Raw genomic sequence first — 56716 nt, forward strand, 5'->3', positions numbered from 1 at the left:
TACGTGGGAGAGTAGGACACCGCCGAACACCCATTCACCTATGGGCCGCAACAACCGTTGCGGCCCATACGTGTTTCTCGGCCCGTGCGGTCCTCACCCGGTGAGGTCGCGGAGCGCCAGCTCGAGGCGGTCCAACAGGATCCCCAGCTCCTGCTCGGTGATGAGCAGGGGCGGCGCGAGGCGGATGGTCGCCCCGTGCGTGTCCTTGGCGAGCACGCCACGGAGCCGGAGCTGCTCGCAGAGCCGGCGCCCGCTCCCGACGCGCGGGTCGAGGTCCAGGCCGGCCCACAGGCCGCGGACCCGGCAGGCGCGCAGACCCAGGCCGCGCAGGCGCGCCACCCCCTGCTCGAGCAGCGGGGCGAGCGTGCGGACGTGCGCCTGGATGTCTCCGGGTTCGAGCAGCCCGACCACTGCAGTTCCGACGGCCGCGGCCAACGGGTTACCCCCGAATGTGGAGCCGTGCTCCCCGACCCCGAGCACCCCGAGGACGTCGTCGTCCGCGACGACCGCGGACACGGGCAGGATCCCGCCACCGAGGGCCTTGCCCAGGATGTAGACGTCCGGCACGACGCCCTCGTCGTCGCAGGCGAAGGTGCTCCCCGTGCGGCCGAGGCCGCTCTGGACCTCGTCCGCCAGCAGCAGGAGACCGTGGCGCTCGCAGACCTCCCGCACGGCGGCGAGGTACCCGGGCGGGGGCAGGACGACGCCAGCCTCGCCCTGGACCGGTTCGATGAGGACGGCAGCCGTCGTCGGGCCGACGGCGTGCTCGAGAGCGCCGACGTCACCGAACGGCACCGTGTCGAACCCGCCGTCGAACGGGCCGAAGCCGTTGCGTGCCGCGGGGTCGGTGGAGAAGCCGACGATCGTCGTCGTCCTCCCGTGGAAGTTGCCCTCGGCGACGATGATGCGAGCCCGGCCGTCCGGCACCCCCCGCCGGGTGTAGGCCCACTTCCGGGCGACCTTGATGGCGGTCTCGACCGCCTCCGCGCCCGTGTTCATCGGCAGCACGCGGTCCTTGCCGCACAGTCGCGCAAGGCGCTGCGCGAACTCGGCCAGGCGGTCGTTGTGGAAGGCGCGGCTCGTCAGGGTGAGCCGCCGCAGCTGCTGCTCGGCGGCGGCGACGAGTACCGGGTGGCCGTGCCCGAAGTTGAGCGCGGAGTAGCCGGCCAGGGCGTCGAGGTACTCGCGGCCCTCGACGTCCCGCACCCACACCCCGTGCCCCTCGGTGAGCACGACGGGGAGCGGGGAGTAGGTCTGCGCCAGGACCGCGGCCTCGCTGGCGATCGTGTCGGTCGAGCCCATGTGCGCCCTCCGGTGCTGTACGGGTGCTCCGATGGTAGGTCGGGCACGCGGTGCCCGTTCGGCCTTTTTCGCTCCGGGCCACCGAGACGATCCGGTCCGTCCCCGTTACAGTCCGGAAACGCAACACCGCGTAACATGTCCGCCAGCCGACTGACACCCACAGAAGGACACCGCACCATGAACTCTCACCCTCGCGCCCGTCGTGGCACGCTCGCCGCTGCTGCGGCAGCCGCCGTCCTGCTCGTCTCGGCGTGCGGGGACGGGGGCGAGGGGGGTGCCGCGGACGACGCGGGCCTGGACCTCGTCAACAGCGGCACGCTGACGGCTTGCTCGAACGTGCCCTACCCGCCCTTCGAGGTCGAGGACCCCGACGCTCCCAGCGGGTACAGCGGCTTCGACATCGACCTGCTCCAGGCCATCGCCGACGAGCTCGAGCTCGACCTCCGGGTCGAGAACGTGAGCTTCGAGGCCCTCCAGTCGGGCACGACGCTGGCCGCGGGCCAGTGCGACATCGGCGCCTCGGCGATCACGATCACCGAGGAGCGCCAGGAGAACCTCACCTTCTCCGACCCCTACTACGACTCGCTCCAGTCCCTCCTCGTCCCGGCCGACTCCGGCATCGGGTCCATCGCGGACCTCGCCGGCGTGAACGTCGGCGTCCAGGCCGGCACCACCGGTCTCGCCTACGCCCAGGAGAACACCCCGGAGGGAACCAACCTCGTCGAGTACCAGGGCGACGGTGAGCTGTGGTCGGCCCTCCAGGCCGGGCAGATCGGCGCGATCCTCCAGGACCTCCCGGTGAACATCACGCACGTCGACGAGAGTGGCGAGTACGTCATCGTGGAGGAGTACACCACCGACGAGCAGTACGGGTACGCGATGGCCGAGGACGCTCCCGAGGAGCTCGTCAACGCCATCAACGACTCCCTGCAGACGCTGCGCGACGACGGCACCTACGAGGAGATCTACGACTCCTACTTCGCCACCGACGCAGAGTAGTCATGCGCATCACGACACGGCGCCGGCTGACCAGGGCGGGGATGTACGTCCTGTTCTTCGCGGTGCTCGCCGTGGTCATCCTCGTCACCGACTGGGGGCGGCTGGCACAGCAGTTCTTCCAGCTCGACATCGCCCGGGACCAGTTCCCCGAGATCATCACGATCGCGCTGAAGAACACGATCCTGTTCACCCTGATCTCCTTCGTCGGCGGCCTGGTGCTCGGCATCGTCTTCGCCCTCATGAAGCTCTCCAGCGTGGCGCCCTACCGCTGGTTCGCCACGGCCTACATCGAGCTGTTCCGTGGCCTGCCGGCGCTGCTCACCATCTTCGCGATGGCCTACATGGTGCCGATCGCCCTGGGCTTCCGCGTGCCCGGCGGGCAGGTCGGTGCCGGGCTCATCGGGCTCATCCTCGTGGCGTCCGCCTACATGGCCGAGGTCATCCGCTCCGGCATCCAGGCGGTTCCCAAGGGGCAGGCCGAGGCGGCCCGGTCGCTCGGGATGTCCCCGACACGCACCATGGGGTGGATCGTGCTGCCCCAGGGCTTCCGCATCATCATCCCGCCGCTGACCAACGAGTTCGTCCTGCTCCTGAAGGACACCTCGCTGCTGTTCATCGCCGGGTCGACGGTGCTCACCAAGGAGCTGACGACGTTCGCGCGGGACGGCCTGACGAACACGGGCAACGGCACGACGCTGGTCATGGCCGCGATGCTCTACCTGCTCATCACGATCCCGCTCACCCGGCTCGTGGCGGTGCTCGAACGACGCCTGGCGAGGGGACGATGACAGCAACGGTCGACGCACCGGCGATCGAGATCGCCGGTCTGCGCAAGAGCTTCGGGGACAACGAGGTGCTCAAGGGCATCGACCTGTCGGTGCACACGGGGGAGGTCGTCTGCGTCATCGGCCCCTCCGGCTCCGGCAAGTCGACGCTCCTGCGGACGGTCAACCGCCTCGAGGAGCCGAGCGCCGGTGAGCTGCGGATCGAGGGCGTGGACATCCTCGACCCGGACTGCGACATCGACGCCGTCCGGACCCGGATCGGCATGGTGTTCCAGCAGTTCAACCTCTTTCCGCACCTCGACGTCACGGGCAACCTCACCATCGCCCAGCGACGGGTGCTGCGGCGGGGCAAGCAGGAGGCGGAGGAGACCGCCCGCGCGATGCTCGAACGCGTGGGGCTCTCCGACAAGGCCGACGCGTACCCCGCCCAGCTGTCCGGGGGCCAGCAGCAGCGGGTGGCGATCGCCCGGGCGCTGTCGATGAACCCCGACATGATGCTCTTCGACGAGCCGACCTCCGCCCTCGACCCCGAGCTCGTCGGTGAGGTGCTCGACGTCATGAAGCTGCTCGCCTCGGAGGGGATGACGATGATGGTCGTCACCCACGAGATGGGCTTCGCCCGCGAGATGGGCGACCGCCTCGTCTTCATGGACGACGGCCTCATCGTCGAGGAGGGGGTGCCCGAGGAGGTGCTCGCCGCACCTCGCCACGCACGCACACAAGCCTTCTTGTCCAAGGTGCTCTAGCAGCCGCGCCCCTCCACCGGCGCCAGTGCTCCTCCTCAAACCCCGCAAGGTCAACGAGAGGATCACCATGCAGGTTCGACGAGTCTGGGGCGCGGCCGCAATGTCCGCCGTGCTGCTCGGGGCGGTGGTGGCGCCCACCGCCGGCGCGGGCCCAGGGGGACCGGCGCCTTCGCTGGTCCCCGGGAGCACACTGGCCGAGGACGACGGACAGCCCTACCCCCGCCAGCAGCCGCTGAGGGAACCGCCCGCCGACGAGGAGGACCAGTCCTACTGGCGCGGCGCTGTCCCGTTCCACGAGATCGCCCCGCTCCTCAACGGGCTGACGGACACCAGCGAGTATGTCTCGACCGAGGTGGTGGGGCAGTCCACCGCCGGACGTGACCTCTACCTCGTGACGATCACCGCGCCGGAGACGGCCGAGGAGAGCGCCCAGCAGGACGAGTGGCGCGACCGCATCAAGCACGACGCCGACGCCGCGCAGGCGGACGCCGAGCTGCGTGCCGGGTACAAGGTGCCGATCTGGTTCAACAACAACATCCACGGCAACGAGTGGGACGGCACCGACGCCTCCCTGTCCTACATCACCGACCTGGTGGCCGCCCTGGAGGCCGGCGACGAGGAGGCGATCCGGCTCGCCGAGGAGAACCGCCTGTACTTCACGGTGAGCAACAACCCGGACGGCCGCGTGGCCGGGACGCGCGCCACGGCCCTCAACCTCGACGCGAACCGCGACTTCATCACCAACACGACGCCGGAGACCCGGGCGATCCGTGACCTCACCGGAGACCTCCAGCCGGTGTTCTTCATCGACATCCACGGCTACACGGGCAACCTCCAGGTCGAGCCCACCGGCCCACCGCAGGGTGAGAACTACGAGCACGACCTCCTCATGCCCTACTCCTACGCCGCCGCACTGCGCATCGAGCAGGACGTCGTCGCCGCGGACATCGAGGGCAATCCGCTCACCGACGACGGCGGGATCATCATCCCGTTCCGTGACATCCCGGACGGCTGGGACGGCTGGCCGCCCATCTTCACCCCCCAGTACGTCCAGTTCCAGGGCTCCATCGCCTACACCGTCGAGCTCGGCCCCGGCCGCAGCCGCGCGGAGACCGAGGAGGAGCAGCTCGCGGAGAACGCCGCGCGGCTGGAGACCAACCGCCAGGTCGGTCACCAGGTCATCGAGTCGACGGTCGCCTACGTCCAGGAGAACCGCGACGCGATCCTCGGGAACCAGATGGAGATCTTCCGCCGCGGCGAGGCCGGAGAGCCGCTGCGGGACATCCCCGCCAACCCGGACCCGGAGAACTACGAGGGCCCGGACCAGTGGGCCGCCGAGTGGGACGAGGCCGACGTCACGGGCACCGACTTCCCGCGCGCCTACGTCATCCCGGCCGGCTCCACCGACGCCGCGACGCTCGTCGACCACCTCCTCGCCCACGGCGTGGAGGTCGGGGCGGCCGACACCGCCTTCACCGCGGGCGGCCAGGACTACCCGGCGGGCACCTTCGTCGTCGACATGCACCAGCCGCTGCGCGGCCTGGCCAACGTGCTGCTCTCCGACGGCTCGGACATCTCCGACCGTGTCCCGAGCATGTACGACATCTCGGCGTGGAGCCTCGGCCGCCTGTGGGGCGCCGAGGTCGACAGCGTCGGAGCGACCACCGACCCGGCACTCGACGTCACGACGACGCCGCTGGTCGTCGCCCCCGGCACCGGGAGCTTCCCGCAGGACGCTGACTACGTCAGCCTCGCGCTGGACGGCGTCGCGGCCGTGCAGGCCGTCAACGAGCTGCTGGCGTCCGGGGTCGCCGTCACCGACGTCGGTGACGGCACCGTCGTCGTCGGCCCGGACGGGCTCGCGGCCGCCGAGGCGGCCAGCGAGGTGTTCGGGGTGACCTTCACGGCCACCGACGGCACCGAGCTCGCCGGCGACGACGTCCGCGGGCTGTCCGCGCTGCGCGTCGGCTTCACGTCGAGCGGCACCTACGGCGGGGAGGATGAGCTCGTGCTCAGCGGCCTGGGCTTCGTCGAGCCGGTGCGCGTGACGGTCGAGGGCCTGACCGACGGAAGCGTCGACCTCGAGGAGATCGACGTGCTGTGGCTCGGGAGCCGGTTGCGGCTGGGCGAGGACGACGACGTCGCGGACGACGCGCTCGAGGCGTACGTCGACTCCGGCAAGGGGGTCGTCGCCACGGCGGACGCCGGTGCCTGGGCGGCGGAGGAGCTCGAGCTGTTCGAGGCGTACGTCGTCGTCGGACCGGGCCGGGCGAACGGCGTCGTCCTGGTCGACACCGCCGACGGCGTCATCGCAGCGCAGGCGGAGGACGCGGCCTTCGCCTACGGTCCGGCGTACTTCACCGACCTCGGCAACGAGGTCACGGTCGAGCAGACCTACACCGCCGAGCCCCTGCTCAGCGGTCACTGGCTGCCGAACGAGGACGGCACCGCGGGACCGGGGCAGGCGGCCGGGCAACCGTCCGTCATCTCCGCGGTGAACGACGACGGCGCGCGGTCGCTCGTCTTCGGCACCGACCCGTTCTTCCGCACCCACCCACGCGGGATGTTCGACGACGTCGCGGCGGCACTGTTCTGGGCGGGCCCCGAGGGTGCGCTCGTCGAGGCCCCCACGGAGGAGCCCACGGAGGAGCCGACGACCGAGGAGCCGACCGAGGAGCCGACCACCGAGGAGCCCACGACCGAGCAGCCGACGACGGTGCCGCCCACGGAGACGGAGCCGCCGACCTCCGGGCCGTCGCCCACGCAGCCCGCGGCGGGTGGCGAGGGGCGCCTGCCGCGTACCGGGGCGGACGCCTGGCCGCTCCTCGTGGCTCTCGTCCTGCTCGCCGGAGGGGCCGGTGTCCTCGTCACGCGCCGTCGCCTCACCGCCTGAGCAGCCGCCCGGGTAGCCCGCCCGAGGTCAGGGTGGCACCCGTGCCGGTCTCGCGACCACGCACGGGTGCCACCCGGACCATGGGGGAGGGGGCATGTCTTGCCGCTCGAACGGTGACCGTGCGGGACGGCGGGGAGTCCTAGACTCGGCCCATGACCACCGACGCCAAGGACATCAAGCCGCGTAGCCGCCAGGTCACTGACGGCCTGGAGGCGACGGCCGCGCGAGGGATGCTCCGCGCCGTCGGCATGGGCGACGAGGACTTCGCCAAACCGCAGATCGGCATCGCGAGCTCGTGGAACGAGATCACGCCCTGCAACCTCTCTCTCGACAGGCTCGCCCAGGGAGCCAAGGAGGGCGTCCACGCCGGCGGCGGCTACCCGCTGCAGTTCGGGACCATCTCGGTGTCCGACGGCATCTCCATGGGGCACGAGGGCATGCACTACTCCCTCGTCTCGCGCGACATCATCGCCGACTCCGTGGAGACCGTCATGCAGGCGGAGCGCCTCGACGGCTCCATCCTGCTGGCGGGCTGTGACAAGTCGCTGCCCGGCATGCTCATGGCCGCCGCCCGCCTCGACCTCGCCGCCGTCTTCCTCTACGCGGGCACGATCATGCCCGGGTGGGTCAAGCTCGAGGACGGCACCGAGAAGGACGTCACGCTCATCGACGCGTTCGAGGCGGTCGGCGCCTGCGCACGCGGGCTCATGAGCAAGGGCGACCTCGACCGTATCGAGCGGGCGATCTGTCCCGGCGAGGGTGCCTGCGGCGGGATGTACACCGCCAACACCATGGCCTCGGTCGCCGAGGCCATGGGCATGTCGCTGCCCGGCTCCGCGGCCCCGCCCTCGGCCGACCGCCGCCGCGACGCCTTCGCGCACCGCAGCGGTGAGGCCGTCGTCGAGCTGCTCCGCCAGGGCATCACCACCCGCGACATCATCACCAAGAAGTCGCTGGAGAACGCGATCGCCGTCGTCATGGCCTTCGGTGGGTCGACCAACGCGGTGCTCCACCTCCTGGCCATCGCCAACGAGGCCGAGGTCGACCTCACGCTCGACGACTTCAGCCGCATCGCCGACCGCGTCCCGCACCTCGGCGACCTCAAGCCCTTCGGCCGCTACGTCATGAACGACGTCGACCGCATCGGTGGCGTCCCCGTCGTCATGAAGGCGCTGCTCGACGCCGGCCTGCTCCACGGCGACTGCCTCACTGTCACCGGGAAGACCGTCGCGGAGAACCTCGCCGGCATCAACCCGCCGGACCCGGACGGCAAGATCCTGCGCGCACTGGACAACCCGATCCACGCCACCGGCGGCATCACCATCCTCGGCGGCTCCCTGGCCCCGGAGGGCGCCGTCGTCAAGTCGGCCGGCTTCGACTCCGACGTCTTCGAGGGCACGGCCCGCGTCTTCGAGCGTGAGCGCGCCGCGATGGACGCGCTCGAGGACGGGACCATCCAGGCCGGCGACGTCGTCGTCATCCGGTACGAGGGCCCCAAGGGGGGCCCCGGCATGCGCGAGATGCTCGCCATCACCGGCGCCATCAAGGGCGCCGGTCTCGGCAAGGACGTCCTGCTCCTCACCGACGGCCGGTTCTCCGGCGGCACGACCGGCCTGTGCGTCGGGCACGTCGCACCCGAGGCCGTCGACGCCGGACCGATCGCCTTCGTCCGCGACGGCGACCGGATCCGCCTCGACGTCGCGGGCAAGACCCTCGACCTGCTCGTGGACGACGACGAGCTCGCCCGCCGTCGGGAGGGCTGGGAGCCGCTGCCCCGCCAGTTCACCAAGGGTGTGCTCGGCAAGTACGCCAAGCTCGTCCAGTCCGCCTCGCGCGGCGCCATCCTCGAGTAGGCCGCTCGCCCGTCACGACGCCGAGAGTCGAGCTGTTCCGCGGAGCAGCTCGACTCTCGGCGTTCTGTGTGAGATGAGGAGGTCAAGGGACGAGCAGCACCTTTCCGGTCGTCTGGCGTCCCTCGAGTGCGGTGTGGGCGGCGGCCGCCTCCGCCAGCGGGAACTCCTGGCCGATCCGCACCGACAGCCCCTCGGCCACGGCGGTGAACAGGTCGGCGGCCCGCCAGAGCAGCTCGGCGCGGTCGGCGGTGTAGTGCACCAGCGTCGGGCGGGTGACGAACACCGACCCCGCGCTGTTCAGCCGCTGGAGGTCGAACGGCGGCACCTGCCCGCTCGAGCCGCCGAACAGGACGAGCATGCCGCGCGGCCGCAGGCTGGCCAGCGAGGCGTCGAAGGTCGCGCGCCCCACGCCGTCGTAGACCACGTCGACACCCCGCCCGCCGGCGTGCTCGCGCACGATCTCGGGCAGCTGGGCGGTGAGGTCGTCGAGCTCGGTGTAGCGGATCACCTGCTCGGCGCCGGCCTCCCGGGAGAGGATCTCCTTCTCCGCGGTGCCGACGGTGGAGATCACCCGCCCGCCACGGCGGACGACGAGCTGAGTGAGCAGGAGGCCGACACCGCCGGCACCGGCGTGCACGAGCGCGACGTCGCCCGGTGAGATCGGGAACGTCGAGGCGCTGAGGTAGTGAGCGGTCATCCCCTGGAGGGGGAGGGCGGCAGCGGTGTGGAGGTCGATCTCGGCGGGGACGGGGATGGCGTCCTCGACCGGGACGTTCACCCGCTCGGCGTAGCTGCCGGGGACCGCCGCCCACGCGACGTGGTCGCCGACGGAGAACTCGGTGACGCCGTCGCCCACCTCGACGACGCGTCCCGCGCCCTCGGAGCCGACGACGTGCGGGTAGTCCACCGGGTACACGCCGCTACGCCGGTAGGTGTCGATGAAGTTGACGCCGGCGGCGGCGACCTCGACCCGGACCTCGCCCGGTCCAGGCGGCTGCTCGGGCAGGTCGACGACGGTGAGGACCTCGGGGCCCCCGGCCTCTGTTGCGTGGATGGCTCGCATACCCCCATGTATACCCGTCGCCGCCGCGGGGTACCGTGGCAGCCGTGAGCGGCTACACCCGACCGGCGGTGCCCGAGCAGGTGTTCCGTGACGAGAACGGCGCGGTCATCGACTACGGCAACCGCTGGGGCACGGACTCGCCACCGGAGGAGACCTACTCCGTCGTCAGCAACCCCGAGCGCTTCGCTCCGCTGCGCCGCGTCGCCGAGGCGCTCGTCGAGCACCTCACCGCCACCTACGACGTCCTCGTCGAGGAGGACCTCTCCGTCGCGGGCGACGGCGTCGTCCGGGCGGTACGGCTGACGCCGCGGGTGGCCGACGCCGCGGCGCTCACCGTCGTCCTCCTCGACGACCACTCCGTGCTGGTCCACGCGGGGCTGCTGCACGACTTCCCCTTCCCCGGGTGCGGCTGCGACGCGTGCGACGCGACGTGGCGCAGCGAGGCCGACGGTCTGGAGGAACTCGTGCTCGGTGTGGCCGAGGGACACTACGGGGAGCGCGTCACCCGCTGGCCCCGGCCGTGGATGCAGTACTCGCTCGCCGGCCCGCACGGCCGTGTCAGCTCGGGCGGCCAGGTGGCGAACCGGGTCCCGCGGCACCGGAGGAGCGCCGCCCACGCGGCACTCAGGCGGCTCGACGGTCGGCCCTGGCGTCAATGGCCGCGCCGCCCGTGACCGACAGCGGCGCCGGACCGGCACTGCTCCCGGCGGACAGGGCGTGGGCGCCGGGCGCCGGAGCCGCAACAACTCCGCTCTCGGCGGGAGGGGGAGGGTGTCCGGGGGGCGGACACGCGCTCCACGATGTGAGACGTCGTGGAGGGCGCCCGGTGGCCGGGTTACAGTTGCGGCATGCAGCAGGACGTCGTACTTAGCAGGCGCGCAGCCGCCGACCGCTGAGCCGGTCCGCTGCGCGCATCCCTTCGCACCCGCCTTCGGGTCGGAGGGTTTTTTGTTTGCCGCTCTGCCGCACCACCACCGAGGTACCAGGAGGGTCACCATGGCCAAGGGACCAGTCCCCGCGCCGCCGCGCAGCACACCGCGCCCGCCGGCACAGATCGTCCCCCCGACGGTCGAGCCGGTAGCCGAGGAGGTCGACGGCGCCACGAGCATCGTCCGCTCGCTCGAGGAGGTCGGTGCGGAGGTCATCTTCGGCATCCCCGGCGGTGCGATCCTGCCGACCTACGACCCGCTGTTCGACTCCACGCGGCTGCGGCACATCCTCGTGCGCCACGAGCAGGGCGCGGGCCACGCCGCGACGGGCTACGCAGCGGCGACCGGGAAGGTCGGCGTGTGCATGGCGACCTCCGGGCCGGGCGCGACGAACCTCATCACGGCGCTCGCCGACGCGAACATGGACTCGGTCCCGCTCGTGGCGATCACCGGACAGGTGGGCGCCAGCGCCATCGGGACCGACGCCTTCCAGGAGGCGGACATCGTCGGGGCGACGATGCCGCTGACCAAGCACTCCTTCCTCGTCACCGACCCCGACGAGATCCCCGCCCGCATCGCCGAGGCCTTCCACATCGCCTCGACCGGCCGCCCCGGCCCGGTGCTCGTCGACATCGCCAAGAGCGCCCAGCAGGCACGCACCACCTTCAGCTGGCCGCAGCAGCTCGACCTGCCCGGCTACCGGCCCTCGGTCAAGCCGCACGGCAGGCAGGTCCGCGAGGCCGCGCGCCTGCTCGCGACGTCCCGGCGCGCGGTGCTGTACGTCGGCGGCGGTGTCATCCGTGCCCAGGCCTCCGCCCAGCTGCGCCGGCTCACCGACCTGTCGGGTGCGCCCGTGGTCACCACGCTCATGGCCCGCGGCGCGCTGCCCGACTCGCACCCGCAGCACCTGGGGATGCCCGGGATGCACGGCTCGGTGCCGGCCGTGGCCGCGCTGCAGCAGGCCGACCTCATCGTCGCCCTCGGCGCCCGCTTCGACGACCGCGTCACCGGTCAGCTCTCCTCCTTCGCCCCCAGGGCCACGATCGTCCACGCGGACATCGACCCCGCGGAGATCTCCAAGAACCGGCACGCCGACGTCCCGATCGTCGGCGACCTGTCCGACACGCTCACCGACCTCGTCACCGAGCTGGCCGCCGCGCACGAGCAGTTCGGCAAGCCCGACATCGAGGAGTGGTGGCGCCGCCTGGACGACCTGCGCACCAACTTCCCGCTCGGCTGGACACCCACGGAGGACGGTCTCGTCGCGCCGCAGCACGTCATCAGCCGGATCGGCGAGATCTCCGGGCCGGAGTCCATCTACGCGTCGGGCGTGGGCCAGCACCAGATGTGGGCCGCGCAGTTCATCCGCTACGAGCACCCGCGCACCTGGCTCAACTCCGGCGGCCTCGGCACGATGGGCTACGCCGTCCCCGCCGCCATGGGCGCCAAGGTGGGCATGCCCGACCGCACCGTGTGGGCCATCGACGGCGACGGCTGCTTCCAGATGACCAACCAGGAGCTGGCCACCTGCGCCCTCGAGGGCATCCCGATCAAGGTGGCCGTCATCAACAACTCCTCCCTCGGCATGGTCCGCCAGTGGCAGACCCTGTTCTACGACGGCCGCTACTCCAACACCGACCTCAACACGGGGCACGAGACGGCGCGCATCCCCGACTTCGTCAAGCTCGCCGAGGCCTACGGCTGCGTCGGCCTGCGTGCCGAGACCGTCGCGGACGTCGACGACACGATCAAGCGGGCGATGGAGATCGACGACCGTCCCGTCGTCGTCGACTTCGTCGTCAGCCGCGACGCGATGGTGTGGCCGATGGTCGCCGCCGGCGTGAGCAACGACGACATCCAGTACGCGCGGGGGATCACCCCCACGTGGGACCGCGACGAGTGAAGCGAGGACCTCGATGAGTGACCGTCACACCCTGTCCGTGCTGGTGGAGAACAAGCCCGGCGTGCTCACCCGCGTCGCCGCACTGTTCGCCCGCCGCGCCTTCAACATCCACTCCCTCGCCGTCGGACCGACCGAGCACCCGGAGATCTCCCGGATCACGGTGGTCGTCGACGCGGCCGACCTGCCCCTCGAGCAGGTGACGAAGCAGCTGAACAAGCTGATCAACGTCATCAAGATCGTCGAGCTCGAGCGGGACACCTCCGTGCAGCGCGAGCTGCTCCTCGTCAAGGTCCGGGCCGACGACGCCTCGCGCACCGCGGTGCTGCAGGTCGTCGAGCTCTTCCGCGCGCACGTCGTCGACGTCGCACCGGACGCCGTGACGATCGAGGCGACCGGGTCCCCGAGCAAGCTCGACGCGCTCCTCACCGCGCTCGACCCCCACGGCGTCCGCGAGATCGTCCAGTCCGGCACGGTGGCCATCGGTCGCGGCTCCCGCTCGATGACCGACCGGGCCCTCGAGCGGGTCCGCACGGCCTGAACCGCATACTTGACCCAGCGCCGGCCCACGCCGGCACCACCACCATCAACACCAGGGAGAAACACAGTGGCTGAGCTGTACTACGACGACGACGCCGACCTGTCCGTCATCGCCGGGAAGAAGGTCGCCGTCATCGGTTACGGCAGCCAGGGACACGCCCACGCGCTCAACCTGCGCGACTCGGGGGTCGACGTCGTCGTCGGCCTGCGCGAGGGAAGCTCCTCGGAGGCCAAGGCGAAGGATCAGGGGCTGCCCGTCACGGGCATCGCGGAGGCCGTCACCGGCGCCGACGTCGTCGTCATCCTCGCCCCCGACCAGGTGCAGCGCAGCCTGTACGCCGACCAGATCGAGCCCAACCTCAAGGCGGGCGCGACCCTCCTGTTCGCCCACGGCTTCAACATCCGCTTCGGCTACATCAAGCCGGCCCCCGACCACGACGTCGTCATGGTCGCCCCCAAGGGACCGGGCCACACCGTGCGCCGGGAGTACGAGGCCGGCCGTGGCGTGCCGGTGATCGTCGCCGTCGAGCAGGACGCCTCGGGCACCGCCTGGGACACGACACTGGCCTACGCCAAGGCGATCGGCGGGCTGCGTGCCGGCGGGATCAAGACCACCTTCACCGAGGAGGCCGAGACCGACCTGTTCGGCGAGCAGGCCGTGCTCTGCGGCGGGACGTCGCAGCTGGTCCAGTACGGCTTCGAGGTGCTCACCGAGGCCGGCTACCAGCCGGAGGTCGCCTACTTCGAGGTGCTCCACGAGCTCAAGCTCATCGTCGACCTCATGTGGGAGGGCGGCATCGCCAAGCAGCGGTGGAGCGTCTCCGACACCGCCGAGTACGGCGACTACGTCTCCGGTCCCCGGGTCATCTCCCCGGAGGTCAAGGAGAACATGAAGGCCGTCCTCGCCGACGTCCAGTCCGGCGCCTTCGCCGACCGCTTCATCACGGACCAGGACGCCGGCGCGCCGGAGTTCAAGGAGCTGCGCGCCAAGGGCGAGCAGCACCCGATCGAGTCCACCGGCCGTGAGCTGCGCAAGCTCTTCAGCTGGGCGGAGAGCCGGGACACCGACTACACCGAGGGCAGCGTCGCGCGCTGACGTCTCGCGCACGCGTGAGGCCCCGGCCGGGTTCGCCCCGGCCGGGGCCTCGCGCGTCACGACGCCCGGACTACGGGAGCCGGTACTTCACCAGGGCGCCGTCACCGAAGGTTCCGGTGGTGGCGAAGACGGTCCTGCCGGAGACGTCGACGTCGGCCGGCGAGTCCGCCGTGAAGATGGTCTCGGCCGACCCCGTCCAGTTGCGCAGGCGGACCATGGAGACCTCGCCGGCGAACATCTCGGCGACGACGAGGAAGCTGCCGGTCGGCGCCAGGTCAAGACCCGTCGCGCCGTGCATGCCGCCGGCAACCTCGGTGGAGCGGCCGGTCTCGGGGTCGACGTGGTAGATCTTGCTCAGCGGCAGGATCTCCCCGGCGGCGCCTTGGAGCGTCGACACGTAGAGCTTGCCGTGCCTGTCGACCTTGACGTCCGTCGGCACCGGCTCGGGGGTGTAGCTCGCCCCGACGACGCAGTCGGGCACGTCTGCGCCCGGCGGCAGCATGGACTCGAGCGCTGCCTCCAGCTCCGCGGTGAACGTGATCGTGGTGGCGGGCAGGACCGCGACCGTCGAGATCTCTCCGGTCTGCTCGTCGACCTTGAGGACGGCGTTCATGGCGGCATCCGCCACGTAGATGTTCCCGTCCTGGACCTCGAGCTGGTAGGCGTGGGACTCGACGATACCCGTGTACTCGTTGAGCGGTAATCCGGCCGCCTCCTCCAGCGTCGCGACCTCGTCGGCGCAGCTCTGGCTCAGGTCCCGGAAGCCGTAGGTCATGCCGGCATCCGGGTTGTGCTCCATCTCGTAGGCCCAGAAGTCGTCGCTGACGACGGTCCGGTGCCCCTTCTTCGAGGTCTTCACGATGTGGCTGGTCGGGACCTCGCCGCTGAAGACGTTCTCGATGTGGTAGGTGTAACCAAGCTCGTTGTCGACGCCGACGATCTCGCCGGCCTCGGCTTCCAGCTGGTGGAGGTTGGTCACCCTCCCGCGCTTGTCCACCTTGGACAGCAGCCCGGCGAAGGACTGGCTGACGAGGACGTCGCCGCCGTGGCCGACGTCGAGACTCAGGGGTCCCACCAGGCCGCTGGCGATGACCTGCGGTTCGCGGTCGTGGCCACCTGCCTGAGCGGGGACGGAGACGAGTGTGGCTGTCAGGGCCAGGATGCCGGCTCCGGCCGTCAGAACGGATTTTCGCATGCGATTCTCCAGGCGTGAGTGCCGACGGCCGTCTCTGGCTGAGACGGCCGGTACCCGGGAGTGCGGTAACGGTAATCGGCGGTGACTGAGGAGGAGCACCCCGGGACAGCGCGAGGCTATTGGCGTGTACCACAGGGCTGCCAGGTTGTCAGCGGTGGATTCGGGGGTGGACCGCGCCTCACCCCGGAGGTCACATGAGGATCGGCACCTGGAGGGGGTAGCGGTACACCTCGCCGCGGTTGGCCGAGATCGCGCCCTTGACCGACAGCACGACCTGGACGATGAAGGCGCCGACCCACAGGACGATCGACAGGGGCAGCAGGATCAGGGTGAACGCGCACACCCAGGCGATGATGTTGGCGACCCAGACGGTGATGTTGAAGTTGAAGGCGCTCGCGGCGGCGTTGCGGACCAGTGGCCCGCGGTCGCGCCAGACGAACCAGACGATGAGCGGACCGAGGAAGCTCAGCCAGCCGGCGCTGAGGATCAGGGCGATGAGCGGCGACAGGTGCGCGAGGACCGCGATCGTGCGGTCGTCACCCCCCGGCTGCTGGTGCGGCGGCTGCCCGTACGGGGCCTGCCCGTAGGGCGCCTGCCCGTAGGACTGCCCACCGTGGGGCGGCGGGCCGGAGTAGCCCTCGCCGCCGTATGCCTGGCCGCTGTAGGACTGCCCGCCGTAGGGCTGCCCGTGGGGCGCGGAACCACCGGACCCGCCGGGCTGCTGCCCGTACGACTCGTCCCCCGACGGCTGGTCGGGGCGGCTGCCTCCGGGGGGAGGGGTGGTGGACATGGTGGCTCCTTCGTCGGCGGGCACTGCTGCGTCCAGCGTACGCACCCCGCGTGCTGGCAGACTCTGGTTCATGACGACGAACGACGAGGGACCGCACGGCTCGCAGGACGAGGCACGCGAGGGTGCCGTGGCGGCGTACTGGGCGACCGCGCGCAAGCGCGCCGGCCTCAACCGGCTCGACGTCGTCGTGGGCCAGCAGGCGATCGGCGCCGTCCAGCCGCCCGCGTGGTCCTTCGGGTCCGACCCCGAGGAGGCCGACTCCCTGCTCGAGCTGGTCCTGGCAGGGCGCAAGACCGCCACGGCCAGCGCCGCGGAGCCGTACGCCCACCAGGGCGTGTCGGTGCCCGCGCCCGGCGACCTGTCGATCATCCTCGACGGCGCCGGACGGCCCCGGGCACTCATCGTCACCACGAGCATCGCCGTCGTGCCCTACCGGGACGTGGACGAGGCCCACGCCGCAGCCGAGGGCGAGGGGGACCTGTCCCTCGCGCACTGGCGCAGGGTGCACGAGCCCTTCTTCAGGGGGGAGCTCGCCGAGGTGGGAAGCACCTTCGACGACACCACCCCGGTCGTCCTCGAGCACTTCCGGCTGCTCGACCCGAAGCCGCCCCGGACGACCGCGGACGTGCCCGAGCCGGTCACTACGTGAGACGCCCGTCCCGATCGGTGGACGCCCGGACTAGCCTGGGTGCATGACGAGCACCATCGACCTTGCAGTGATCGCCGGGGACGGCATCGGTCCGGAAGTCGTCGCCGAGGGGCTCAAGGTCCTCGACGCCGCGCTGGCCGGCGAGGACGTCGAGGTCCGCACCACGCCCTACGACCTCGGCGCCGCCCGCTGGCACCGCACCGGCGAGACCCTCACCGACGAGGAGCTCGCGTCGCTGCGCGGGCACGACGCCATCCTCCTCGGCGCCGTCGGCGACCCGACCGTCCCGAGCGGCGTGCTCGAGCGCGGGCTGCTGCTGCGACTGCGCTTCGAGCTCGACCACTACGTCAACCTGCGGCCCACCCGCCTCTTCCCGGGTGTGCCCACGCCGCTGGCGACGCCCGGCGAGGTGGACTTCGTCGTCGTCCGGGAGGGGACCGAGGGTCCCTACGTCGGCAACGGTGGCGCCATCCGGGTCGGGACGCCGCAGGAGGTCGCCAACGAGGTGAGCGTCAACACCGCCTTCGGCGTCGAGCGCGTCGTGCGGGACGCCTTCGCTCGCGCCGCGGCCCGGCCGCGCAAGAAGCTCACCCTGGTCCACAAGCACAACGTCCTCGTCCATGCCGGGCACCTGTGGCGCCGGACGGTGGACGCCGTGGGTGAGGACTTCCCCGACGTCACGGTGGACTACCTCCACGTCGACGCCGCGACGATCTTCCTCGTCACCGACCCGGCGCGGTTCGACGTCATCGTCACCGACAACCTCTTCGGTGACATCATCACCGACCTCGCCGCCGCCATCAGCGGCGGCATCGGGCTGGCCGCCTCGGGCAACGTCAACCCGGACCGCACCGCGCCCAGCATGTTCGAGCCCGTGCACGGCTCGGCGCCGGACATCGCCGGGCAGGGCAAGGCCGACCCCACCGCCACGGTGCTGTCCGTCGCGCTGCTCCTCGACCACCTCGGGTACGCGGCTCCCGCCGCCCGGGTGGAGGCGGCCGTCGCCGCGGACATCGCCGCACGCGGCACCACGCCCCGCTCGACCAGCGAGGTGGGCGACGCGCTCGCGGCCGCGGTCGCGGGACACGTCCCGGTCCGCTGAGCCCGGCGGGGCCAACGCCCCGGGGCCACACCGTGCGAGGGGCTACTCTCAGCACGTGCACCACCGCACTCACCAGCACCCGTCCCTCCCGGGCGACTGACACGAACGACCGCTGGAGGCCCGTCATGACCACTGCACCCGCCGACTTCGCCATCGTGCCGAGCTCGCGCCCCCGGACGACGGCCGAGCGCACCGCGGTCCTCGACCGGCTGAGCTTCGGGGTCGACTTCACCGACCACATGGCCCGCGCCACCTGGACGGCCGACGGCGGGTGGCAGGGGCACCGCGTCGAGGGCTTCGCGCCGCTCGAGCTGTCCCCGGCGGCCGCTGTCCTCCACTACGCGCAGGAGATCTTCGAGGGGCTCAAGGCCTACCGGCACGCCGACGGCTCGGTGTGGGCCTTCCGCCCGGAGGCCAACGCCCGGCGCTTCCAGGCCTCCGCGCGGCGGCTGGCGATGCCGGAGCTGCCCGAGGAGGACTTCCTCGGCTCGATCCGCGCGCTGGTGGAGACCGACCTCGAGTGGGTGCCGTCCACCGAGGGCGCCAGCCTCTACCTGCGGCCGTTCATGATCGCGACCGAGCCCTTCCTCGGGGTGCGTCCCTCCCGCCGCTTCGAGTACCTCGTCATCGCCTCGCCGGTGGGCCCCTACTTCGTCAAGGGCTTCGAGCCGGTGTCCATCTGGGTGGCCGAGGACTACCACCGCGCGGGCCCCGGCGGCACCGGCGCCGCGAAGTTCGGTGGCAACTACGCCGCCAGCCTGCTCCCTCAGCAGACCGCCCAGCGCGAGGGCTTCGACCAGGTGTGCTTCCTGGACGCCGCGACGCGGACGAACCTCGAGGAGCTCGGCGGGATGAACGTGTTCGTCGTCGGCGCCGACGGTGTCGTGCGCACCCCCGCCCTCACCGGCACCATCCTCGAGGGCGTGACTCGCTCCTCGATCCTCGCCCTCCTCGGTGAGCAGGGGACGCGGGTCGAGGAGTGCGACATCCCGGTCAAGGGGCTGCTCGCCGGGATCCGCGACGGGTCCGTGCGCGAGGTCTTCGCCTGCGGCACCGCGGCGGTCATCACGCCCATCGGCCGCCTGGCGGGGGAGTCCTTCGACGTCACCGTCGCCGACGGCGGCGCCGGGCCGATCACCACCCAGCTCTTCGGTCAGCTCACCGACATCCAGTTCGGCCGTGCCGATGACCCGCACGGCTGGATGCACCGACTCGCCTGACCGGCGGGGCGCGCCGGACGCCGGCGTGCCCCGCGGGCGCCCGCCGCCATCCGGACGGTGGTTCTCGTCACTCCTCGGGTGTGGCATGATGACGCCCATGCAGTTCCGGCTCATTATCGGCTAGCGCACGCGGCACCATCCGCCACGTGCGCAACCTCCCGTACCACGGGGGGTTTTTTTGTTGCCGGGGCCACCTCTCCCGGCAGCACCCGGGAGAGGACCGGGCCGAGACCGGCACCACCCCCGTCGGGGAGCAGGACTGCGACCGCAGGAGCAAGGGAATGGGTGACATGAGCACGACGACGCGTCCGCAGGGTGAGCTCGCCATCGACGTCTACGACACGACACTGCGCGACGGCGCGCAGCAGGAGGGGATGAACCTCTCCGTGGCGGACAAGCTCGCCATCGCGCCCCTGCTCGACGAGCTCGGTGTGGGCTACATCGAGGGCGGCTGGCCAGGCGCGATCCCCAAGGACACCGAGTTCTTCGCGCGCGCCGCCAAGGAGCTCGACCTCAAGCACGCCCGCCTCGCCGCGTTCGGCTCGACCTGCAAGGCCGGCACCCGCCCCCACGACGACCCCCAGGTCCGGGCGCTCGTCGACTCCGAGGCGCCCGTCGTCACGATCGTGGCCAAGAGCGACATCCGGCACGTCGAGCGTGCGCTGCGCACGACCGGCGAGGAGAACCTGCGGATGATCGCCGAGACCACCCGCTACCTCAAGGACCAGGACCGCGAGGTCATCGTCGACCTCGAGCACTTCTTCGACGGGTACCGCTTCGACCGCGCCTACGCCCTGCGGGCGGCCCGCGCCGCTCTCGACGCCGGCGCGGACGTCGTCGTGCTGTGCGACACCAACGGCGGCATGCTTCCCGGGTGGGTGGGCGAGATCGTCACGGAGGTCCGCTCCGCCGTCGACGGCAGGCTCGGCATCCACGCCCACAACGACACGGGCTGTGCCGTCGCGAACTCGATCGCCGCCGTCGAGGCCGGGGTGCGCCACGTCCAGGGCACGGTCAACGGCTACGGCGAGCGCACGGGCAACGCCGACCTCGTCACCTGCGTCGCCAACCTCGAGCTGAAGCACCGGGTGCCGACCCTCGCCGGCGACGGGCTGCGCGAGTCCAGCAGGCTGTCCCACGCCATCAGCGAGATCACCAACATCAGCCCCTATGCGCGCCAGCCCTACGTCGGCTCCAGCGCCTTCGCGCACAAGGCGGGCCTGCACGCGTCGGCGATCCGGGTGGACCCGGACCTCTACCAGCACATCGACCCGGTCGCTGTCGGCAACGACATGCGCATGCTCGTCTCGGAGATGGCCGGTCGCGCGAGCATCGAGCTCAAGGGCCGCGAGCTGGGGATCGACCTGTCCGACCGGGCCGACGTCCTGGCGAAGGTCACCGAGCGCGTCAAGGCCGCGGAGGCGCAGGGCTACACCTTCGACGCCGCGGACGCGTCCTTCGAGCTGCTCCTGCGTGAGGAGCTCGACGGCACCCGCCCCCGCTACTTCACCGTCGAGAGCTGGCGCGCCATGGTGCAGACACTGAGCGAGGACATCTCCCTCACCCTGGCCGAGGCCACCGTCAAGCTCCACACCGGGCGGGGCCGCGTCGTGTGCACCGGGGAGGGCAACGGACCGGTCAACGCACTGGACCACGCGCTGCGGGAGGCACTCGTCGACGTGTACCCCGAGCTGGAGGACTTCGAGCTCATCGACTTCAAGGTGCGCATCCTCGACACCCAGTCGGGCACCGACGCCACGACCCGTGTGCTCATCGAGACCTCCGACGGTGTGCGCTCGTGGAGCACCGTCGGCGTGGGGCCCGACATCATCGAGGCCAGCTGGGAGGCGCTGGTCGACTCCGTCGTCTACGGGCTCCTCCACCGGGGCGTCTCGCCACGCTGACGGAGCCGGCCGGACCCGGACTGCGATCTCGGCGGGGACCGACGAGCGGGGGACGGCGCACCGGCGGGCTAGGCTGGGCGGGTGCGTGGTGAGTACAAGGTCCCCGGAGGCAAGCTCGTCGCGGTCGACGTCGACGTCGTCGAGGACCGGCTGCGCAACGTCAGCCTCTCCGGTGACTTCTTCCTCGAGCCGGACTCGGCGCTCGAGGACATCAACGCCGCGCTCGAGGGCATGCCCGCGACGGCCGGCGCCGAGGAGCTGGCCCAGGCGGTCACGCGGTCGCTCGACCCGGAGGTCGCCCTGGTCGGCTTCACCGCCGACGCGGTGGGGATCGCCGTCCGGCGCGCGCTCGGGCACGCCACCAGCTGGTCCGACCACACCTTCGACGTCATCCCGGCCCGCACGATGCACCCGGCGATGCACGTCGCCCTCGACGAGGTGCTGCCCGGCGAGGTCGCCGCGGGGCGGCGGCGGCCGCTCATGCGCATCTGGGACTGGGACGCCCCCCTCGTCGTCATCGGCTCCTTCCAGTCGGTGAGGAACGAGATCGACGCCGAGGGCCTGGCACGCCACGACATGATGGTCGTGCGCCGCGTCTCCGGCGGCGGGGCGATGTTCATGGAGCCCGGCAACTGCATCACCTACTCCCTCGTCGTGCCCACCTCGCTCGTCGAGGGCCTGAGCTTCGAGCGGTCCTACGCGTTCCTCGACGACTGGGTCCTCGGTGCGCTCGCCGACGTCGGCATCCGCGCGCGCTACGTCCCGCTCAACGACATCGCCTCCGAGCAGGGCAAGATCGGCGGTGCCGCGCAGAAGCGCTTCGCGAGCGGCGTCGTCCTGCACCACGTGACGATGAGCTACGACATCGACGCCGACAAGATGCTCGAGGTGCTGCGCATCGGCCGGGAGAAGATGTCGGACAAGGGGACCAGGAGCGCCAACAAGCGCGTCGACCCGATGCGCTCGCAGACCGGCATGGCCCGCGCCGACATCATCGACGCGTTCATCGCCCACTTCGAGGGCCGCTACGACACCGTCCGCTCGGACTACACCGCCGACGAGCTGGCGCGCGCCGAGGAGCTCGTGCGCACCAAGTTCCTCGACGAGGCCTGGACCACGCGCGTCCCCTGAGCCCCGCCGTCGTCGTCGCCCCGCACCGCCCCCGCCGCCTGGGACGCGCGTCCGGCCGGACGCGCGTCCCAGGCGGGCGAGGGAGGTCAGGCCACCCGGCGGGCGTAGGCGGGAATGGTGAGGAACGCCGGGTAGTCGGTGCTCAGCGCCGTCTCGGCGAACAGCTCCGCTGCCTGCGCCACCCGCTCGACCCGCGCGGTGTCCGTCCCCGCCTCGGCGACGAGCCGGCCCTGCTCCTCCTCGAGGACCGAGCGGACGAGCTCACGCGTGACCGGGCGGCCGTCGCTCAGCACCGTGCCGTGCCTGATCCACTGCCACACCTGGGACCGGGAGATCTCGGCCGTCGCGGCGTCCTCCATGAGACCGAAGATGCCGACGGCGCCGCGGCCGTCCAGCCACGCCTCCAGGTACCGGAGCGCCACTGCCACATTGGTGCGCAGCCCCTCGGGCGTGACCGTCCCGGGCCGCACGTCCAGCAGGTCGGCCGCCGTGACCGTGACGTCCTCGCGCTGCCGGTGGAGCTGGTTCGGTGTGAAGCCCAGGGTGGCGTCGAAGACCTCCCGCACGGCGTCGACCATGCCGGGATGGGCCACCCACGACCCGTCGAAGCCGGCGTCGGCCTCCCGCTGCTTGTCCGCGCGGACCGAGGCGAGGACCTCCTCGTTGCGCTGCGCGTCCTTCGTCGGGATGAAGGCCGACATGCCGCCGATGGCGTGGGCGCCGCGGCGGTGACAGGTGCGCACGAGCAGCTCGGTGTAGGCCCGCATGAAGGGCACCGTCATCGTCACGTCCACGCGGTCCGGAAGCACCATGTCCGGGCGGTCCCGGAACATCTTGATGAGGGAGAAGATGTAGTCCCAGCGGCCGGCGTTCAGCCCGGCGCTGTGGTCCCGCAGCTCGTAGAGGATCTCCTCCATCTCGAAGGCCGCGGTGATCGTCTCGATGAGCACCGTCGCGCGGATCGTGCCGTGCTCGAGGCCCAGCTCCCGCTCGCTGAACGTGAAGACCTCGTTCCACAGCCGCGCCTCGAGGTGGTTCTCGATCTTCGGCAGGTAGAGGTAGGGGCCGACGCCACGGGCGAGCAGCGCGTGCGCGTTGTGGACCAGGTAGAGACCGACGTCCACCAGGCTCGCCGACATCGGCTGACCGTCGAAGCGCAGGTGCTTCTCGGTGAGGTGCCACCCGCGGGGCCGCACGACGATGGTCGGCAGGTCACCGCCGCGCAGGCGGTACTCCTTGCCCTCCGGGGAGGTCCAGGCGATGGTGCGGCGGATCGCGTCACGCAGGTTGACCTGGCCGCCGAAGACGTTGTCGACATGCGGGGTGTTGGCGTCCTCGAGGTCCGCCAGCCACACCTTGGCCCCGGAGTTGAGCGCGTTGATCGTCATCTTGCGCTCGGTGGGCCCGGTGATCTCCACCCGCCGGTCCTCCAGCCCCGGTGCCGGGGGAGCGACCCGCCACGAGGTGTCCTCGCGGATGTGGCGGGTCTCCGGCCGGAAGCCCAGGCGGGCCCCGTCGGCGAGCTCCTGGCGCCGCTGCTGGCGCAGCTCGAGCAGCTCGGCGCGGCGGCCCGCGAAGCGGCGGTGCAGCTCGGTGAGGAACGCGAGCGCCCGCGGCGTGAGGACCGTCTCGGTCGCCGGGGTGATCGGGGTGTGGACGGTGGTCCGCACCGTTCCCTCGAGCCCGAACGGGTCGCGCTCGCGGCGACGACGACGGCGCTCCACCGGCGGCATCGGCTCGCGTCCCGCCGAGGCGGGTGTGGGCGCCGACGACGGCGATCCCGGGCTGGGTGGGGTGAGGGGGCGCTGGTAGCGCAGGGGGGAGGTGGTCTGCGTGGTCATGGCTGGGGTCCTTCGCGAGTCGGTGGTGGCGGTCGGGGAGCGTCCTGGTGGGGGCGGCGGCGGTGCGGTGCCGGGACCGGCCTCAGAACTGCTGCTCCTCGGTGGAGCCGCGCAGGGCGAGGGTGTCGCTGGTGGGGTTGAGGGTGGTGGACACGAGGTCGAAGTAGCCGGTGCCGACCTCCCGCTGGTGGCGGGTGGCGGTGTAGCCGCGCTCCTCGGCGGCGAACTCCTTCTCCTGGAGCTCGACGTAGGCGGTCATGCCGTCCCGGGCGTAGCCCTGGGCCAGCTCGAACATGCCGTGGTTGAGCTGGTGGAAGCCGGCCAGGGTGATGAACTGGAAGGCGTAGCCGAGCGCGCCGAGCTCGCGCTGGAAGCCGGCGATCTCGTCGTCGTCCAGGTGCTTCCTCCAGTTGAACGACGGTGAGCAGTTGTAGGCGAGCATCGTGCCGGGGTGCTGCTCGCGGACGGCCTCGGCGACGCGGCGCGCGAGCCCGAGGTCCGGTGTGGCGGTCTCCACCCAGATGAGGTCGGCGTAGGGGGCGTAGGCCAGAGCACGCGCGACGACGACGTCGACGCCGGGCTGCGTGCGGTAGAAGCCCTCGGCGGTCCGCTCACCGGTGGTGAACGCGGCGTCGCGCGGGTCGATGTCGCTGGTGATGAGGGTGGCTGCGAGGGCGTCGGTCCGGGCGACGACGAGGGTCGGCACGCCGAGGACGTCGGCCGCGAGGCGGGCCGAGCTCAGGGTGCGCACGTGCTGGGAGGTCGGCACGAGCACCTTGCCGCCGAGGTGGCCGCACTTCTTCTCCGAGGCGAGCTGGTCCTCGAAGTGGACGCCGGCTGCCCCGGCGGTGACGAGCGCCTTGGTGAGCTCGAAGACGTTGAGCGGGCCACCGAAGCCCGCCTCAGCGTCGGCGACGATGGGCGCGAGCCAGTCGAAGCCGGGGTCGGTGCCCTCGGCGAAGGCGATCTCGTCGGCCCGCAGCAGGGCGTTGTTGATGCGCCGCACGACGCTCGGCACGGAGTTGACCGGGTAGAGCGACTGGTCGGGGTAGGTCTGACCGGCGGAGTTGGCGTCGGCGGCCACCTGCCAGCCGGAGAGGTAGATCGCCTCGAGGCCCGCCCGAACCATCTGGGTCGCCTGCAGGCCGGTCATCGCGCCCAGCGCGTGGACGTAGTCGCGGGTGTGGAGCAGCTCCCACAGTCGCTCGGCACCGCGCCGCGCCAGCGTGTGCTCCTCACGGACGCTGCCCCGCAGCCGGACGACGTCCTCGGCGGTGTAGTCGCGACGGACCCCGGTCCAGCGGGGGTTGCTCGCCCACTCCTGGGCGAGGTCGGCGGCCTCGTTGCGGATACGGGTACCGACCGTCGGGTTCTCGGTGGTGGTCGGGGTGGTGAGTGTCGTGGTCATCGGTCTTCTCCCTGGTCGTCGGCTGCATCCGGCCGGTGAACAACGTCGTGACTACACAGTGGGGGAGTGACGCAGCGCACACCCAGGGCTAAACTGGGTGAACTTTCGCGTTCCTTCACCCAGGGAGAAGAAGTGGCCAACGGTGCCGACGACGCAGACGGCGTCGACCTCGCGGTGCTCGGGCCTCGCATCCGACACGCGCGTCGCGCCCGGGGGCTGACGCTCGCGCAGCTGGCCGAACGGGTGGGCAGGGCGCAGTCGCTGCTCTCCCAGATCGAGAACGGGCGGCGCGAGCCGCGCCTGGCGCTGCTCGCCGCGATCGCGCGGGAGCTGAGGGTGCCGGTCGAGGAGCTGCTCCGCCCCGAGCCGCCCTCCCGCCGGGCGGCGCTGGAGATCGACCTCGCGCGCGCACAGGCGTCCCCGCACTACTCGGCACTGGGGCTGCCGGTCGTCAAGCCGGGGGCGACCCTGCCCACCGAGGTGCTCGAGGCCCTCGTCGGCATCCACCGGGAGCTGGCCCGCGCGACCGCCGTGCGCGCCGCCACCCCGGAGGAGGCACGCCGGGCCAACGCCGAGCTGCGTGCCGCCATGCGTGCCCGGCACAACTACTTCACCGACATCGAGGCGCTCGCCGGCCGCATCGGCGAGGCCGTCGGACACCACGCCGGGCCGCTCACCGACCGCGGGGTCGGGGCCGTGACACGCCACCTGGGCTTCACGGTCGAGCGGGTGCCGGACCTGCCGCGCTCGACGCGCTCCATCATCGACCGGCGCCACCACCGCATCTACCTGCCGGTCACCGCCCGGGCCGGGCAGGACCCGCGGACCATCGTCCTGCAGACGCTGGGGCACGTGGCGCTCGGCCACGTCGACCCGACGAGCTACGCCGACTTCCTCCGCCAGCGCGTCGAGGTCAACTACTTCGCCGCTGCGCTGCTCGTGCCCGAGCGTGCCGCGGTGACCTTCCTCCGGGAGGCGAAGGCCGAGCGTGAGCTCGCGATCGACGACCTGCGCGACGCCTTCGCGGTCTCCTACGAGACGGCCGCGCACCGGTTCACCAACCTCGCGACCGAGCACCTCGACATCCCGGTGCACTTCCTGCGCGTCGGGGAGGACGGCGTCATCTACAAGGCCTACGAGAACGACGACGTCGCCTTCCCCACCGACGTCACGGGCGCGATCGAGGGGCAGGTCGTGTGCCGCTACTGGGCGTCCCGGGCGGTCTTCGACAACGCCGACCGCTACGCCACCCACCACCAGTACACCGACATGGGGCGAGGGACCTACTGGTGCACCACGCACGTCGAGCGCACCGGCAGCGGTGACTTCGCCATCGACGTCGGTGTCCCGTTCGCCCACGCCAAGTGGTTCCAGGGACGGGACACGGCGGTGCGCGCGCGCTCGCAGTGCCCCGACCCCGCCTGCTGCCGCCGGCCGCCCGCGGAGCTCGCCGCCCGGTGGGCCGGGGACTCGTGGCCCAGCGTCCGGGCCCACTCGCACCTGCTCGCCGCGATCCCGCCGGGGACCTTCCCCGGCGTCGACGCCACCGAGGTGTACGAGTTCCTCGAGCGGCACAGCGCGCGTGCCTGAGCGGCCGGTAGATGCCGGCGAGGGCGATATGGTCGGGCGCGTGAGTGAGATCTCCCAGGCGCTGGCGGCGGTCCGGGACCGGGTCGCGGCGGCCGCGCGCGTCGTGGGCCGCGACCCGCGTGAGGTCCGGCTGCTCCTTGCGGTCAAGGCGCAGCCGGCTCACCTCGTGAGGCAGGCGATCGGCGCGGGCGCGGAGCTCCTCGGGCACAACCGGGCGCAGGAGCTCGTCGAGACCGCGCCGGAGCTCGCGGACCTACCGCACGAGATGCATTTCATCGGCCGGCTCCAGTCGAACAAGGCGACCAAGGTGGTCCCACTCGTCACCTGCGTCCAGAGCGTCGACGGCCCGGCCATCGCCCAGCGTCTCGACCGCCTGGCGGGACGCGCGGAGCGCGTGCTCGACGTCCTCGTCCAGGTCAACACCTCGGGCGAGCCGACGAAGGCGGGTGTCGCCCCGGAGGAGGCGGCCGGCCTCGCGGCTGCGGTCGGGGCCCTGCCGCACCTGCGCCTCCGGGGGCTCATGACCATCGGGGCGAACTCCACGGACGTCGACGTCGTCCGGGCGTCCTACGAGCGGCTGGCCCTGCTGCGGGAGGAGATCCTCGCCGGCGGCGCCGCGGGCACCGGCGAGGCGCGTGAGCTGTCGATGGGCATGAGCGGGGACCTCGAGGTCGCCGTCGCGGCCGGCGCGACGATGGTGCGCGTAGGTACCGCCGTCTTCGGGGCCCGGCCCGCCTGACGAGCCGCAGTTCGGGCTTTCCGGGGCGGTCGCGTACCGTGGCTGAGTTGTCGACAGACAGGAAGGTCCATGCCCGCATCGCCAGGTCGCCAGCGCCTGACGCCGGCACACATCCTGCTCATCGTCGTGGTGAGCGTCCTCGTGCTGCTCTTCGTCGTCCTCCTGATGGAACGGCTCACGGGCGACGGGCAGCAGTCGGCCGCCGACGCGAGCCCCACCGTGGAGACGCAGACCGGTGCGTCCACCGCGACGCCGGGTGAGGACGACGCGGACGCCGAGCCGACGTACTTCGCCTCACCCTCGGGCAACATCGTGTGCACGATCACCGCGGACAGCGCGGACTGCGGCATCTCCAACTTCCAGTACGCGGCAGAGGACGCCGCCTCCTGCGAGAGCGACGGGGCCGGGGGCCACCTGCGCGTGGAGCCGGCCGGGGCCTCCATGCCGTGCGACCCGCTCGTCGTCGTGGGTGACGTCCCGGTCCTCGAGTACGGGCAGACGGCCGAGGCGCACGGCTACTCGTGCCTGAGCGAGCGGTCGGGCGTCACGTGCCGCCACGACGAGTCCGGTCACGGCTTCTCCGTCGCGCGCGCGTCCTACCGGCTGTTCTGACGACGCAGGGCCGCCCGGGAGGTCCCGGACGGCCCGACGTGGGGCGCAGCGGCTACCAGATCCGCACCCGCTCCTCCGGCGGCAGGTACAGCGCGTCGGTCGGCTGGACGTCGAAGGCCTCGACGAAGGAGTCGAGGTTGCGCACGACCCCGTTGCAGCGGAACTCGTTGGGCGAGTGCGGGTCGATCGACAGCAGCCGGACGACCTCGGCGTCACGGGCCTTCTGCTGCCAGATGCGGCCCCACGCGTAGAACACCCGCTGCAGGCCGGTGAGGCCGTCGACGACCGGCGCGTCCGCGAGCCCGGAGAGCCCCTGCTTGCGCAGCGCGATCTCGTAGGCCGTGATCGCGATCGACAGCCCGCCGAGGTCCCCGATGTTCTCCCCGATGGTGAGGGCGCCGTTGACGTGGTGGGAGCCGTCGAGCTGGTCCGGGGAGAAGGCGTCGTACTGGGCGATGAGCGCCCTGGTGCGGGCCTCGAACTCGGTACGGTCCTGCTCGGTCCACCAGTCGTGCAGCCGGCCGGTGCCGTCGTACTTGCTGCCCTGGTCGTCGAAGCCGTGGCCGATCTCGTGCCCGATGACCGAGCCGATCCCGCCGTAGTTCCACGCGTCGTCGGCGTCGACGTCGAAGAACGGGGGCTGGAGGATGGCGGCCGGGAAGACGATCTCGTTCATCGTCGGGTTGTAGTAGGCGTTGACCATCTGGGGCGGCATGAACCACTCGTCGCGGTCCATGGGCTCGCCGAGCTTGGCGAGATTGCGGGCCGTCTCGAAGAGCTCGGCGCGACGCACGTTGCCGAGGAGGTCGGTCGGGTCAGTCTCCAGGGTGGAGTAGTCGCGCCACTTGTCGGGGTAGCCGATCTTCGGGGTGAAGGCGGCGAGCTTCTCCAGCGCGCGCTGCTTGGTCTCCTCGCCCATCCAGTCGAGCTCGGTGATCGACTGGCGGTAGGCCTCGATGAGGTTGTCGACGAGCTCCTGCATCCGTGCCTTGTGCTCGGGCGGGAAGTGGCGCTCGACGTAGATCTTGCCGACGGCCTCACCGAGGGCACCCTCGACGAGCGACACGCCGCGCTTCCACCGCTCGCGCAGCTCCGGGGCACCGGTGAGGGTGCGCCCGTAGAAGTCGAAGTGCTCCTCGACGAAGGCGGAGGGCAGGTAGGGGGCGCGGGCCGACACGACGTGCCACAGCAGCCACATCCGCAGGGAGTCGACGTCCAGCTCCTCCCACGCCGCGGCGAAGTGGGTGAGGAAGGACGGCATCCCGACGATGGTCGAGTCGACGGCCCCCGCGGGCAGGTTGAGCGACTCGCGCCACAGGTCCCACGGGAAGCCGGGCGCGGAGTCGAGGACCTCGGCCCACGTCCGGGGGTTGTTGATCTGGTCGGCCTCGCGGGAGCGCACCTTGTCCCAGTGACCGGCGGCGAGGCGGGTCTCGACGTCCATGACACGCTGCGCCGCGCCCATCGCCTCGTCGGCGGTGACGAGCCCGGAGAGCTCGAGCATGGCGGCGACGTGGGCGAGGTAGGCCGAGCGGGTCTCCGCATGGGCGTCCTCGCGGTAGTAGGACTCGTCGGGGAGGCCGAGGCCGCTCTGCCACAGGAAGACGCGGTAGCTGTCGGGGTCGTTGAAGTCCGTGTCGACGAAGAGCGCGACGGCGCCGCCGACACCCGTGGAGGCGAGGGTGCCCATGGCCCGGGCGAGCGCGTCCTTGTCGCGGGCGGCCGTGAAGAGCTCGAGGTCGGGCTGGAGGGGTCCGGTACCGAGCGCCTCGATGCGCTCCTCGGCCATGAAGGAGGCGAACAGGTCGCCGACCTGCTTGGCCTCACCCGTGGCGTCCTCGGCCGCGGCGGCGTCGGTGATGATGTCACGCACCCGCTGCTCGGACAGGTCGCGCAGCACCATGAAGGCGCCGTCACGGGCCCGGTCGGCCGGGATCTCGTGCTCGCGGAGGTAGGTCCCGTTGATGTGGCGGTAGAGGTCGTCCTGCGGCCGCACGGTCGTGTCCATGGCCTGCTCGAACGACATCGACACGGTGGTCTCGTCAGTCGTCATGGTCCGACGATACGGGAGGCGCGGTCGGCGGCGCGGGCTGAGACCGGGGCCCGCGCTGGTGCCGCGACACGGCAAGATGGGGCCATGCGCATCCACATCGCCGCCGACCACGCAGGGTTCGAGCTCAAGGCCGCCCTCGTCGAGCACCTCACCGCGGGGGGCCACGACGTCGTCGACCACGGGGCCGACACCTACGACGCCCTGGACGACTACCCCTCCTTCTGCTTCTCGGCCGGGGAGGCCGTCGTCGCCGAGCCGGGCAGCCTGGGCATCGTGCTCGGCGGCTCGGGCAACGGTGAGCAGATCGCCGCGAACAAGGTGCGCGGCGTGCGCGCCGCACTCGCCTGGGACCTCGACACGGCCACCCTGGCACGGGCCCACAACGACGCCAACGTCATCTCCCTCGGCGCCCGCAAGCACTCGGTGGACGACGCCGTCGCCCTCGTCGAGGCCTTCCTCGCCGAGCCGTTCTCCGGCGAGGCCCGCCACCAGCGCCGCATCGACCAGCTCGCCGAGTACGAGCAGCGCTGAGCCGCACCCCACCGCGAGACCGCCCGGCTCAGAACCCCCAGCCGGTGCTCGCTGCGACCGGCCAGCCGAAGGCTGCCGCGGCCGGGTGGAGCGTGCCCGGGGCCAGCTCGGTGACCCGGCCCGCGGCTGCCAGCGCGGCGAGGGTGGTGCCACCGAGGGAGGCGGAGGCGAGGTCGGACACGTCGAGCGCCAGGTGCGCCGCCGCGTCCGTGCGGGACACCTCCACCCCACCCGGGCCGCCGCGCACGTGCCAGCGGCCGGCGTTGTCGGGGATGAGCGGGTCGCTGACGTCCAGCACGACGTCGACCGGCGCGGCGTAGGCCCGCGCGCGCAGCACGGCCGGCAGGTCGAGGACCCGCAGCCAGACGTCGTCGTGCAGGCGTCTGTTGATCCCACGCAGCTCGGTGAGCAGGCCGAAGCCTGCGTCGTCGGGTGCCAAATTGTGGACCTCGACCGAGCCCATGAGGTCGAGGTCGAGCAAAGCGCCCCACAGCGCCCTCGACGATGCCGCGTCGAGCGCCAGGACGTCGTGCACCGAGACCGTCCCCTCCGGCTTGTTCTCCTGGCTCCACTTCTCCTTCCGGCGGAAGACCGCGTACCCGAAGGGCTCGCCGGCGGGCCCACGCACCACGGCGATGCGCCGCCGCTCGGCCCCGCGCCTGGCCGAGGGCCAGTCGACGAGGTGGTCGGCGCGCAGGGCCGGGGTGTCGCGGGTAATCCACCCCGGCCGGACGACCTGCGCGTGGACGTGCTCGACGACGTCGCCGTGTCGCTGCGGGTCGAGCGTCTCGAGCTCGACGACGAGGTCCGTGCTGCCCGGGACGTCCCGCAGCCCGGCACCCCGGCCGAGGGTGGCGGACGTGCGGTGCGTCGCGACGCCGTAGCCGTAGCGCCCGTAGATGCTGCTCTCGGCGGCGTTGAGCACCGAGACGACCTCGCCGCGCTCACGGGAGCGGCGCAGGTGGGCGTGCAGCATGGCGCGGCCCAGCCCACGACGCCGGTGGCCCGGATGCACCCCGACCCAGGTGAGGCCGGCGGCGGGGATCCGTCCACCTCCCGGCACCTGGAGGCGGAAGGCGTAGGAGGAGTGGACCGCCGCGAGGGTCGTACCCCGCGGGCCGTCGTGCCAGACACCGACGCTGCGGCCCGGCTCCAGGGTCCAGACGAGGGCGGCCTCGTCCTCGGGCGCCAAGTCGAAGGCGAAGGCCCAGCGGTCGACGTCGTGGATGGCGTCGCGGTCGGCGGCGTCGTCGAGCTCGGCCAGCCGGTAGCCGGCCGAGAGCGGAACCTCGGGAGGGTGGGTGATGGTCACGGCCGGATCATGGCAGTGCCGGGCACGCGCGGTCAGGCGATTTTGCGACAATGACGCGCGTGAGTGACTGGAGCGAGCTCGTGCTCGACATCGCGCAGGACGTGCCGCCCGGTCGCGCCACGACCTACGGGCTGCTCGCCGAGGCCGCTCGGGCCCGGACCGGGCGCGGCTCGGCACGCCAGGTCGGTGCCGTCATGGCGCGGGAGGGCGGCGCCGTCGCGTGGTGGCGGGTGGTGCGGGCGGACGGCTCCCTGCCGGAGCACCTCGGGTCCCGTGCCGCCGAGCACTACCGGACCGAGGCGACGCCCCTGCGTCCCGGTGGCGCCGTCGACCTCACCCGTGCCCTGTGGGACCCCCTGGAGGAGACGCATGCCTGAAGGCCACTCGATCCACCGGCTCGCGCTCGCGTTCGACGAGCTGCTCCACGGCGAGCGCCTCACGGTGACGTCCCCGCAGGGCCGTTTCGCCGCTGGTGCCGCGCTGCTCGACGGGCATCGGCTGGTGGCGACCGACGCGCACGGCAAGCACCTCTTCCTCGGCTTCTCCTCCGAGGGTGCCACTCCGCAGGAGCTGCGCTGGCTGCGCGTGCACCTCGGGCTGTACGGCTCGTGGACGTTCACCGGCGACCCGTCCTTCCAGGCGCCGCACGCGATCGGGGCGCCGCGCCGCCGGGTCGCGGAGGAGGAGACCGCGCTGCCCGACGACGGCGCCCCGGTGACGGCGCCCGCGGACGGGCCGTGGGAGCCGCCGGAGCCGCGCGGCGCCGTGCGGGTGCGGCTGCTGGGGGAGCGCGGCGTCGCCGACCTCACCGGCCCGACGGCCTGTGAGGTCGTCACGCCGCAGGAGAAGGCGGCTGTCCACGACCGTCTCGGCCCCGACCCGCTGAGGGCGGACGGGGACGCCGAGCGGTTCGTCGCCAACGTGCGCCGCCGCGCGCGCCCCGTCGGTGAGCTCCTCATGGACCAGGCGGTCATCGCGGGGGTCGGCAACATCTACCGCGCGGAGGCGCTCTACCGGGCACGGGTCCACCCGCGCAGGCTCGGCCGGGCGGTCCCAGCGGCGAAGCTGCGGGCGATGTGGGCGGACCTCGCGGCCCTCATGGCGGACGGCGTCGCGACCGGACGGATCGTCACGACCGAGCCCGAGGACCGGCAGGAGGAGGACGACCGCTGGTACGTCTACCACCGCTCCGGCCGCTCGTGCCTGCGCTGCGGGAGCAAGGTCGCCGAGGACCTCATGGCCGGTCGGCGGGTCTTCTGGTGCCCGCGCGAGCAGCGTCGGCCCGCGGACGCCCGCTGAGGACGACACCGCCCCGGCGGACGGACGCCCGGCGCGGTGCGCCGCGGGTGGCCGACGGGTCAGATGAACAGCGCGGGGTCGGAGTAGGGGTCCACCTCCGTGGGCCGCTCCCGGACGCGTCCGGGGACGCCCACGGCGACCGCACCGGCCGGGACGTCCTTGACGACGACGGCGTTCGCACCGATCTGCGCGTCGTCGCCGACGGTGATCGGGCCGAGCACCTTGGCGCCGGCCCCGATGACCACCCGGTCCCCGATGGTGGGGTGGCGCTTGCCCCTGGTCATCGACCGGCCACCGAGCGTCGTGCCGTGGAACATGACGACGTCGTCGCCGACCGTCGAGGTCTCCCCGATGACGACGCCCATGCCGTGGTCGATGAACAGCCGGCGGCCGAGCACGGCCCCCGGGTGGATCTCGACCCCGGTGAGGGCGCGCACCAGCTGGGACAGCAGCCGCGCGGGCAGCCTCCCCAGCGGCCCGGCATGCCACATCCGGTGGCACACGCGGTGCGCCCACAGGGCGTGGACACCGGGGTAGGCGAAGGCCACCTCGACGAGGCTGCGCGCCGCGGGGTCGCCGCGGCGCGCAGCCTCGAGGTCCTCCCGGAGGAGCACCCAGAAGCGGATCGGGGAGTCGTGCACGTCAGTCGGCGAACTCGCTGTACAGCGGGGTGGAGAGGTAGCGCTCACCGAAGCTGGGGATGACGACGACGATGGTCTTGCCCTCGGCCTCGGGCCGGGCGGCGACCTGGAGGGCCGCGTGGACGGCAGCCCCGGAGGAGATCCCGGCGAAGATGCCCTCCTCGGCGGCGAGGCGGCGAGCCACCTCGGTGGACTGGTCGATGTTGACGTCGATGACCTCGTCGTAGACGGAGGTGTCGAGGATCTCGGGGACGAAGTTCGCGCCGATGCCCTGGATCTTGTGCGGGCCGGGCTGCCCACCGTTGAGGATCGGGGACTCGGCGGGCTCCACGGCGATGATCTTGACGTCCGGCTTGCGCTCGCGGAGCACCTGGCCGACGCCGGTGATGGTGCCGCCGGTCCCGATGCCAGCGACGAAGTAGTCGACCTCGCCGTCGGTGTCGTTCCAGACCTCCTCGGCGGTGGTCTGGCGGTGGACGGCCGGGTTGGCCTCGTTGGCGAACTGCTTGGCGAGGACCGCCCCCGGGCGCTCGGCGGCGATCTCCTCGGCCTTCGCGACGGCTCCCTTCATCCCCTCGCTGCCCGGGGTGAGGACGAGCTCGGCGCCGAAGGCACGGAGCAGGGCGCGGCGCTCCTTGCTCATCGTGTCCGGCATCGCCAGGACGACGTCGTAGCCGCGGGCGGCGCCGACCATCGCCAGGGCGATACCGGTGTTGCCGGAGGTGGCCTCGACGATCGTGCCGCCGGGGGGCAGCGCACCGGACTGCTCGGCGGCGTTGACGATCGAGACGCCGATGCGGTCCTTCACGGAGTTGGCGGGGTTGTAGAACTCGAGCTTGGCCAGGACGGTGGCCTTGGCCCCGTCGGTGACGCGGTTGAGGCGGACGAGCGGGGTGCGGCCGACGAGTGCGGTGACGTCGTCGTAGATGCGTGCCATGGGGGTTCCTTCACAGGTGAGGTCGGTGGGGAGCAGCGCCGCCGGCGTTGGCGGCGAGGGGAGCGCCTGGCATGCGGCGGGGCCGCACGCTTGAGCCGGGCGCTCTACAGACAGGCGCGGCAGCAGGGGCAGGAGCTGGGGGCGGCGAGCACGGACATGGCTGCGACGTCTCCTCTCACTGCGACTCGGGCCGGTGGTCCGGCCGCGTGCTCTTGAACCCTAAACCAGCGCCGGGGTGGGATCAATCGCGGGTCACGGCCGCACCCCGGGACCGCTCGGCGTAGGTGTTGAGCAGCGCAGCGCCCGTTGCTGCGTCGTCGACGGTGACCACGAGCCTGCGCCCGCCGGAGCGCTCGACGGCGATCGCCTCACCGGCCCGCACGACCACACCCACCGTGCCGGCGACGTTGGTCCGCAGGCCCCACCCACCGAACTCGGGGAACGGGCGGACCCGGCCGACGTCCGCGCGCGCGACCTCCGCGGCGGGGACGTGCACCCGCGGCCACCCGAGGTTCCCGCGGGCGGTGAGACCGCGCGGGTCGACCTGCACCTGCCACGTCGTCATCGCGAGCATGAGGACCACGACCGGAGCGAGGACGACCACGGGGACGGCGCTGCGGGTGAGCAGCCACAGGCCGACCGCGAGCACGGCGCCGCCGACGACGAGCACCCAGGTGAGCGTGGGGCCGAGCGCCGTGACGGTGCGGAGCCACACCGCCCGCTGGCCCTGGGGGAGGGAGGCGGTCGCCGCGTCCGGCGGCAGCGCGCCGTCCGCCGGCTGGGCGGGGTCGGCACCGGCGAGTGCACCGGCGGCCGCGCCGAGGGTGAGGGCCACCGCGACGACGGCGACGATCCACCACTCGGGTGAGGTGGAGTCGCTCGCGGTGGGAGCGTCGACCTGCACGGCGACCGTCGCCACCGCGATCCCCCCGAACATCGTCGCGAGCGCGACGGCCAGCCCGAGCGTCATCCGCCGCGTGAGCGCCTGGCGCCCCGTGAGGACGGAGCACAGCGCCATGACCACCAGCGAGACCCCGCTGATGACGGCGCTCGGAGCCACCAGCTCGGCGACGGAGCCCGTGCGGTCGACGCCGGACGTCCCCCAGTGGATGGCGGCCGGCTCCGGCACGCGCGGCAGCAGGGCGACGACGACGGCCCAGGCGGCAGCCGTGACGAGCACGGGCACCACGACCCCGAGCAGCCAGGCGCGCCGACGGTGCGGTAGGAGGGGGCGGGAGGTCATGGCTTCTCCTCGGAGGTGAGCAGGGCGGCGACGGCGGACGGCGGGAGCCCGAGTCTGGCGGCCTCCTCGCGGACGGCCTGCAGGGCGTCGACGAGCGGGGCGTAGTGCTCGACGGCGTGCGCGGTGACGACGGCCCCGCGCCCGCGGCGGAGCTCGACGAGGCCCTCGTCGCGCAGCACCTGGTAGGCGTGCAGCACGGTGTGGACGTTGACGTCGAGCGACTCGGCGAGGTCCCGGGCGGAGGGTAGCCGCTCCCCGCTGACGACCTCACCGCGCAGCACGGCCGTGCGCACCTGCGCGGCCAGCTGCTCGAAGAGCGGCTGGGTCGAAGCCGTGTCGATGCGGATGAGCATGGCGTCAACTATATTGCTCTATGGCAACTAGAACAAGTTCCACCACTACCCGGGGTGCTCGACCACCCGGGTGCCGGCGTCCCGGACCTGTGCGCGGCCCCCGGTGAGGCCCGCGACGGCGGAGGCGAGTGCGCCGTCGTCGTTCGTCGCCAGGGTGAGGGTGACGTCCTCGGCGTAGCTCACGTCGTCGACGGCGAAACCCAGCGCACGGAGCTCGGACTCCACCCGTCCGGCGTCCGCGTGCGGCAGCACCACGGCGTGCAGCCGGCTCTCCCGCTGGACGACGACCGGTGCGCTGTCCAGGGCGGAGCGGACGGCGTCGGAGTACGCGCGGACGAGGCCCCCCGTGCCCAGCTTGACGCCACCGAAGTACCGCACGACGACGACCGCGACGTCCACCAGCCCGCTCCCGCGCAGCACCTCGAGCATCGGCATGCCGGCCGTCCCGGCGGGCTCCCCGTCGTCGGAGGAGCGTTCGACGAGGTTCGCGCCCGGGACGCGGACGACGAAGGCGGAGCAGTGGTGGCGGGCGTCGGGGTAGGCGTGCCGGGCCTCGCCGACGAGCTCGCGCGCCGCGTCCTCGGAGTCGGCCCGCCGCAGCCACGTGACGAACCGCGAGCGGCGGACCTCCAGCTCGGTGCGGGTGGTCGCGCCGGGCGCGAGGGTGCGGACGTCCATCGTGGGACCATTGTGGTCCAGGGGTCGGCCCGTCCGTCCCAGGGGAGCGGGGAATCTCACACCGCTGGTCGGGCCGCCGCCATTGGTCAAGTGACGCCCGGCATGGCACGCTGTACGACGGCAATCGTCTCGACCACGAAAGGAGCGGCAGGGCAGATGGCAGTTCCGAAGCGCAAGATGTCCCGTAGCAACACCCGCTCTCGCCGGTCCCAGTGGAAGGCTGAGCCCACCGTGCTCCAGACTGTCCGCGTTGAGGGCCGCGAGATCCAGGTGCCCCGGCGCCTGGCCAAGGCCTACCAGAAGGGCCTGGAGTTCGCTGACTGAGTGACTCTGCAGACGGCCGTCACCCCGCTGGGGTGGCGGCCGTCGTGCGTTCCCGGCGGGCGAGCCAGGCGAGCGCGTCACGCGGTAGGTCGCTGCTGCTCAGCGTGGCGATGTGGCCACGTCCCGGGTAGGTGACGAGCGTGCTGTCCGCGAGGGCGGCGGCCGTCGCGCGCACCGCCTCGAGGGAGAAGAACTCGTCCTCCTCCCCGCAGAGGAGCAGGACGGGCGCGGTGATGCGGTCGAGCAGCTCGCGGGCGTCGAAGGCGAGCTCGGCCTCCGCCTCGACGAGGAGGTCCCCGGGCGGCGTCGTCGAGCCCGTGAACAGCCTCGCCGCCACCGGGCCGAGGACCCGGCGCAACCGGGCGTGCCGGTCGTCCGGCAGGACGTACTCGAGGAAGACCGCACCCGCCTCGCCGTGCCGCCCCTCGGCGCGGAGGCGCGCCCACCGCGCGTCCAGCTCCTTGCCCCACTCCCGCAGCGTGGCCGCGGCGCCCGCGACCACGACGGCGCGGGCGAGGTCCGGGTGCTGGGCGGCGAGGTGCAGCGCGATCATCCCGCCGTAGGACTGGCCGAGGACGACGTCGACGGTGCCGCCGAGCTCCTCGCGGACGAAGCGGGCGTGGTCGTCGGCCATGTCCGCCACGGAGTGCCCGGGCGGCATGTGCCGGGCGCGCGTCACGGTCCACACCGTGTACCCGGCGTCGAGGTAGGGCCTCACCTCACGTTCGGTGAGGCGGCCGCGGACACCGGACGGCAGGTCGCTGCCCGGCCCTCCGGGGATGCTCAGCAGGGTCCGCGGTCCGCTGCCGAGGGCGAGGTACTCCATGCCGCCCGCGGCGACGCCCGTGCGGCGGGGTGGTGCGGGCCGGTCGGGGCGGCTGGCAGCGACGACGCCTCCGGCGACGGCGGCGAGCACCGCCAGCGTCACGAGCTCCCTGCGACCGGCCATGGCCGCCTCCTTGCCTCGGTGGAGGCAAGTATGGCGCCCCGCCGGGGGGCGCCGCCAGGAGACATGGAGCGGGTGACCAGAATCGAACTGGCACCATCTGCTTGGAAGGCAGAGGCTCTACCATTGAGCTACACCCGCACCCGCCGGCTGACCGGCGTGCAGGACGAGTGTAACGTGCCTCGGCCGGTCGCCTACAATCGGCGTCGGCCACCAGTGGCCGACGGGATGTAGCGCAGCTTGGTAGCGCGTCCGCTTTGGGAGCGGAAGGTCGCAGGTTCGAATCCTGTCATCCCGACGCCGTCCGGCCCGGCGGCTGCGGAGGCGGATCTCACCGCCGGCGCCCGGGACCCGGCGTCGCGTGGCGCGGGGTGCGTGGACTACGATGGATCGCGCCTGTGCGCACGGCCCCCTGCCTAGCCGCTCGGTTCGCGCACGCACAGACCCGCACCTTCCCCCACGCGGGGGCGTCCATGGAACCGAAGAGTGGAGAGCATGCAGTGAAGAGCGCCGTCGAGACCCTTGAGCCCACCCGGGCCAAGCTCACCGTCGAGGTGTCGTACGAGGAGCTCAAGCCGAGCATCGACCACGCCTACTCCCACATCGGCGAACAGGTCAATGTCCCCGGGTTCCGCAAGGGCAAGGTCCCCGCGCGCATCATCGACCAGCGCGTCGGGCGGGCCACGGTCATCGAGCACGCCGTCAACGACGCGCTGCCGGGCCTGTACCGCGACGCCGTGGCCGAGACCGGCATCAAGCCGCTCGGCCAGCCCGAGGTCGACGTCACCGAGGTCCCGAACCTCACCGGCGACGTCGGCGGCCAGCTGACGTTCACCGCCGAGGTCGACGTCCGCCCCGAGATCTCCCTGCCCGACCTGTCCACCTACGAGCTCACCGTCGACTCCGTCGACGTGAGCGACGAGGACGTCGAGCAGCGCCTCGAGTCGCTGCGCGAGCGCTTCGGCACGCTGGTCGGCGCGGACCGCCCGGCGGCCGACGGCGACTTCGTGTCCATCGACCTCCGCGCGACGGTCGGCGAGGAGGAGGTCGACTCGGTCACCGGCACCTCCTACCAGGTGGGCTCCGGCACCATGCTCGAGGGCCTGGACGAGGCCCTCACCGGCCTGGGCGCCGGCGAGACCACCACCTTCACCTCCACCCTCGTCGGTGGTGAGCGCGCCGGTGAGGAGGCCGAGGTCACCGTCACCGTCAGCAGCGTCAAGGTGCGCGAGCTCCCGGAGGCCGACGACGAGTTCGCCGAGCTCGCCTCGGAGTTCGACACGATCGAGGAGCTGCGCACCGACCTGCGCGAGCAGGTCGCCAAGGACAAGAACGCCAACCGGGCCGTGGCCGCCCGCGACCTCCTCCTGGAGCGGCTGCGCACCGAGGTGGAGTTCCCGCTCCCGAAGAACGCGGTCGACGCCGAGATCAAGGCGCACCTCGAGGCCGAGGGCAAGGCCGAGGACGACCCGCACGGCGAGGAGGTCCGCGAGGACACCGAGAAGGCCATGCGTGACCAGTTCATCCTCGACGAGCTCGCCGAGACGCTCGAGGTCCAGGTCGCGCAGAACGAGCTCCTCGAGTTCCTCCTGTCCACCTCCCGCCAGTACGGCATGGACCCCAACGAGTTCATCCAGTCCGCGGGCCAGGCCGGCCAGATCCCGGTGTTCGCCGGTGAGCTGGCGCGGAACAAGGCCCTCGCGGTCGCCCTGCGCCGGGTGACGGTGGTCGACGGCGCCGGCGAGTCCGTCGACCTCAGCGAGTTCATCGGCTCCGACGAGGACGACGCCGCCGCGGTGGCCGCCGAGGCAGCCGCCCTGGCGGACGCCGCGGGTCCCGCCGAGGGAAGCGCCGACTCGGGCGAGAGCGCCGACTCCGGCGAGAGCGCCGACAGTGCGGACTCCGGGGAGAGCGCAGACTCGGGCGACAGCGGTGACTCGGCCGACAGCGCCGAGTCCGCGCCCAGCGCCGACTGACTGCCATCCGCCACGGGGGCGGTGCCGAGCCGGCACCGCCCCCGCGGCGTACCCGCCCCCGTGCGGTGCGCCAACAGCGAAAACTCGTCGGTCGCGGCAGGATCGGGCCTCCGGCGGGGTTAGTGTCCTAGGAACATCGCCGGCCGTCAGCGACCGTCCGGCGGTGCCCCGGACGACGAACCATTTGGGAGCGTGCACGTGAGCCAGCAGCCTCGAGGCGCCAGCGACAGCAACAGCCTCGGCCTCAACGACTCGATCTATCAGCGACTGCTCAGGGAGCGCATCATCTGGCTCGGTACGGAGGTGCGTGACGACAACGCCAACGCCATCTGTGCCCAGATGCTCCTCCTGGCAGCCGAGGACCCGGACCGGGACATCTTCCTGTACATCAACTCCCCCGGCGGCTCGGTGACGGCCGGCATGGCGATCTACGACACCATGCAGTACGTCCAGCCCGACGTCGCCACCGTCGGCATGGGCATGGCCGCCTCGATGGGGCAGTTCCTGCTGTCCTCCGGCGCCAAGGGCAAGCGGTACGCCACGCCGCACGCCCGCGTCATGATGCACCAGCCCTCCGGCGGCATCGGCGGCACCGCCACCGACATCCGGATCAACGCCGAGCTCATCCTCCACATGAAGCGCGTGCTCGCCGAGATCACCGCCGAGCAGACCGGCAAGACCGTCGAGCAGATCAACCGGGACGCCGACCGTGACCGCTGGTTCACCGCGCCCGAGGCCCTCGAGTACGGCTTCATCGACCACGTCGTCGAGTCCGCTGCCTCGGTCTCCGGCGGCGGCGGCACGACCGGCAAGTAGCGGACCACGACGACCATTCAGGAGCATCTGTGAGCATCGAATCCCAGTTCATGGCCCGCGCCGGCCGCCTCGACGGCTCGGCCCTCGCCGGCGGCGCCGCCCCCGCGTCGCCGTCCTCGCGGTACGTGCTGCCCCAGTACGAGGAGCGCACGGCGTACGGCTACAAGCGTCAGGACCCCTACACCAAGCTCTTCGAGGACCGGATCATCTTCCTCGGCGTGCAGATCGACGACGCGTCGGCGGACGACGTCATGGCCCAGCTCCTCGTCCTGGAGAGCGGGGACCCCGACGGTCTCATCACGCTGTACATCAACTCGCCCGGTGGCTCCTTCACCGCGCTCACCGCGATCTACGACACGATGCAGTTCATCAAGCCGCAGATCCAGACCGTGTGCCTGGGCCAGGCGGCCTCGGCGGCGGCCGTGCTCCTCGCTGCCGGGTCCCCGGGCAAGCGGCTCGCGCTGCCGAACTCGCGCGTGATGATCCACCAGCCGGCGCTCCAGGGCGGCGGCTACGGGCAGGCCTCGGACATCGAGATCCAGGCCCGTGAGGTGCTGCGCATGCGGGAGTGGCTCGAGGAGACCATCGCGCACCACTCGAACAAGGACGTCGCGGAGGTCCGGGAGGACATCGAGCGCGACAAGATCCTCACCGCCGCCGAGGCGCTGGACTACGGCCTCGTCGACCAGGTGCTCGAGTCCCGCAAGGCCGCGGCCGCGGTCATCGGGTCCTGACCTCACCGCCGGCCGGGCAGTGCGCCCGGCCGGCGGGGACACCCGCCGCGACACACCGGTGTCGCGGCGAGCAAGACACGCGGCACCGACATGGTGTCCAATGGGGGGAGTGGGTCCCCCCTGTGTGGAAGAGGAGTGAGCATGGCGCGTAGTGCTGAGGGTGCTGACCTCCTCAAGTGCTCCTTCTGCGGCAAGAGCCAGAAGCAGGTGAAGAAGCTCATCGCCGGGCCCGGCGTCTACATCTGCGACGAGTGCATCGACCTGTGCAACGAGATCATCGACGAGGAGTTCGCCGAGGCGAGCGAGCTCGGTCTGGTCGACCTGCCCAAGCCGAAGGCGATCTTCGACTTCCTCGAGCAGTACGTCGTCGGTCAGGAGCCCGCCAAGCGCTCCCTCGCCGTCGCCGTCTACAACCACTACAAGCGGGTCCAGGCCGCCGAGAAGCCGCCGAGCTCCGAGGACGTCGTCGAGCTCGCGAAGTCCAACATCCTGCTCATCGGGCCCACCGGCACGGGCAAGACCTACCTCGCCCAGACGTTGGCGAAGATGCTCAACGTCCCCTTCGCGATCGCCGACGCGACGGCGCTCACCGAGGCCGGGTACGTCGGTGAGGACGTCGAGAACATCCTGCTCAAGCTCATCCAGGCCGCCGACTTCGACGTCAAGAAGGCCGAGAAGGGCATCATCTACATCGACGAGATCGACAAGATCGCCCGCAAGAGCGAGAACCCGTCGATCACCCGGGACGTGTCCGGGGAGGGCGTGCAGCAGGCGCTGCTCAAGATCATCGAGGGGACCCAGGCGTCGGTGCCGCCCCAGGGCGGGCGCAAGCACCCGCACCAGGAGTTCCTCCAGATCGACACGTCCAACGTGCTGTTCATCGTGGCCGGCGCCTTCGCCGGGCTCGAGGACATCATCACCTCGCGGATCGGCCGCAGCGGCATCGGTTTCGGCGCGACGCTCCGGTCCACCGAGGAGGACCTCGACCCCTTCGCCGAGGTGCGCCCCGCCGACCTCCACAAGTTCGGGCTCATCCCCGAGTTCGTCGGCCGGCTCCCGATCGTCACGACCGTCTCCCCGCTCGACCGGGAGGCACTCATCCGCATCCTCACCGAGCCGCGCAACGCGCTCGTGCGCCAGTACCAGCGGATGTTCGAGATCGACGGCGTGGAGCTCGAGTTCTCCGACGACGCCCTCGAGGCCATCGCCGATCTCGCCCTCCTCCGGGGGACCGGCGCGCGCGGGCTGCGCGCCATCATGGAGGAGATCCTGCGCGAGACGATGTTCGACGTCCCCAGCCGCGACGACGTCGCCAAGGTCGTCATCACCGGCGAGGTCGTCCAGCAGAACGTCAACCCCACGCTGGTGCCGCGCGAGAAGAAGCGCCGTCCGCCCCGTGAGAAGAGCGCCTGAGACGGTCCCTGCGAGGTGCGTCCGGGCACGTCCTGGCCCACAGTAGAGAGCACTGCACGCGAGAACGAGTGAGGTGCTGTCACATGCAGATCGATTGGCTCACGAGCCAGGTTCCCAGCGGCGACGAGGTCGTCAGCGTCACCTTCGACGCCACCCGTGAGACCGAGAACGGCTACCAGGCGGTCGTCACCCGCTGGCGAGATCTCCGCCGCACCCTCGAGGGCCGCGGCATCGGCGCACGCACCCTCGACCACGTCGAGGAGCAGGTGCGCATCCCCACCCACGTCGCCGGGAAGCACGGGCGCACGATCGTCGCCGGCCCCGACGGGGTGGTCGTCGATCGCGTGCTCGCCGACCCGCCGTCGGACGACACCGGCGTCGTCGGTGTCGACATCGTCTCCCTGGCGAAGGTCGCCGACGGGACGGTGTCCTACCTCCTGGCGGAGATCGACCGCACGGGGGCCGATCTGACCCTGCAGCGCCACTCCGCGTTCGAGTACGAGACCGGTGACGAGCTCGGGAGCGTCGAGGGCGGCCACGACGTCATCAACAAGGTGCGTCGGGCGGGGATGGCCTCCCGCCGTCTCCAGGCCCGCGCGGAGGACTCCTGGGAGCGCAACGCCGAGGCGGTGGCCGTCGAGCTCGACCGCATCGTCACCGAGCGGCGTCCCGAGCTGCTGCTCCTCACCGGGGACGTGCGGGCCGTGGCGCTCGTGCGGGAACGGCTCGGGGGCGAGGCCGCCGAGATCGTCAGCGTGCTCGACGGCGGCTCGCGCTCGGCGGGTGTCAACGAGCACGCCTTCGACCGCAAGCTCCACGAGGCGCTGGACGTGTTCCGCGCCCACCGCCGCGAGGAGGTGCTCGACCGTTTCCGGCAGGAGGAGGGACGTGAGGGCACGGCGACGCAGAGCGTCGACGACGTCGTATCCGCCCTCGCCCGCGGGCAGGTCGCCGAGCTCATCCTGCGTGAGGACACCACCGGCCGGAACTCCCAGCTGCGCCTGCGCAGCCTGTGGGCGGGGGAGAGCCCGCTCGAGATCGCCACGACACCGGCACTGCTGGCCGACCTGGGGGTGGAGAGTCCTCGGGAGGTCCGCGCCGACCTCGCCATCAGCCGGGCGGCCGTGGAGCAGGGGGCGGGTGTGACCATCGTCGACGAGGCGAGCGCCGAGCTCGCCGACGGCGTGGGTGCCATCCTGCGCTGGCGGGACGCCTCGACACCGCACGAGCACGCCTACAAGGACAGCGGCGACACCGCGCGCGCCTAGGCACACCGACGACGGCGCCACCCGCGGGGGTGGCGCCGTCGTCGCGTCTGGTGAGATGGCGCAGGCGGGGGCGCGCGTGCAGCCTAGGATCGGCTCCATGAGCGAGACCATCCCCGCCGAGCTGGCGCAGGCACGCGGCACGATCGACAACATCGACGCCGCGCTCATCCACCTCCTCGCGGAGCGGTTCAAGTGCACGCAGCGGGTGGGCCACATCAAGGCGGACCTCGGTCTGCCGGCGGCGGACCATGAGCGCGAGGCCCAGCAGATCGAGCGGCTCCGGGCGCTGGCCGAGGACGCGGGCCTGGACCCGGTGTTCGCCGAGAAGTTCCTCGCGTTCATCGTCGAGGAGGTCATCCGCCACCACGTCGCCGCGGCCGAGTCCCGCCTCGCGGAGTAACCCCCCGTCACCGGCGGAGCAACCTCCCCCCCGTCGCCGAGAGCGGAGTTGTTTCCGAAACAACTCCGCTCTCGGCGGGGTAGGGGAACTCCCTCTCGGCGACCGTGGGGACGGGGCGGGGGGTGGGGTCAGGTGCCGTAGATCGCGTCGACCTCGGTGGCGAAGTCGGTGAGGACCTTGGCGCGCTTGACCTTCTGGCTCGGCGTGAGGTAGCCGTTCTCCATCGTGAAGTCGACGGTGAGGACCGTGATCTTGCGGATCGACTCCGCGCGGGAGACGGCCTCGTTGGCGCGGGTGACGGCGCGGTCGAGCGCCGCGAGCACGCGCTCGTCGCGCGCCGCCTGGTCGACGTTCATCGCCGGCAGGTCGTGGTTGGCGAGCCAGCCGGGCAGCATCTCGGCGTCGAGCGTGACGAGCGCACCGATGAAGGGCCGCCCGTCGCCGACGACGACCACCTGGGAGACGAGCGGGTGGCCGCGCAGCCGGTCCTCGAGCACCGCCGGGGCGACGTTCTTGCCGCCGGCCGTCACGATGATCTCCTTCTTGCGGCCGGTGATGCGCAGGTAGCCGTCGGCGTCGAGCCGGCCGAGGTCGCCGGTGATGAACCAGCCGTCCTCGGTGAACGCCTCCGCGGTGGCCTCCGGGTTGTCGTGGTAGCCGCGGAAGACGTGGTCGCCCCTGACGAGCACCTGACCGTCCTCGGCGATCGCGACGGAGGCGCCGGGGTAGGGCGGGCCGACGGTCCCGATCTTCACGAGGCCGGGCCGGTTGACCGTGGTCGGCGCGCCGACCTCGGTGAGCCCGTAGCCCTCGAGGACGCCGACGCCGACACCCCGGAAGAAGTGCCCGAGGCGCTCACCGAGCGGGCCCCCGCCGGAGATGGCCCAGTCGAGGTTCCCGCCCATGGCCGCCTTGATCTTCTGGTACACCAGCCGGTCCGCGAGGGCGCGCTGGGCCCTGATCGCGGCGGAGGGCCCGGCGGTGGTCTCCAGCGCGCGGGAGTAGGTGATGGCGACCTTCGCGCCCCAGCGGAAGATGCGCTGCTTGGCGCCCGCCCCGGCCTTGGCGTCGGCGGAGTTGTACACCTTCTCGAAGACCCGCGGGACGGCGAGGAGGAAGGTCGGGCGGAACGCGTCGAGGTCCGCCACGAGGTTCTTCGCGTCCGGGACGTGTCCCATGGTGGCGCCGGAGTAGACGCACAGCACCTCCACGAAGCGGGCGAAGACGTGCGCGAGCGGCATGAACAGCAGCGTGCGCTTGTCCCCGCCGCGCACGACGTCGGAGAAGTTGGGGTCGTCGCTGCCGTTGACGACGAGCGTGACGAAGTTGCCGTGGGTCAGCTCCACGCCCTTGGGGCGCCCGGTGGTGCCCGAGGTGTAGATGATCGTCGCGAGGCTGTCCATGGACGTCGCCTCGGACCGCTCGGTGACCCGCTCGGCGGGCACGTCGGTGCCGTGGCCGATGACGGTGTCGATGGCGTCCTCGTCGAGCGTGAGCACCTGCTCGAGGCGGTCCAGCCGTTCGACGAGCGGCTGGAGGAGGGCGGCCATCGCGCGGGTCTCGGCGAAGACGAGCCGCGCCCCGGAGTTGGTGACGATCCACTCGGCCTGGTCGGCGGAGGAGGTCTCGTAGATCGGGACGGGCACGGCTCCGGCCGACCACGCGGCGAAGTCGAGCAGGCTCCACTCGTAGCTCGTGTGGGCCATGATCGCGACGCGGTCACCCGGCTCGACCCCGAGCCCGATGAGGCCCTTGGCGACGGCGGCGACCTCCTCGGCGAACGTCCGGACGCTCACCGGGACGAACCGGGTGCCGAGCGAGGACTTCCGCTCGAAGATGACGCCCGCGGGGTCGCGGGCGAGCCGGTCGGCCAGCACCCACGGGAGGGACATGTGTGGCTCGAGCCGGCCCAGACCCGGGGTGCTCGCCTCAGGTCGTGCGTTCATCGTGTCTCCTTGCAGGTGCCTGCGGTGGTGCCACCGCAGGCGCCGGTGGTCGGGTGTGCCGGTGGGCGGGCCGGCCGGCTCAGCGCTTGGCCGGGGGCTCGTCGAGCTCGTGCGCCCCGACGACGGCGTCCTCCAGGTCGGTCCTGCCGGCGATCTCGAGGTCGCCGCGCACCCGACCGGCGGCGCGGAGGTCGGCCAGCGCCGCGCCGATGCGCTCCACGTCGCCGCTCGGCAGCTCGAGGCGCACCCGGGCGAAGGTCGTCCGCTGGGAGACCTTCGCCTCGGACTTGACCTTGCGCAGCGCCGCGAGGGCACGTCCCGTGGTGCCGAGGAGCGCGGGGTCGGCGTCGGGCACGGCCTGGCGCAGGGGCGCGGAGGAGGGCCACGGCGCGGCGTGCACCGAGCCGCTGCGCCACCAGCTCCACACCTCCTCGGTCGCGAAGGGCAGGAAGGGGGCGAGCAGCCGCAGGACGACGTCGGTCGTCAGGGCCAGCGTGGTGCGCGCGGAGGTGACCTCGGTGGGGGTGTACCCGGCCTCGGTCGTGCCGTAGGCGCGGTCCTTGACGAGCTCGAGGTAGTCGTCGCAGAAGGCCCAGAAGAACGTCTCGGTCAGCTCCAGCGCGCGGGTGTGGTCGTAGCGCTCCAGCGCCGTCGTCGCGCTCTCCACGACGTCGGCCAGCCCGGCGACCAGGGAACGGTCCAGCGGCTCGGTCACGGCGGTGACGTCGAGGCTCACCGGGGCGTCCCCGCCCATCGTCAGGGCGAACTTGGAGGCGTTGAGCACCTTGATCGCCAGCCGTCGGCCGATCTTCATCTGGCCGACGTCGAAGGCCGCGTCGGTGCCCAGGCGCGCCGAGGCGGCCCAGTAGCGCACGGCGTCGGACCCGTGCTGCTCGAGCAGGTCCACCGGCGTGACGACGTTGCCCTTGGACTTGGACATCTTCTTGCGGTCCGGGTCCAGGATCCATCCCGAGACGGCGGCGTCGCGCCACGGCAGGGAGTCGAACTCCAGGTGGGCGCGCACGACCGTGGAGAACAGCCAGGTGCGGATGATGTCCTGCCCCTGGGGGCGCAGGTCCATCGGGAACACGCGCGCGAAGAGGTCCTCGTCGCGCAGCCAGCCGCCGGCGATCTGCGGGGTGAGCGAGGACGTCGCCCAGGTGTCCATGATGTCGACCTCGCCGACGAAGCCGCCGGGCACCCCGCGCTGCTCCGCGGTGTAGCCCGGGGGCACGTCGATGCTCGGGTCGACCGGCAGGCTCTCCTCCGACGGCGCCAGCACCCGCTCGTAGTCGGGCTCGCCGTCGCCGTCCACGGCGTACCACACGGGGATCGGCACGCCGAAGAAGCGCTGACGGGAGATGAGCCAGTCCCCGGTCAGGCCCTCGACCCAGTTGGTGTACCGCACCCGCATGAAGTCCGGGTGGAAGCCGAGCTCGCGGCCGCGCTCGAGGAGCGCCTCACGCAGGTCGCGCCCCCGGGGGTCGGTGGCCGGGCGGCCGCCGTTGCGGATGTACCACTGCCGCGACGTGACGATCTCCAGGGGCTTGTCACCCTTCTCGAAGAAGTTCGTCTTGCGCTGGGTGGCCACCGGCTCACCGTCGAGGTCCCCGCTGGCGCGGAGCGCGTCGACGATCTCCTTGCGGGCCGTGAAGGTCGTGCGGCCGGCGAGGGACTCGGTCCACAGTGCGACGGCGCCGTCCCGGGTGATCCACTCGGGCGCCTCGGCGAGCAGCCGGCCGTCGCGGCGGATGACGGGCCGGGTGGGCAGGTCGAGCTCGCGCCACCACTGGACGTCGGTGAGGTCGCCGAAGGTGCAGCACATCGCGATGCCGGCGCCCTTGTCCATCTCCGCGGCGGGGTGGGCGAGCACCGGGATCTCGACGTCGAAGAGCGGGGAGCGGACCGTGGTGCCGAACAGCGGCTGGTAACGCTCGTCGTCGGGGTGGGCGATGAGGGCGACGACGGCGGGCAGCAGCTCGGGGCGCGTCGTCTCGATGTGGACCTTGCCGTCCGTCACCTGCTCCAGGCCGGTACCGGCCTCCGGGTCGGTGAGGTGGAAGGCGACCCGGTGGTAGTGGCCCGGGTAGTCGCGGGCCTCGAGCTCCGCCTGGGCGACGGCCGTCTGGAAGGTGACGTCCCAGAGGCCCGGCGCCTGGGCCTGGTAGGCCTCCCCGCGGGCGAGGTTGCGCAGGAACGCGGCCTGCGCGACGAGCTGGGACTCGCGGCCGATGGTCTGGTAGTGGTGGGACCAGTCGACGCTCAGCCCGAGACGTCGCCACAGCGCCTCGAACTGCTTCTCGTCCTCCTGGGTGAGGCGCTCGCACAGCTCGACGAAGTTGCGGCGGGAGATCGGCTGCTGGTCGGCGGCCTTGACGCTCTTGCCGTCGCCGCCGTCGTGCGGTGGCACGTAGTCGGGCACGTAGGGCAGCGACGGGTCGACGCGCACCCCGTAGTAGTTCTGCACCCGGCGCTCGGTGGGCAGGCCGTTGTCGTCCCACCCCATCGGGTAGAAGACCCGCTTGCCGGTCATCCGCTTGTACCGGGCGACGACGTCGGTGTGCGTGTAGGAGAACACGTGACCGACGTGGAGGGAGCCGGAGACCGTCGGGGGCGGGGTGTCGATCGAGTAGACCTGCTCGCGGGTCGCGGTGCGGTCGAAGCCGTAGGTGCCCTGCTCGCTCCACGTGGCGTCCCACCTGTCCTCGAGACCGTCGAGGCTCACCTTGTCCGGGACGGACGGGGCGGGCAGCGGGGCGGCGGGGGTGGGGTTGTGCGCGTCGGTCATGGGACCCGATTGTTCCACGGTCCCGCTCCGGCGCGGTCATCGGGGGCGAGCCGCCCACGAGGCCCTGGCAGACTGGTGCGATGGACTTCGCCGAGGTCGTCCGCCGCCGCCACATGGTGCGCCGTTACACCGGCGAGCCGGTCGACCCGGCCGCGATCGACCGGATGCTGCGTCACGCGCTGCGGGCGCCGAGCGCGGGGTTCAGCCAGGGGTGGGCCTTCCTCGTGCTCGACCAGCCCGCCGACGTCGCGCGGTTCTGGCGGGCGACGACGCCGCCGGACAGAGCGGCCGCGCTCGACGGCTGGCTGCGCGGGATGCGCGCGGCGCCGGTCGTGATCGTCCCCCTGTCCTCCGAGGCGGCGTACCTGGAGCGGTACGCGGAGCCGGACAAGAGCGGTCCCGAGCACACGTGGCCGGTGCCGTACTGGCACGTCGACGCCGGCATGGCCGCGCTCCTCATGCTGCTCACGGCGACGGAGGAGGGGCTGGGAGCGTGCTTCTTCGGGATCACCGCCGACCGGCTCCCGGCGTTCCACGAGGAGTTCGGGGTGCCGGCGCGCTACGCGCCCGTCGGCGCGATCACCGTCGGGCACCCGGCACCGGGGAAGCAGCCCGCGGGCTCGGCGGCGACCCGGCGGCGCAAGCCGCTGGCCGAGGTGGTCCATCGCGGCGGCTGGCAGGGCTGAGGCGCCGCGGCCGACCGTCTCCCGGACGCCGGACCGCGCGGTCCGGCGCACCTGAGAGACTGCCGCCATGGACCTGACGATCGGCTACGCGGCGGCCCTGGAGCAGTTCCATCCGACCGAGGTGCTCGAGATCGCGGCGCTGGCCGAGCGCCACGGGTTCTCCGGCGTCATGGCCGCCGACCACTTCCAGCCGTGGACCCCGGCGCAGGGGCAGGCGGCGTTCGTGTGGAACGTGCTCACCGCGCTCGGGGAGCGCACCCGCGGGGACATCGGCCCCGGCGTCACCGCGCCCACCTTCCGCTACCACCCGGCCATGGTGGCCCAGGCCTCGGCGACCCTCGCGGCGATGTACCCGGGGCGGCACTGGCTCGGCGTGGGTTCCGGGGAGGCGCTCAACGAGCACGTCGTGGCGCCGTACTGGCCGGAGGCGCCCGAGCGGATCAACCGGATGTTCGAGGCCGTGGACGTCATCCGCCGCCTCTTCGCCAACTCGGCCGCGGGCAAGGACACCAAGCACTCGGGGGCCTTCTACCGGCTGGAGTCCACCCGCCTGTGGACGATGCCAGCCGAGCCCCCGCCCGTCTACGTCGCGACCGGAGGCCCGGTGACCGCGCGCCGGGCGGGCAAGCACGCTGACGGCCTCATCACCGTCGGTGCGCCGCCGGAGAAGGTGGCCGGCCTGTTCGACCGGTTCGCCGGTGGCGCCCGGGAGGCCGGGAAGGACCCGGCGACCATGCCGCGCATCCTCCAGCTGCACCTGTCGTGGGCGCCGACCGACGAGGAGGCGATGGCCAACGCGCTGGAGCAGTGGCCCAACGGCGCGATGCGGTTCCCCAAGGCGGACATCCGGTCGCCCTTCGACTTCGCGGCCATGGCCAAGCTCGTGCGGCCCGAGGACTTCGCCGGGCGGATGACCATCTCTGCGGACCCCGACGTCCACCGGGCGGAGATCCAGAAGTACGTCGACCTCGGGGTCGACCGCCTCTACCTGCACAACGTCGGGCGCAACCAGCGCGAGTGGGTCGAGGTGTTCGGCCGTGAGGTCCTACCGAAGGTGAGGCGCTGATGCTGCTCGTCCAGTCCGTCGAGGGACTGCCACCGGTCACCGGCGGCGACGACCTCGCCGCCGTCGTCGCCCCGGCGCTCCGGGAGCTGCGGTGGCCCGACGGGTCGACCGGTGTGCGCGAGGGCGACGTCGTCGTCGTCGCCAGCAAGGTCGTGGCCAAGGCCGAGCGACGGCTGGTGGCGGCCCGGAGCCGGGAGGAGCTCGAGGCCGTCATCGACTCCCAGACGGTGCGCGTCGTGGCCGAGCGGGTCCGACCGGACGGCTCCTCGTTGCGCATCGTGCAGAACCCGCAGGGACTCGTGCTCGCCGCGGCGGGCGTCGACACCTCCGACGTCCCGCTCGGCACGGCGCTCCTGCTGCCGGAGGACCCGGACGCCTCCGCCCGCACGCTGCGCCGCGGGCTCGACGCCCGGCTGGGTGTGCGCCCCGGGGTCGTCGTCACCGACACCGTCGGGCGGCCGTGGCGCGAGGGCGTCACCGACATCGGGATCGGGGCGGCCGGGATCATCACCCTCCAGGACCACCGCGGCCGGCGGGACGGTTACGGGCGCGAGCTGCGCGTCACCGTCGTCGCCGCCGTCGACGAGATCGCCGCGGCCGCGGACCTGGTCAAGGGCAAGGTGGACGGGCGGCCGGTCGCCGTCGTCCGCGGGATGGGCCACCTCGTCACCCGCGAGGACGGCGACGGCGCCCGGGTGCTGGCCCGGCCCGCCGAGGACGACCTCTTCCGCGAGGGGACGGCCGAGGCCTACGCCCGCGGCCTGGCGGATGGCCGCGCGTAGCAGCGACCACCTCGGCACTGCGATGGTCAACACCTGCCGCGAGAGCGTCGGGCGCCGGTAGGGTGCCAGTGCCTGCCGGCAAGCCGGCGGGCGTCGTCGCCCGCCAGGCGATCATGCCGACGCAGCGAGCGACAGTCCGCACGCACCGCACTCCGTGACCGGAGTCCTGCCCCGAGGAGCCCCGTGGAACTCGCCGGCCCAGTCCTGATCGTCGCCGCGGTGGTCATCGCGGTCCTTGTCCTGACCGTCATCGGCTTCGTCTACGCGAAGGTGCGGTTCAAGATCGCCACGCCCGACGAGGCGCTGATCATCACCGGCCGCAAGAGCGGCACGCCGGTGATCAACCCCGAGACCGGCGACGAGACCACCGACCTGTCCGGCCAGCGCGTCGTCATCGGCGGCGGCACGCTGGTCAAGCCCGTCTTCGAGCAGGTCGCGCGGCTGTCGCTCGCCTCGCAGAGCTTCTCCGTGACGGCCGAGGACGCCACGACGAAGAGCGGTGTCGGCGTCACGCTGCGTAGCATCGCCGTCGTCAAGGTCGGTGGCACCGAGCGCATGGTGCGCGCAGCGGCCCAGCGTTTCGCCGGGCGCGGCCAGGAGCAGGTGATCGAGCAGCAGACGAGCGAGGTGCTCGTCGGTGTGCTCCGCACGATCGCGGGAACGCTGACCGTCGAGTCGATCCTCTACGAGCGGCAGGACTTCTCCAAGGAGGTCAAGGACATCGCCGTCCCGATGCTCGCCGAGCGCGGCCTGATCCTGGAGAACTTCGAGATCCAGACCGTCGAGGACTCCGGGGACTACATCCGCAACCTCGGGCGTCCCCGGGCGGCCGCGGTGGCCCGTGACGCGGAGATCGCCGAGGCCCAGGCACGGCAGGAGAGCACCGAGCGCTCGAACGAGGCCGCGGTCCAGATCGCGGAGTCGAACAAGGCGCTGGCGCTGCGCAACGCGCAGATCGCCCAGGAGACCGCCACCGCGGAGGCGGAGGCCGAGGCGGCGAAGGAGCGTGCCGAGGCGGAGGCGCAGCAGGCCGTGCTCGTGCAGCAGGAGCAGGTGGCCCTGCGGCGGGCGGCGCTGCGTGAGCAGGAGCTGCAGACCGAGGTGCGCAAGCCCGCCGAGGCGCGCAAGTACGAGGCCGCGCAGGAGGCCGACGCCCGCAAGTACGCGGCCGAGCAGGAGGCCGAGGCCGCCAAGACGGCCGCGATCCGCAAGGCCGAGGCCGAGGCCCAGCGCACGACGGCGCAGGCCGACGCCGAGGCGTCCGCGTCCCGCGCACGTGCCGAGGCCGCCCTCGTCGAGCAGCAGCGCCGGGCCGAGGGCGCACTCGCACTCGCCCGTGCCGAGGCGGACGGTGTGCAGGCCCGCGGTGAGGCCGAGGCCGCCGCCGAGCGCGCCAAGGGCGAGGCGCGCGGTGCCGCGATCAAGGCGGAGTCCGACGCCTACCAGGCCTTCCCGGAGTCGGCCCGCCTCCAGCTGGTGCTCGACGCGCTGCCGAGGATGGCCCAGCCCTACGCCGACGCGTTGGGCAGCATCGACGACATCACGGTCATCGACAAGGACGGGGCGGCCAAGCTCACCGACCAGGTCGCGGGCGGTGTCCAGGAGCTCGCGGTGCTCCTCAAGGCGCAGACCGGTATCGACCTGCTCGAGCTGCTCCGCGGGGGCCGGGCAGGTGGCGCACGGCCGGAGGAGGCCGTGCCGGCCGGCCGCACCGCCGCAGCCGGTCACGTGGGCAGCGACGGGACGGCGTAGCAGCCCGTAGGTCGCGGGCTGGGCTCCCGGCGGAGCCCGCCGCGCGCCCGGGTCAGGTGCGGTCGTAGACGAGCATGTCCCGCCCGCCGGCCAGGACCCGCTGCGCCCGCACGCCGTAGACCCGGGAGACGAGCTCCTCGGTGAGCACCTCACCCGGCGGCCCGGCCGCCACGACGTGCCCGCCGTCGAGCACGACGACGTGCGCGCAGTAGCGCAGCGCGTGGTTGAGGTCGTGCAGGGCGGCGAGCACGGTGACACCGCCGGTGGTCAGGTCCTCGGCCAGGTGGAGGACGTCGAGCTGGGCGGCGACGTCGAGGTGGTTGGTCGGCTCGTCGAGCAGCAGCAGCCGCGGTGCCTGGGCGAGCGACCGGGCGAGGTGGACGCGTTGGCGCTCGCCGCCGGAGAGCGTGGCGACGTCGCGGCCGACGAGATCGGCGGCACCGGCCCTCCGCAGCGCGGCGTGGGCGATCGCGAGGTCCTCGGGCGAGTCCGAGCCCCACGCGGCGCGGTGCGGGGTACGGCCGAGCAGGACGACGTCGAGCACGTCCAGGCTCACCGGTGCCGCGGAGTCCTGCTCGACGAGGGCGAGCTCCCGGGCCCGCGCCCGGCGGGACATGGTGGCCAGCTCCCGGCCGTCGAGGAGCACCGTCCCGACGTCGGGGCTCAGGGCGCCGACGAGCAGCCGCAGGAGCGTCGACTTTCCCGAGCCGTTCGGTCCGACGACGGCGCTGACGGCGCCTGCCGGCAGCCGGGCGGCCACCGAGCGCAGCACCCGGTGCTGCCCGATGCTCAGCCCCAGCTCGGCGACGGTCAGCTCCGCGGGCGCGGTCGCCGTCACGGCCTGCGCCGTCGTCGTCCGCCCGCTCACAGCCGGCTCCGACGGAGCAGGACGGCGAAGACGGGTGCGCCGATCGCGGCGGTGAGGATGCCGACGGGCAGCTCCCGTGGCTCGAACAGGGTGCGGGCCGCGGTGTCCGCGAGGAGCAGGAACAGCGCCCCGACGAGCGCCGCGACCGGCAGCACGCGGTGGTTGCGGGAGCCGAGGACCAGCCGCACGGCGTGCGGGACGACGAGCCCGACGAAGCCGATCGCCCCGCACACCGAGACGAGCACCGCGGTGAGCAGCGTGACGACGACGAGCAGCAGCCACCGTGCCCGGCGCACGTCGACACCCAGGGAGGATGCCGAGACGTCCCCGAACGCGAAGGCGTCCAGCACCCGCGCCCGGGAGGCGAGCAGCCCGCCGAGGACGACCGTCCCACCGACCGCGAGGAGGGCCTCGGGCCAGGTGATGCCGCCGAAGGAGCCGAGCAGCCAGGACAGGATCTCGCGGTAGGAGTCCCCGGTCGCCGACCAGAAGATCACGAAGCTCACCAGGGCGGCGCACGCCTGCCCGACGGCGACGCCGGCCAGCACGGTGCGCACCGGCGGCAGCCCGCCGCCGCGGCCGGCCGCGAGGAGCAGGGTGAGCACGAGCGCACCGATGGCGCCGACGAAGGCGGCGACGGGGAGCAGGACGGTCATCCCGAGGACGAGGACCGCGACCGCTCCGAGCGAGGCGCCCGAGGACACCCCGAGCAGGTAGGGGTCCGCCAGCGGGTTGCGGACCACGGCCTGCATCACCGTTCCGGCGATCGCCAGCCCGGCACCCACCGCGGCCGCGGCGACGACGCGGGCGCCGCGCCCCTGCCAGACGATGGCGTCCTGGATCTGGGTGAGCGTGTCCGCGGCGCAGGTCGCCCCCGGCGCGACCGCCGTGCACACGTGGTGCCAGGCCGAGCCCCACACCTGCCCCACCGTGATGGAGGCCGGTCCGACGGTCAGCGCCCAGGTCATCGCGAGGAGCAGGAGGCCGAGCAGCGTGACGACGGTGCCCGCCAGCGCGAACCGTCCCCGGTCGGCCCGTCCGGACGACGCACGGCCGGGTGCCGGGTGCGGGGCGGCCGTCCCAGCGGAGGACAGGACCGGCGGCGTCGCGCCTCGGGTGCTCGTCACGGGACGTCCCCGAGCTCGGTGAGCTGACGGGTGAGGTCCGCGACGGCGGCGACGTTGCGCACGCCCGCCTCCGTCGCGGGGAACGGCACGGTGAGGTAGCGCTGCTCCTGGACGGCCGGCATCGCGGCGGTCACCGGGTTCGACTCGAGGACCTCGATCTTGTGCTCGGCGGAGTTCCATGCCGAGTCGACGAGGACGAGGACGTCGGGGGAGCGGTCCGCGACGGCCTCCCAGGACAGCGAGGTCCAGGTCTCCGCGACGTCGTCGGCGACGTTGGTCAGCCCGGCCGCGGCCATGATCATCTGCGGTGCTCCGATCCCGGCGCCCACGAAGGGCGTGTCGGAGCCCGAGGAGTACCACAGGGCCGTGAGTCCCTCGCCCGTGGGACTGACGGCGTCGAGGGCGGCACGCTGCTCCGCCACGAGCGCCGCCGCCTCCTCCTCGGCGCCGAGCATCGACCCGACCTGCTCGATCTCGGCGAAGACGTCCT

Annotated in this window: 50 protein-coding genes and 2 tRNA genes (1 of these 52 cut by a window edge); 32 read left to right on the forward strand and 20 right to left on the reverse strand. The window is 72.3% G+C overall.

Going from position 1 to position 56716, the window contains the following annotated elements; translation table 11 throughout:
• Nucleotides 1-93: 93 nt before the first annotated feature.
• The gene (gene rocD, locus VR894_RS15205) at nucleotides 94-1302 is read right to left on the reverse strand and encodes an ornithine--oxo-acid transaminase (protein WP_324652876.1); all 1209 of its coding nucleotides are present in this window, start codon (nucleotides 1300-1302) and stop codon (nucleotides 94-96) included.
• Between the two features lie 177 nt (nucleotides 1303-1479).
• On the opposite strand from rocD, the gene VR894_RS15210 reads away from it, so the two are divergent.
• The 5 genes from VR894_RS15210 (at nucleotide 1480) to ilvD (ending at nucleotide 8578) form a co-directional block, all read left to right on the forward strand.
• Nucleotides 1480-2301, forward strand: coding sequence for an ABC transporter substrate-binding protein (locus VR894_RS15210; RefSeq protein ID WP_324652878.1), 822 nt, complete (start codon nucleotides 1480-1482; stop codon nucleotides 2299-2301).
• 2 nt (nucleotides 2302-2303) lie between these two features.
• Nucleotides 2304-3089: an amino acid ABC transporter permease gene (locus VR894_RS15215; RefSeq protein ID WP_324652879.1), complete on the forward strand. Its 786-nt coding sequence runs from the start codon at nucleotides 2304-2306 to the stop codon at nucleotides 3087-3089.
• Nucleotides 3086-3832, forward strand: a complete 747-nt coding sequence (locus VR894_RS15220) for an amino acid ABC transporter ATP-binding protein (protein ID WP_324652880.1) — start codon at nucleotides 3086-3088, stop codon at nucleotides 3830-3832. Before VR894_RS15215 ends, VR894_RS15220 begins: the two co-directional genes overlap by 4 nt.
• A gap of 67 nt (nucleotides 3833-3899) precedes the next feature.
• Nucleotides 3900-6725 (forward strand): M14 family zinc carboxypeptidase, encoded by a 2826-nt coding sequence (locus VR894_RS15225; protein ID WP_324652881.1) that lies wholly within the window; start codon nucleotides 3900-3902, stop codon nucleotides 6723-6725.
• A gap of 152 nt (nucleotides 6726-6877) precedes the next feature.
• Nucleotides 6878-8578, forward strand: coding sequence for a dihydroxy-acid dehydratase (gene ilvD, locus VR894_RS15230; protein ID WP_324652882.1), 1701 nt, complete (start codon nucleotides 6878-6880; stop codon nucleotides 8576-8578).
• 82 nt (nucleotides 8579-8660) lie between these two features.
• Here the strand turns inward: ilvD and VR894_RS15235 are convergent, their stop codons facing one another.
• Complete coding sequence (locus tag VR894_RS15235) at nucleotides 8661-9641, reverse strand: quinone oxidoreductase (protein ID WP_324652883.1); 981 nt, start codon at nucleotides 9639-9641, stop codon at nucleotides 8661-8663.
• 44 nt (nucleotides 9642-9685) lie between these two features.
• Here VR894_RS15235 and VR894_RS15240 point away from each other — a divergent pair, with 44 nt between their 5' ends.
• The 4 genes from VR894_RS15240 to ilvC all read left to right on the forward strand — a co-directional run bounded on the left by VR894_RS15240 (nucleotide 9686) and on the right by ilvC (nucleotide 14106).
• Entirely contained in the window at nucleotides 9686-10315 is a 630-nt protein-coding gene (locus VR894_RS15240) for a DUF6226 family protein (protein ID WP_324652884.1), read from the forward strand.
• Nucleotides 10316-10637: 322 nt separating this feature from the next.
• Complete coding sequence (locus tag VR894_RS15245) at nucleotides 10638-12473, forward strand: acetolactate synthase large subunit (protein ID WP_324652885.1); 1836 nt, start codon at nucleotides 10638-10640, stop codon at nucleotides 12471-12473.
• Nucleotides 12474-12486: 13 nt separating this feature from the next.
• Entirely contained in the window at nucleotides 12487-13011 is a 525-nt protein-coding gene (gene ilvN, locus VR894_RS15250; protein ID WP_324652886.1) for an acetolactate synthase small subunit, read from the forward strand.
• 66 nt (nucleotides 13012-13077) lie between these two features.
• Complete coding sequence (gene ilvC / locus VR894_RS15255) at nucleotides 13078-14106, forward strand: ketol-acid reductoisomerase (protein WP_324652889.1); 1029 nt, start codon at nucleotides 13078-13080, stop codon at nucleotides 14104-14106.
• A 70-nt stretch (nucleotides 14107-14176) separates the two neighbouring features.
• On the opposite strand, the gene VR894_RS15260 is transcribed toward ilvC, so the two are convergent.
• Both VR894_RS15260 and VR894_RS15265 read right to left on the reverse strand, forming a co-directional pair.
• The gene (locus VR894_RS15260; protein WP_324652891.1) at nucleotides 14177-15301 is read right to left on the reverse strand and encodes a ScyD/ScyE family protein; all 1125 of its coding nucleotides are present in this window, start codon (nucleotides 15299-15301) and stop codon (nucleotides 14177-14179) included.
• Nucleotides 15302-15491: 190 nt separating this feature from the next.
• Nucleotides 15492-16091: a DUF4870 domain-containing protein gene (locus VR894_RS15265; protein ID WP_324652893.1), complete on the reverse strand. Its 600-nt coding sequence runs from the start codon at nucleotides 16089-16091 to the stop codon at nucleotides 15492-15494.
• Between the two features lie 70 nt (nucleotides 16092-16161).
• On the opposite strand from VR894_RS15265, the gene VR894_RS15270 reads away from it, so the two are divergent.
• The 5 genes from VR894_RS15270 to VR894_RS15290 all read left to right on the forward strand — a co-directional run bounded on the left by VR894_RS15270 (nucleotide 16162) and on the right by VR894_RS15290 (nucleotide 22097).
• Nucleotides 16162-16740, forward strand: a complete 579-nt coding sequence (locus tag VR894_RS15270; RefSeq protein WP_324652894.1) for an ASCH domain-containing protein — start codon at nucleotides 16162-16164, stop codon at nucleotides 16738-16740.
• A gap of 43 nt (nucleotides 16741-16783) precedes the next feature.
• A complete protein-coding gene (locus VR894_RS15275) occupies nucleotides 16784-17842 on the forward strand; it encodes a 3-isopropylmalate dehydrogenase (RefSeq protein WP_324652895.1) in 1059 nt (352 codons plus the stop codon).
• Between the two features lie 125 nt (nucleotides 17843-17967).
• On the forward strand, nucleotides 17968-19062 hold the full coding sequence (locus VR894_RS15280) for a branched-chain amino acid aminotransferase (RefSeq protein WP_324652896.1): 1095 nt from the start codon (nucleotides 17968-17970) through the stop codon (nucleotides 19060-19062).
• A 290-nt stretch (nucleotides 19063-19352) separates the two neighbouring features.
• On the forward strand, nucleotides 19353-20966 hold the full coding sequence (gene cimA, locus VR894_RS15285; protein ID WP_324652897.1) for a citramalate synthase: 1614 nt from the start codon (nucleotides 19353-19355) through the stop codon (nucleotides 20964-20966).
• Between the two features lie 81 nt (nucleotides 20967-21047).
• A complete protein-coding gene (locus VR894_RS15290) occupies nucleotides 21048-22097 on the forward strand; it encodes a biotin/lipoate A/B protein ligase family protein (protein WP_324652899.1) in 1050 nt (349 codons plus the stop codon).
• A gap of 86 nt (nucleotides 22098-22183) precedes the next feature.
• Here the strand turns inward: VR894_RS15290 and aceB are convergent, their stop codons facing one another.
• Entirely contained in the window at nucleotides 22184-23830 is a 1647-nt protein-coding gene (aceB, locus tag VR894_RS15295; RefSeq protein WP_416380854.1) for a malate synthase A, read from the reverse strand.
• A gap of 190 nt (nucleotides 23831-24020) precedes the next feature.
• Nucleotides 24021-25346: an isocitrate lyase gene (aceA, locus tag VR894_RS15300; protein WP_324652903.1), complete on the reverse strand. Its 1326-nt coding sequence runs from the start codon at nucleotides 25344-25346 to the stop codon at nucleotides 24021-24023.
• A gap of 132 nt (nucleotides 25347-25478) precedes the next feature.
• On the opposite strand from aceA, the gene VR894_RS15305 reads away from it, so the two are divergent.
• The 3 genes from VR894_RS15305 (at nucleotide 25479) to VR894_RS15315 (ending at nucleotide 28287) form a co-directional block, all read left to right on the forward strand.
• Nucleotides 25479-26936 carry a helix-turn-helix domain-containing protein gene (locus VR894_RS15305; RefSeq protein ID WP_324652905.1) on the forward strand — a complete coding sequence of 486 codons (1458 nt, stop codon included), beginning with the start codon at nucleotides 25479-25481 and terminating at the stop codon, nucleotides 26934-26936.
• A gap of 40 nt (nucleotides 26937-26976) precedes the next feature.
• Nucleotides 26977-27675, forward strand: a complete 699-nt coding sequence (locus VR894_RS15310; protein ID WP_324652907.1) for a YggS family pyridoxal phosphate-dependent enzyme — start codon at nucleotides 26977-26979, stop codon at nucleotides 27673-27675.
• 69 nt (nucleotides 27676-27744) lie between these two features.
• Nucleotides 27745-28287 (forward strand): DUF6636 domain-containing protein, encoded by a 543-nt coding sequence (locus tag VR894_RS15315; RefSeq protein ID WP_324652909.1) that lies wholly within the window; start codon nucleotides 27745-27747, stop codon nucleotides 28285-28287.
• A gap of 52 nt (nucleotides 28288-28339) precedes the next feature.
• On the opposite strand, the gene VR894_RS15320 is transcribed toward VR894_RS15315, so the two are convergent.
• Nucleotides 28340-30340 (reverse strand): M13 family metallopeptidase, encoded by a 2001-nt coding sequence (locus tag VR894_RS15320; protein ID WP_324652911.1) that lies wholly within the window; start codon nucleotides 30338-30340, stop codon nucleotides 28340-28342.
• An 84-nt stretch (nucleotides 30341-30424) separates the two neighbouring features.
• Between VR894_RS15320 and VR894_RS15325 the strand changes: the two genes are divergently transcribed.
• Nucleotides 30425-30871 (forward strand): ribose-5-phosphate isomerase, encoded by a 447-nt coding sequence (locus tag VR894_RS15325; RefSeq protein WP_324652913.1) that lies wholly within the window; start codon nucleotides 30425-30427, stop codon nucleotides 30869-30871.
• A 28-nt stretch (nucleotides 30872-30899) separates the two neighbouring features.
• Here VR894_RS15325 and VR894_RS15330 read toward each other — a convergent pair whose 3' ends face one another.
• A complete protein-coding gene (locus VR894_RS15330; RefSeq protein ID WP_324652915.1) occupies nucleotides 30900-32183 on the reverse strand; it encodes a GNAT family N-acetyltransferase in 1284 nt (427 codons plus the stop codon).
• Between the two features lie 59 nt (nucleotides 32184-32242).
• On the opposite strand from VR894_RS15330, the gene VR894_RS15335 reads away from it, so the two are divergent.
• Complete coding sequence (locus tag VR894_RS15335; protein ID WP_324652916.1) at nucleotides 32243-32560, forward strand: MGMT family protein; 318 nt, start codon at nucleotides 32243-32245, stop codon at nucleotides 32558-32560.
• Nucleotides 32553-33482 carry an Fpg/Nei family DNA glycosylase gene (locus VR894_RS15340; protein ID WP_324652917.1) on the forward strand — a complete coding sequence of 310 codons (930 nt, stop codon included), beginning with the start codon at nucleotides 32553-32555 and terminating at the stop codon, nucleotides 33480-33482. Before VR894_RS15335 ends, VR894_RS15340 begins: the two co-directional genes overlap by 8 nt.
• Nucleotides 33483-33541: 59 nt before the next feature.
• Here VR894_RS15340 and epsC read toward each other — a convergent pair whose 3' ends face one another.
• The 5 genes from epsC to VR894_RS15365 all read right to left on the reverse strand — a co-directional run bounded on the left by epsC (nucleotide 33542) and on the right by VR894_RS15365 (nucleotide 37334).
• Nucleotides 33542-34123, reverse strand: coding sequence for a serine O-acetyltransferase EpsC (gene epsC / locus VR894_RS15345; protein WP_324652919.1), 582 nt, complete (start codon nucleotides 34121-34123; stop codon nucleotides 33542-33544).
• A gap of 1 nt (nucleotide 34124) precedes the next feature.
• Nucleotides 34125-35060: a cysteine synthase A gene (gene cysK / locus VR894_RS15350; protein WP_324652920.1), complete on the reverse strand. Its 936-nt coding sequence runs from the start codon at nucleotides 35058-35060 to the stop codon at nucleotides 34125-34127.
• A gap of 241 nt (nucleotides 35061-35301) precedes the next feature.
• Nucleotides 35302-36303: a DUF1648 domain-containing protein gene (locus tag VR894_RS15355; protein ID WP_324652922.1), complete on the reverse strand. Its 1002-nt coding sequence runs from the start codon at nucleotides 36301-36303 to the stop codon at nucleotides 35302-35304.
• Nucleotides 36300-36656 carry a GntR family transcriptional regulator gene (locus tag VR894_RS15360; protein ID WP_324652923.1) on the reverse strand — a complete coding sequence of 119 codons (357 nt, stop codon included), beginning with the start codon at nucleotides 36654-36656 and terminating at the stop codon, nucleotides 36300-36302. Before VR894_RS15360 ends, VR894_RS15355 begins: the two co-directional genes overlap by 4 nt.
• 45 nt (nucleotides 36657-36701) lie before the next feature.
• Nucleotides 36702-37334: a YigZ family protein gene (locus tag VR894_RS15365; RefSeq protein WP_324652925.1), complete on the reverse strand. Its 633-nt coding sequence runs from the start codon at nucleotides 37332-37334 to the stop codon at nucleotides 36702-36704.
• Nucleotides 37335-37490: 156 nt separating this feature from the next.
• Between VR894_RS15365 and rpmF the strand changes: the two genes are divergently transcribed.
• Entirely contained in the window at nucleotides 37491-37658 is a 168-nt protein-coding gene (rpmF, locus tag VR894_RS15370) for a 50S ribosomal protein L32 (RefSeq protein ID WP_324652926.1), read from the forward strand.
• Nucleotides 37659-37677: 19 nt separating this feature from the next.
• Here the strand turns inward: rpmF and VR894_RS15375 are convergent, their stop codons facing one another.
• Both VR894_RS15375 and VR894_RS15380 read right to left on the reverse strand, forming a co-directional pair.
• Nucleotides 37678-38607: an alpha/beta hydrolase gene (locus VR894_RS15375; protein WP_324652928.1), complete on the reverse strand. Its 930-nt coding sequence runs from the start codon at nucleotides 38605-38607 to the stop codon at nucleotides 37678-37680.
• 64 nt (nucleotides 38608-38671) lie between these two features.
• Nucleotides 38672-38745 (reverse strand) — tRNA-Gly (locus VR894_RS15380).
• An 83-nt stretch (nucleotides 38746-38828) separates the two neighbouring features.
• Between VR894_RS15380 and VR894_RS15385 the strand changes: the two genes are divergently transcribed.
• From VR894_RS15385 to VR894_RS15415, 7 genes are all read left to right on the forward strand, one after another.
• Nucleotides 38829-38902 (forward strand) — tRNA-Pro (locus tag VR894_RS15385).
• A gap of 202 nt (nucleotides 38903-39104) precedes the next feature.
• The gene (tig, locus tag VR894_RS15390; protein ID WP_324652930.1) at nucleotides 39105-40580 is read left to right on the forward strand and encodes a trigger factor; all 1476 of its coding nucleotides are present in this window, start codon (nucleotides 39105-39107) and stop codon (nucleotides 40578-40580) included.
• Between the two features lie 198 nt (nucleotides 40581-40778).
• Nucleotides 40779-41396: an ATP-dependent Clp protease proteolytic subunit gene (locus tag VR894_RS15395; protein WP_324652931.1), complete on the forward strand. Its 618-nt coding sequence runs from the start codon at nucleotides 40779-40781 to the stop codon at nucleotides 41394-41396.
• Nucleotides 41397-41425: 29 nt separating this feature from the next.
• Entirely contained in the window at nucleotides 41426-42130 is a 705-nt protein-coding gene (locus VR894_RS15400) for an ATP-dependent Clp protease proteolytic subunit (protein ID WP_324652933.1), read from the forward strand.
• A 141-nt stretch (nucleotides 42131-42271) separates the two neighbouring features.
• Entirely contained in the window at nucleotides 42272-43543 is a 1272-nt protein-coding gene (gene clpX / locus VR894_RS15405) for an ATP-dependent Clp protease ATP-binding subunit ClpX (RefSeq protein WP_324652934.1), read from the forward strand.
• Between the two features lie 83 nt (nucleotides 43544-43626).
• A complete protein-coding gene (locus VR894_RS15410) occupies nucleotides 43627-44811 on the forward strand; it encodes a Vms1/Ankzf1 family peptidyl-tRNA hydrolase (RefSeq protein ID WP_324652935.1) in 1185 nt (394 codons plus the stop codon).
• A gap of 97 nt (nucleotides 44812-44908) precedes the next feature.
• The gene (locus VR894_RS15415) at nucleotides 44909-45211 is read left to right on the forward strand and encodes a chorismate mutase (protein ID WP_324652937.1); all 303 of its coding nucleotides are present in this window, start codon (nucleotides 44909-44911) and stop codon (nucleotides 45209-45211) included.
• A gap of 128 nt (nucleotides 45212-45339) precedes the next feature.
• Here VR894_RS15415 and VR894_RS15420 read toward each other — a convergent pair whose 3' ends face one another.
• A complete protein-coding gene (locus VR894_RS15420; RefSeq protein WP_324652939.1) occupies nucleotides 45340-47157 on the reverse strand; it encodes an AMP-dependent synthetase/ligase in 1818 nt (605 codons plus the stop codon).
• Between the two features lie 79 nt (nucleotides 47158-47236).
• Complete coding sequence (gene valS / locus VR894_RS15425) at nucleotides 47237-49945, reverse strand: valine--tRNA ligase (RefSeq protein ID WP_324652940.1); 2709 nt, start codon at nucleotides 49943-49945, stop codon at nucleotides 47237-47239.
• A gap of 80 nt (nucleotides 49946-50025) precedes the next feature.
• Here valS and VR894_RS15430 point away from each other — a divergent pair, with 80 nt between their 5' ends.
• From VR894_RS15430 to VR894_RS15445, 4 genes are all read left to right on the forward strand, one after another.
• Nucleotides 50026-50631, forward strand: a complete 606-nt coding sequence (locus tag VR894_RS15430) for a nitroreductase family protein (protein WP_324652942.1) — start codon at nucleotides 50026-50028, stop codon at nucleotides 50629-50631.
• 67 nt (nucleotides 50632-50698) lie between these two features.
• On the forward strand, nucleotides 50699-51697 hold the full coding sequence (locus VR894_RS15435) for a TIGR03557 family F420-dependent LLM class oxidoreductase (RefSeq protein WP_324652944.1): 999 nt from the start codon (nucleotides 50699-50701) through the stop codon (nucleotides 51695-51697).
• Nucleotides 51697-52479, forward strand: coding sequence for a coenzyme F420-0:L-glutamate ligase (gene cofE, locus VR894_RS15440; protein ID WP_324652946.1), 783 nt, complete (start codon nucleotides 51697-51699; stop codon nucleotides 52477-52479). Before VR894_RS15435 ends, cofE begins: the two co-directional genes overlap by 1 nt.
• A gap of 183 nt (nucleotides 52480-52662) precedes the next feature.
• Nucleotides 52663-54231, forward strand: a complete 1569-nt coding sequence (locus VR894_RS15445; protein WP_324652948.1) for an SPFH domain-containing protein — start codon at nucleotides 52663-52665, stop codon at nucleotides 54229-54231.
• Between the two features lie 52 nt (nucleotides 54232-54283).
• On the opposite strand, the gene VR894_RS15450 is transcribed toward VR894_RS15445, so the two are convergent.
• The 3 genes in view from VR894_RS15450 to VR894_RS15460 are tightly spaced (each overlapping or abutting the next) and all read right to left on the reverse strand, a layout consistent with a single transcriptional unit that may run on beyond the window.
• Complete coding sequence (locus VR894_RS15450; RefSeq protein ID WP_324652950.1) at nucleotides 54284-55099, reverse strand: ABC transporter ATP-binding protein; 816 nt, start codon at nucleotides 55097-55099, stop codon at nucleotides 54284-54286.
• Complete coding sequence (locus tag VR894_RS15455; RefSeq protein ID WP_416380853.1) at nucleotides 55096-56226, reverse strand: iron chelate uptake ABC transporter family permease subunit; 1131 nt, start codon at nucleotides 56224-56226, stop codon at nucleotides 55096-55098. The genes VR894_RS15450 and VR894_RS15455 overlap by 4 nt, the downstream gene beginning before the upstream one ends.
• Nucleotides 56223-56716, reverse strand: the 3' portion of a protein-coding gene (locus VR894_RS15460) for a putative F420-0 ABC transporter substrate-binding protein (RefSeq protein WP_324652952.1). It continues 496 nt past the right edge of the window; 494 of the gene's 990 nt are visible here — the last part of the coding sequence; its start codon lies off the right edge, out of view; its stop codon occupies nucleotides 56223-56225. The genes VR894_RS15455 and VR894_RS15460 overlap by 4 nt, the downstream gene beginning before the upstream one ends.

Origin of the sequence: Georgenia sp. H159 (genome assembly GCF_035607575.1) — a bacterium.
Taxonomy (GTDB): Bacteria; Actinomycetota; Actinomycetes; order Actinomycetales; family Actinomycetaceae; genus Oceanitalea.

What these genes read in the sequence shown, in the direction of transcription:
- rocD (WP_324652876.1), bottom strand. Translation starts at nt 1,302, where the DNA reads ATGGGCTCGACCGACACGATCGCCAGCGAGGCCGCGGTCCTGGCGCAG.
- VR894_RS15210 (WP_324652878.1), top strand. Translation starts at nt 1,480, where the DNA reads ATGAACTCTCACCCTCGCGCCCGTCGTGGCACGCTCGCCGCTGCTGCG.
- VR894_RS15215 (WP_324652879.1), top strand. Translation starts at nt 2,304, where the DNA reads ATGCGCATCACGACACGGCGCCGGCTGACCAGGGCGGGGATGTACGTC.
- VR894_RS15220 (WP_324652880.1), top strand. Translation starts at nt 3,086, where the DNA reads ATGACAGCAACGGTCGACGCACCGGCGATCGAGATCGCCGGTCTGCGC.
- VR894_RS15225 (WP_324652881.1), top strand. Translation starts at nt 3,900, where the DNA reads ATGCAGGTTCGACGAGTCTGGGGCGCGGCCGCAATGTCCGCCGTGCTG.
- ilvD (WP_324652882.1), top strand. Translation starts at nt 6,878, where the DNA reads ATGACCACCGACGCCAAGGACATCAAGCCGCGTAGCCGCCAGGTCACT.
- VR894_RS15235 (WP_324652883.1), bottom strand. Translation starts at nt 9,641, where the DNA reads ATGCGAGCCATCCACGCAACAGAGGCCGGGGGCCCCGAGGTCCTCACC.
- VR894_RS15245 (WP_324652885.1), top strand. Translation starts at nt 10,638, where the DNA reads ATGGCCAAGGGACCAGTCCCCGCGCCGCCGCGCAGCACACCGCGCCCG.
- ilvN (WP_324652886.1), top strand. Translation starts at nt 12,487, where the DNA reads ATGAGTGACCGTCACACCCTGTCCGTGCTGGTGGAGAACAAGCCCGGC.
- VR894_RS15260 (WP_324652891.1), bottom strand. Translation starts at nt 15,301, where the DNA reads ATGCGAAAATCCGTTCTGACGGCCGGAGCCGGCATCCTGGCCCTGACA.
- VR894_RS15265 (WP_324652893.1), bottom strand. Translation starts at nt 16,091, where the DNA reads ATGTCCACCACCCCTCCCCCCGGAGGCAGCCGCCCCGACCAGCCGTCG.
- VR894_RS15270 (WP_324652894.1), top strand. Translation starts at nt 16,162, where the DNA reads ATGACGACGAACGACGAGGGACCGCACGGCTCGCAGGACGAGGCACGC.
- VR894_RS15275 (WP_324652895.1), top strand. Translation starts at nt 16,784, where the DNA reads ATGACGAGCACCATCGACCTTGCAGTGATCGCCGGGGACGGCATCGGT.
- VR894_RS15280 (WP_324652896.1), top strand. Translation starts at nt 17,968, where the DNA reads ATGACCACTGCACCCGCCGACTTCGCCATCGTGCCGAGCTCGCGCCCC.
- cimA (WP_324652897.1), top strand. Translation starts at nt 19,353, where the DNA reads ATGAGCACGACGACGCGTCCGCAGGGTGAGCTCGCCATCGACGTCTAC.
- aceB (WP_416380854.1), bottom strand. Translation starts at nt 23,830, where the DNA reads ATGCCGCCGGTGGAGCGCCGTCGTCGTCGCCGCGAGCGCGACCCGTTC.
- aceA (WP_324652903.1), bottom strand. Translation starts at nt 25,346, where the DNA reads ATGACCACGACACTCACCACCCCGACCACCACCGAGAACCCGACGGTC.
- VR894_RS15315 (WP_324652909.1), top strand. Translation starts at nt 27,745, where the DNA reads ATGCCCGCATCGCCAGGTCGCCAGCGCCTGACGCCGGCACACATCCTG.
- VR894_RS15320 (WP_324652911.1), bottom strand. Translation starts at nt 30,340, where the DNA reads ATGACGACTGACGAGACCACCGTGTCGATGTCGTTCGAGCAGGCCATG.
- VR894_RS15325 (WP_324652913.1), top strand. Translation starts at nt 30,425, where the DNA reads ATGCGCATCCACATCGCCGCCGACCACGCAGGGTTCGAGCTCAAGGCC.
- VR894_RS15340 (WP_324652917.1), top strand. Translation starts at nt 32,553, where the DNA reads ATGCCTGAAGGCCACTCGATCCACCGGCTCGCGCTCGCGTTCGACGAG.
- cysK (WP_324652920.1), bottom strand. Translation starts at nt 35,060, where the DNA reads ATGGCACGCATCTACGACGACGTCACCGCACTCGTCGGCCGCACCCCG.
- VR894_RS15355 (WP_324652922.1), bottom strand. Translation starts at nt 36,303, where the DNA reads ATGACCTCCCGCCCCCTCCTACCGCACCGTCGGCGCGCCTGGCTGCTC.
- VR894_RS15360 (WP_324652923.1), bottom strand. Translation starts at nt 36,656, where the DNA reads ATGCTCATCCGCATCGACACGGCTTCGACCCAGCCGCTCTTCGAGCAG.
- VR894_RS15365 (WP_324652925.1), bottom strand. Translation starts at nt 37,334, where the DNA reads ATGGACGTCCGCACCCTCGCGCCCGGCGCGACCACCCGCACCGAGCTG.
- rpmF (WP_324652926.1), top strand. Translation starts at nt 37,491, where the DNA reads ATGGCAGTTCCGAAGCGCAAGATGTCCCGTAGCAACACCCGCTCTCGC.
- VR894_RS15375 (WP_324652928.1), bottom strand. Translation starts at nt 38,607, where the DNA reads ATGGCCGGTCGCAGGGAGCTCGTGACGCTGGCGGTGCTCGCCGCCGTC.
- clpX (WP_324652934.1), top strand. Translation starts at nt 42,272, where the DNA reads ATGGCGCGTAGTGCTGAGGGTGCTGACCTCCTCAAGTGCTCCTTCTGC.
- VR894_RS15410 (WP_324652935.1), top strand. Translation starts at nt 43,627, where the DNA reads ATGCAGATCGATTGGCTCACGAGCCAGGTTCCCAGCGGCGACGAGGTC.
- VR894_RS15415 (WP_324652937.1), top strand. Translation starts at nt 44,909, where the DNA reads ATGAGCGAGACCATCCCCGCCGAGCTGGCGCAGGCACGCGGCACGATC.
- VR894_RS15420 (WP_324652939.1), bottom strand. Translation starts at nt 47,157, where the DNA reads ATGAACGCACGACCTGAGGCGAGCACCCCGGGTCTGGGCCGGCTCGAG.
- valS (WP_324652940.1), bottom strand. Translation starts at nt 49,945, where the DNA reads ATGACCGACGCGCACAACCCCACCCCCGCCGCCCCGCTGCCCGCCCCG.
- VR894_RS15430 (WP_324652942.1), top strand. Translation starts at nt 50,026, where the DNA reads ATGGACTTCGCCGAGGTCGTCCGCCGCCGCCACATGGTGCGCCGTTAC.
- VR894_RS15435 (WP_324652944.1), top strand. Translation starts at nt 50,699, where the DNA reads ATGGACCTGACGATCGGCTACGCGGCGGCCCTGGAGCAGTTCCATCCG.
- cofE (WP_324652946.1), top strand. Translation starts at nt 51,697, where the DNA reads ATGCTGCTCGTCCAGTCCGTCGAGGGACTGCCACCGGTCACCGGCGGC.